Source organism: Caulobacter sp. P4_E5 (assembly GCF_056401555.1).
Map to the genome: position 1 here is coordinate 1 of NZ_JBFUJD010000004.1, position 54713 is coordinate 54713.

Annotated in this window: 55 protein-coding genes, 1 pseudogene and 1 riboswitch (1 of these 57 running past the window's edge); of the genes and pseudogenes, 25 read left to right on the forward strand and 31 right to left on the reverse strand. The window is 68.6% G+C overall.

Annotation, left to right across the window (positions count from 1 at the left end; all coding sequences use genetic code 11):
- Positions 1–213 precede the first annotated feature (213 nt).
- The gene (locus AC1DSO_RS01815) at positions 214–2622 is read left to right on the forward strand and encodes a TonB-dependent siderophore receptor (protein WP_477067206.1); all 2409 of its coding nucleotides are present in this window, start codon (positions 214–216) and stop codon (positions 2620–2622) included.
- A gap of 171 nt (positions 2623–2793) precedes the next feature.
- Positions 2794–4071: an MFS transporter gene (locus AC1DSO_RS01820; protein WP_477067207.1), complete on the forward strand. Its 1278-nt coding sequence runs from the start codon at positions 2794–2796 to the stop codon at positions 4069–4071.
- Positions 4072–4138: 67 nt separating this feature from the next.
- Here AC1DSO_RS01820 and AC1DSO_RS01825 read toward each other — a convergent pair whose 3' ends face one another.
- Together AC1DSO_RS01825 and AC1DSO_RS01830 are read right to left on the reverse strand one after the other, a co-directional pair.
- Entirely contained in the window at positions 4139–4831 is a 693-nt protein-coding gene (locus AC1DSO_RS01825) for a TorF family putative porin (RefSeq protein WP_477067208.1), read from the reverse strand.
- A gap of 247 nt (positions 4832–5078) precedes the next feature.
- Positions 5079–5882 (reverse strand): SDR family NAD(P)-dependent oxidoreductase, encoded by an 804-nt coding sequence (locus AC1DSO_RS01830; RefSeq protein ID WP_477067209.1) that lies wholly within the window; start codon positions 5880–5882, stop codon positions 5079–5081.
- 96 nt (positions 5883–5978) lie between these two features.
- Between AC1DSO_RS01830 and queF the strand changes: the two genes are divergently transcribed.
- From queF to AC1DSO_RS01845, 3 genes are all read left to right on the forward strand, one after another.
- Positions 5979–6434, forward strand: a complete 456-nt coding sequence (queF, locus tag AC1DSO_RS01835; RefSeq protein ID WP_056049582.1) for a preQ(1) synthase — start codon at positions 5979–5981, stop codon at positions 6432–6434.
- A gap of 82 nt (positions 6435–6516) precedes the next feature.
- Complete coding sequence (locus AC1DSO_RS01840; RefSeq protein WP_477067210.1) at positions 6517–7659, forward strand: sensor histidine kinase; 1143 nt, start codon at positions 6517–6519, stop codon at positions 7657–7659.
- The gene (locus AC1DSO_RS01845) at positions 7659–8414 is read left to right on the forward strand and encodes a LytR/AlgR family response regulator transcription factor (protein WP_477067211.1); all 756 of its coding nucleotides are present in this window, start codon (positions 7659–7661) and stop codon (positions 8412–8414) included. The genes AC1DSO_RS01840 and AC1DSO_RS01845 overlap by 1 nt, the downstream gene beginning before the upstream one ends.
- On the opposite strand, the gene AC1DSO_RS01850 is transcribed toward AC1DSO_RS01845, so the two are convergent.
- From AC1DSO_RS01850 to AC1DSO_RS01865, 4 genes are read right to left on the reverse strand one after another with little or no spacing between them, the layout of a single operon-like run.
- Positions 8411–9124, reverse strand: a complete 714-nt coding sequence (locus tag AC1DSO_RS01850) for a hypothetical protein (protein WP_477067212.1) — start codon at positions 9122–9124, stop codon at positions 8411–8413. The genes AC1DSO_RS01845 and AC1DSO_RS01850 overlap by 4 nt on opposite strands.
- On the reverse strand, positions 9121–9285 hold the full coding sequence (locus AC1DSO_RS01855) for a hypothetical protein (protein ID WP_477067213.1): 165 nt from the start codon (positions 9283–9285) through the stop codon (positions 9121–9123). Before AC1DSO_RS01855 ends, AC1DSO_RS01850 begins: the two co-directional genes overlap by 4 nt.
- A 37-nt stretch (positions 9286–9322) precedes the next feature.
- Positions 9323–9613, reverse strand: coding sequence for a hypothetical protein (locus AC1DSO_RS01860; RefSeq protein WP_477067214.1), 291 nt, complete (start codon positions 9611–9613; stop codon positions 9323–9325).
- A 52-nt stretch (positions 9614–9665) separates the two neighbouring features.
- Complete coding sequence (locus AC1DSO_RS01865; RefSeq protein ID WP_477067215.1) at positions 9666–10283, reverse strand: nitroreductase family protein; 618 nt, start codon at positions 10281–10283, stop codon at positions 9666–9668.
- A 116-nt stretch (positions 10284–10399) separates the two neighbouring features.
- Between AC1DSO_RS01865 and AC1DSO_RS01870 the strand changes: the two genes are divergently transcribed.
- The 3 genes from AC1DSO_RS01870 (at position 10400) to AC1DSO_RS01880 (ending at position 12733) form a co-directional block, all read left to right on the forward strand.
- On the forward strand, positions 10400–11005 hold the full coding sequence (locus AC1DSO_RS01870) for an NUDIX domain-containing protein (protein WP_477067216.1): 606 nt from the start codon (positions 10400–10402) through the stop codon (positions 11003–11005).
- An 81-nt stretch (positions 11006–11086) separates the two neighbouring features.
- Positions 11087–11917, forward strand: a complete 831-nt coding sequence (gene cysE / locus AC1DSO_RS01875) for a serine O-acetyltransferase (RefSeq protein WP_477067217.1) — start codon at positions 11087–11089, stop codon at positions 11915–11917.
- 30 nt (positions 11918–11947) lie between these two features.
- Positions 11948–12733, forward strand: a complete 786-nt coding sequence (locus tag AC1DSO_RS01880; RefSeq protein WP_477067218.1) for a glutaminyl-peptide cyclotransferase — start codon at positions 11948–11950, stop codon at positions 12731–12733.
- A 125-nt stretch (positions 12734–12858) separates the two neighbouring features.
- Here the strand turns inward: AC1DSO_RS01880 and AC1DSO_RS01885 are convergent, their stop codons facing one another.
- Positions 12859–13017 carry a hypothetical protein gene (locus tag AC1DSO_RS01885; RefSeq protein WP_477067219.1) on the reverse strand — a complete coding sequence of 53 codons (159 nt, stop codon included), beginning with the start codon at positions 13015–13017 and terminating at the stop codon, positions 12859–12861.
- A gap of 73 nt (positions 13018–13090) precedes the next feature.
- Between AC1DSO_RS01885 and AC1DSO_RS01890 the strand changes: the two genes are divergently transcribed.
- Together AC1DSO_RS01890 and AC1DSO_RS01895 are read left to right on the forward strand one after the other, a co-directional pair.
- Entirely contained in the window at positions 13091–14023 is a 933-nt protein-coding gene (locus AC1DSO_RS01890) for a LysR substrate-binding domain-containing protein (protein ID WP_477067220.1), read from the forward strand.
- A 51-nt stretch (positions 14024–14074) separates the two neighbouring features.
- Positions 14075–14281, forward strand: a complete 207-nt coding sequence (locus AC1DSO_RS01895; protein WP_477067221.1) for a DUF3126 family protein — start codon at positions 14075–14077, stop codon at positions 14279–14281.
- 22 nt (positions 14282–14303) lie between these two features.
- Here AC1DSO_RS01895 and AC1DSO_RS01900 read toward each other — a convergent pair whose 3' ends face one another.
- On the reverse strand, positions 14304–15590 hold the full coding sequence (locus AC1DSO_RS01900; protein ID WP_477067222.1) for an MFS transporter: 1287 nt from the start codon (positions 15588–15590) through the stop codon (positions 14304–14306).
- Between the two features lie 98 nt (positions 15591–15688).
- Between AC1DSO_RS01900 and AC1DSO_RS01905 the strand changes: the two genes are divergently transcribed.
- Both AC1DSO_RS01905 and AC1DSO_RS01910 read left to right on the forward strand, forming a co-directional pair.
- A complete protein-coding gene (locus AC1DSO_RS01905; protein WP_477067223.1) occupies positions 15689–16303 on the forward strand; it encodes a TetR/AcrR family transcriptional regulator in 615 nt (204 codons plus the stop codon).
- 8 nt (positions 16304–16311) lie between these two features.
- Positions 16312–17010 carry a GNAT family N-acetyltransferase gene (locus tag AC1DSO_RS01910; protein ID WP_477067224.1) on the forward strand — a complete coding sequence of 233 codons (699 nt, stop codon included), beginning with the start codon at positions 16312–16314 and terminating at the stop codon, positions 17008–17010.
- On the opposite strand, the gene AC1DSO_RS01915 is transcribed toward AC1DSO_RS01910, so the two are convergent.
- The 4 genes from AC1DSO_RS01915 to AC1DSO_RS01930 all read right to left on the reverse strand — a co-directional run bounded on the left by AC1DSO_RS01915 (position 17004) and on the right by AC1DSO_RS01930 (position 21003).
- A complete protein-coding gene (locus tag AC1DSO_RS01915; protein WP_477067225.1) occupies positions 17004–17651 on the reverse strand; it encodes a glutathione S-transferase family protein in 648 nt (215 codons plus the stop codon). The two genes, AC1DSO_RS01910 and AC1DSO_RS01915, sit on opposite strands and share 7 nt — an antisense overlap.
- Before the next feature lie 8 nt (positions 17652–17659).
- A complete protein-coding gene (locus tag AC1DSO_RS01920) occupies positions 17660–19645 on the reverse strand; it encodes an OPT family oligopeptide transporter (RefSeq protein WP_477067226.1) in 1986 nt (661 codons plus the stop codon).
- A 92-nt stretch (positions 19646–19737) separates the two neighbouring features.
- Positions 19738–19914, reverse strand: coding sequence for a hypothetical protein (locus AC1DSO_RS01925; protein WP_477067227.1), 177 nt, complete (start codon positions 19912–19914; stop codon positions 19738–19740).
- Positions 19915–20205: 291 nt separating this feature from the next.
- On the reverse strand, positions 20206–21003 hold the full coding sequence (locus AC1DSO_RS01930; RefSeq protein ID WP_477067228.1) for a PhoH family protein: 798 nt from the start codon (positions 21001–21003) through the stop codon (positions 20206–20208).
- Between the two features lie 325 nt (positions 21004–21328).
- On the opposite strand from AC1DSO_RS01930, the gene AC1DSO_RS01935 reads away from it, so the two are divergent.
- Positions 21329–21862 (forward strand): gamma carbonic anhydrase family protein, encoded by a 534-nt coding sequence (locus AC1DSO_RS01935; protein WP_477067229.1) that lies wholly within the window; start codon positions 21329–21331, stop codon positions 21860–21862.
- Positions 21863–22088: 226 nt separating this feature from the next.
- Here AC1DSO_RS01935 and AC1DSO_RS01940 read toward each other — a convergent pair whose 3' ends face one another.
- From AC1DSO_RS01940 to AC1DSO_RS01950, 3 genes are all read right to left on the reverse strand, one after another.
- Positions 22089–23105: a LacI family DNA-binding transcriptional regulator gene (locus AC1DSO_RS01940; RefSeq protein ID WP_477067230.1), complete on the reverse strand. Its 1017-nt coding sequence runs from the start codon at positions 23103–23105 to the stop codon at positions 22089–22091.
- Positions 23106–23250: 145 nt separating this feature from the next.
- Positions 23251–23511, reverse strand: a complete 261-nt coding sequence (locus AC1DSO_RS01945; protein WP_477067231.1) for a helix-turn-helix domain-containing protein — start codon at positions 23509–23511, stop codon at positions 23251–23253.
- Positions 23512–23727: 216 nt separating this feature from the next.
- Complete coding sequence (locus AC1DSO_RS01950; protein WP_477067232.1) at positions 23728–24252, reverse strand: hypothetical protein; 525 nt, start codon at positions 24250–24252, stop codon at positions 23728–23730.
- A gap of 160 nt (positions 24253–24412) precedes the next feature.
- Between AC1DSO_RS01950 and AC1DSO_RS01955 the strand changes: the two genes are divergently transcribed.
- Entirely contained in the window at positions 24413–26077 is a 1665-nt protein-coding gene (locus AC1DSO_RS01955; RefSeq protein WP_477067233.1) for a choline dehydrogenase, read from the forward strand.
- Between the two features lie 59 nt (positions 26078–26136).
- Here the strand turns inward: AC1DSO_RS01955 and AC1DSO_RS01960 are convergent, their stop codons facing one another.
- The gene (locus tag AC1DSO_RS01960) at positions 26137–26682 is read right to left on the reverse strand and encodes a PAS domain-containing protein (protein WP_477067234.1); all 546 of its coding nucleotides are present in this window, start codon (positions 26680–26682) and stop codon (positions 26137–26139) included.
- Between the two features lie 174 nt (positions 26683–26856).
- Between AC1DSO_RS01960 and AC1DSO_RS01965 the strand changes: the two genes are divergently transcribed.
- On the forward strand, positions 26857–27801 hold the full coding sequence (locus tag AC1DSO_RS01965; protein WP_477067235.1) for a hypothetical protein: 945 nt from the start codon (positions 26857–26859) through the stop codon (positions 27799–27801).
- 173 nt (positions 27802–27974) lie between these two features.
- Here AC1DSO_RS01965 and AC1DSO_RS01970 read toward each other — a convergent pair whose 3' ends face one another.
- From AC1DSO_RS01970 to AC1DSO_RS02010, 9 genes are all read right to left on the reverse strand, one after another.
- Positions 27975–30890, reverse strand: coding sequence for a M16 family metallopeptidase (locus AC1DSO_RS01970; protein ID WP_477067236.1), 2916 nt, complete (start codon positions 30888–30890; stop codon positions 27975–27977).
- Between the two features lie 111 nt (positions 30891–31001).
- A complete protein-coding gene (locus tag AC1DSO_RS01975; protein ID WP_477067237.1) occupies positions 31002–32090 on the reverse strand; it encodes a DUF2336 domain-containing protein in 1089 nt (362 codons plus the stop codon).
- Complete coding sequence (locus AC1DSO_RS01980; protein ID WP_477067238.1) at positions 32091–32741, reverse strand: hypothetical protein; 651 nt, start codon at positions 32739–32741, stop codon at positions 32091–32093.
- A gap of 61 nt (positions 32742–32802) precedes the next feature.
- Complete coding sequence (locus AC1DSO_RS01985; protein WP_477067239.1) at positions 32803–33561, reverse strand: ABC transporter permease; 759 nt, start codon at positions 33559–33561, stop codon at positions 32803–32805.
- Complete coding sequence (locus AC1DSO_RS01990) at positions 33558–34307, reverse strand: ABC transporter ATP-binding protein (protein WP_477067240.1); 750 nt, start codon at positions 34305–34307, stop codon at positions 33558–33560. Before AC1DSO_RS01990 ends, AC1DSO_RS01985 begins: the two co-directional genes overlap by 4 nt.
- Entirely contained in the window at positions 34304–35311 is a 1008-nt protein-coding gene (locus AC1DSO_RS01995) for an ABC transporter substrate-binding protein (RefSeq protein ID WP_477067241.1), read from the reverse strand. Before AC1DSO_RS01995 ends, AC1DSO_RS01990 begins: the two co-directional genes overlap by 4 nt.
- A 222-nt stretch (positions 35312–35533) precedes the next feature.
- Positions 35534–37609 carry an MASE1 domain-containing protein gene (locus tag AC1DSO_RS02000; RefSeq protein WP_477067242.1) on the reverse strand — a complete coding sequence of 692 codons (2076 nt, stop codon included), beginning with the start codon at positions 37607–37609 and terminating at the stop codon, positions 35534–35536.
- 391 nt (positions 37610–38000) lie between these two features.
- Positions 38001–38981 carry a methylmalonyl Co-A mutase-associated GTPase MeaB gene (meaB, locus tag AC1DSO_RS02005; RefSeq protein ID WP_477067243.1) on the reverse strand — a complete coding sequence of 327 codons (981 nt, stop codon included), beginning with the start codon at positions 38979–38981 and terminating at the stop codon, positions 38001–38003.
- Between the two features lie 9 nt (positions 38982–38990).
- Complete coding sequence (locus tag AC1DSO_RS02010) at positions 38991–39308, reverse strand: heavy metal-binding domain-containing protein (protein ID WP_477067244.1); 318 nt, start codon at positions 39306–39308, stop codon at positions 38991–38993.
- A 180-nt stretch (positions 39309–39488) separates the two neighbouring features.
- Between AC1DSO_RS02010 and AC1DSO_RS02015 the strand changes: the two genes are divergently transcribed.
- Both AC1DSO_RS02015 and AC1DSO_RS02020 read left to right on the forward strand, forming a co-directional pair.
- Positions 39489–39953: a DUF4112 domain-containing protein gene (locus tag AC1DSO_RS02015; protein WP_082009301.1), complete on the forward strand. Its 465-nt coding sequence runs from the start codon at positions 39489–39491 to the stop codon at positions 39951–39953.
- 37 nt (positions 39954–39990) lie between these two features.
- The gene (locus AC1DSO_RS02020; RefSeq protein ID WP_477067245.1) at positions 39991–40446 is read left to right on the forward strand and encodes a DUF4112 domain-containing protein; all 456 of its coding nucleotides are present in this window, start codon (positions 39991–39993) and stop codon (positions 40444–40446) included.
- Positions 40447–40455: 9 nt separating this feature from the next.
- On the opposite strand, the gene scpA is transcribed toward AC1DSO_RS02020, so the two are convergent.
- Together scpA and AC1DSO_RS02030 are read right to left on the reverse strand one after the other, a co-directional pair.
- Positions 40456–42609: a methylmalonyl-CoA mutase gene (gene scpA / locus AC1DSO_RS02025; RefSeq protein WP_477067246.1), complete on the reverse strand. Its 2154-nt coding sequence runs from the start codon at positions 42607–42609 to the stop codon at positions 40456–40458.
- A gap of 3 nt (positions 42610–42612) precedes the next feature.
- Positions 42613–44004, reverse strand: a complete 1392-nt coding sequence (locus AC1DSO_RS02030) for a methylmalonyl-CoA mutase subunit beta (RefSeq protein ID WP_477067319.1) — start codon at positions 44002–44004, stop codon at positions 42613–42615.
- Positions 44005–44238: 234 nt separating this feature from the next.
- On the opposite strand from AC1DSO_RS02030, the gene AC1DSO_RS02035 reads away from it, so the two are divergent.
- From AC1DSO_RS02035 to AC1DSO_RS02060, 6 genes and pseudogenes are all read left to right on the forward strand, one after another.
- On the forward strand, positions 44239–45246 hold the full coding sequence (locus AC1DSO_RS02035; protein WP_477067247.1) for an NAD(P)H-dependent flavin oxidoreductase: 1008 nt from the start codon (positions 44239–44241) through the stop codon (positions 45244–45246).
- Between the two features lie 94 nt (positions 45247–45340).
- Entirely contained in the window at positions 45341–46078 is a 738-nt protein-coding gene (locus AC1DSO_RS02040) for a DUF2793 domain-containing protein (RefSeq protein WP_477067248.1), read from the forward strand.
- Positions 46079–46207: pseudogene (locus AC1DSO_RS02045) on the forward strand (hypothetical protein); the annotation flags it as partial. It lies immediately after the preceding gene.
- Positions 46208–46239: 32 nt separating this feature from the next.
- Positions 46240–46380, forward strand: a riboswitch (yybP-ykoY riboswitch).
- Positions 46381–46437: 57 nt separating this feature from the next.
- Positions 46438–47013 (forward strand): TMEM165/GDT1 family protein, encoded by a 576-nt coding sequence (locus AC1DSO_RS02050; RefSeq protein ID WP_477067249.1) that lies wholly within the window; start codon positions 46438–46440, stop codon positions 47011–47013.
- Between the two features lie 163 nt (positions 47014–47176).
- Positions 47177–50788: a hydantoinase B/oxoprolinase family protein gene (locus AC1DSO_RS02055; protein WP_477067250.1), complete on the forward strand. Its 3612-nt coding sequence runs from the start codon at positions 47177–47179 to the stop codon at positions 50786–50788.
- Positions 50773–51264 (forward strand): low molecular weight protein-tyrosine-phosphatase, encoded by a 492-nt coding sequence (locus tag AC1DSO_RS02060; protein WP_477067320.1) that lies wholly within the window; start codon positions 50773–50775, stop codon positions 51262–51264. The genes AC1DSO_RS02055 and AC1DSO_RS02060 overlap by 16 nt, the downstream gene beginning before the upstream one ends.
- A gap of 113 nt (positions 51265–51377) precedes the next feature.
- Here the strand turns inward: AC1DSO_RS02060 and AC1DSO_RS02065 are convergent, their stop codons facing one another.
- The 4 genes from AC1DSO_RS02065 to AC1DSO_RS02080 all read right to left on the reverse strand — a co-directional run bounded on the left by AC1DSO_RS02065 (position 51378) and on the right by AC1DSO_RS02080 (position 53747).
- Positions 51378–51863 carry a hypothetical protein gene (locus tag AC1DSO_RS02065; protein ID WP_477067251.1) on the reverse strand — a complete coding sequence of 162 codons (486 nt, stop codon included), beginning with the start codon at positions 51861–51863 and terminating at the stop codon, positions 51378–51380.
- A 142-nt stretch (positions 51864–52005) separates the two neighbouring features.
- The gene (locus tag AC1DSO_RS02070) at positions 52006–52644 is read right to left on the reverse strand and encodes a DUF1190 domain-containing protein (protein WP_477067252.1); all 639 of its coding nucleotides are present in this window, start codon (positions 52642–52644) and stop codon (positions 52006–52008) included.
- 26 nt (positions 52645–52670) lie between these two features.
- Complete coding sequence (locus tag AC1DSO_RS02075; RefSeq protein WP_477067253.1) at positions 52671–53084, reverse strand: DUF350 domain-containing protein; 414 nt, start codon at positions 53082–53084, stop codon at positions 52671–52673.
- A gap of 15 nt (positions 53085–53099) precedes the next feature.
- Complete coding sequence (locus AC1DSO_RS02080; RefSeq protein WP_477067254.1) at positions 53100–53747, reverse strand: YjfK family protein; 648 nt, start codon at positions 53745–53747, stop codon at positions 53100–53102.
- A gap of 156 nt (positions 53748–53903) precedes the next feature.
- Here AC1DSO_RS02080 and AC1DSO_RS02085 point away from each other — a divergent pair, with 156 nt between their 5' ends.
- Together AC1DSO_RS02085 and AC1DSO_RS02090 are read left to right on the forward strand one after the other, a co-directional pair.
- Positions 53904–54575, forward strand: a complete 672-nt coding sequence (locus AC1DSO_RS02085) for a YjfI family protein (RefSeq protein WP_477067255.1) — start codon at positions 53904–53906, stop codon at positions 54573–54575.
- Positions 54576–54602: 27 nt separating this feature from the next.
- Positions 54603–54713, forward strand: partial view of a PspA/IM30 family protein gene (locus tag AC1DSO_RS02090; protein ID WP_477067256.1) — the 5' end (the start) only. 660 nt of this gene lie beyond the right edge of the window; only the first 111 of its 771 coding nucleotides appear in the window; it begins with the start codon at positions 54603–54605; its stop codon lies off the right edge, out of view.

Here is a 54713-nt window from a genome sequence, read left to right on the forward strand (position 1 = left end):
CCTCTTCCTCCTCCGTCGTCTCTTCGAGCCGACACCTCCCCCGCTGGGGGAGGATTTCATCGCCCTTACATAAGCTGCGACTTTCCCGCCACAGCGCCCTCATAATCTAAACTGAAATGTCAGAAGGCATTTTGACGGACGCCGGGTCATCCCCAGATATCGGAACCTAGACCGCCGGGACTCCCCGCCTGGCGGCGTGAAGGTTCGACCATAATGCCGTCCAGAAACGTCCTGCTGTCCGCCAGCGTCTTGGTGCTGTCGAGCATGATCGCCGCCCATGCCGAGGCAAGAGCGACCGAGCCCCAGGTCGCCGATCAGGTCGACGCCGTGATCATCGTGGCGCGGGACAAGGCGGGCCTGCTGGAAAAGCAGCCGAGCCAAACGGTGTTCGGCCTCGCCAAGCCCCTGATCGAGACCCCGCGGTCGGCCAGCCTGGTCAGCGACGTGACCTTGGAGCGCTACGGGGTGCTGACCCTGGACGGCGTCACCAAGGTCTCGCCCGGGACCCACACCGCCAGCTTCTACGGCGTGCCCGGAGCGCTCAACATCCGCGGCACCCTGGCCGAGAACTATTTCCGCGGCTTCAAGCGGGTCGAGAACCGCGGGACCTATTCGACGCCGATCGGCGGGGCGGCGCGGATCGAGATCCTGCGCGGCCCGCCAACCCCGGTCTACGGCGCCGGCAAGGTCGGCGGCCTGGTCAACTTCATCCCGAAATCGGCCCGCGACGAGGGCCGGTTCCTGGCCGCGCCGGAAGGGGAGGTGACCGCCACCTTCGGCAGCTACAACAAGAAGCTGGTCACCGGCCAGTTCGGCGCGCCCGTGACCCTGGGTCAGGCCGAGGGCGGCGTCTGGGTCTACGGCGAGGCCGAGGACAGCCATAGCTATTACAAGGGGATCTATCCGCGTCACCAGACGCTGGAGGTCTCGTCCGACTTCGACCTCGGCGATGGCTGGAGCACGGCCTTCGGCGGCATGATGTTCCACTCGGACGGCGACGTGCAGACGCCCGGCTGGAACCGGCTGACCCAGGATCTGATCGACAACCGGAACTACATCACCGGCCGCGACACCAGCCTGGCCGACGCCGACCACAACGGCAAGCTGACGCCTAACGAGGTCGGCTTCTATCCCTATGCCAGCGCGCTCTACATCCCATACTATGGCTTCCCGAGCAGCGACGCGGCCCACACGCTCGACATCGGCGTCGGCACGACCAAGCTGGATCGCCGCACGGTCTATATCAGCCCGGCCGACTTCTCGAAGACCAACACCCAGACCCTCTATTTCGACCTGGCCAAGGACCTGGGCGGCGACCGGTCGCTGAAGCTGCAGCTGTTCCACGACCGCCAGGACAACAAGCGCTTCGTCTCGTACGGCTATCCGTCGGCGACCGACGCCAAGGTCAGCGAGGTCCGTCTGACCTACGCCTTCCCGGCCGACCTCGGCGTCGTCCACGCCCGCACCCTGACGGGCGCCTCGCGTCGCTGGTTCAAGGGCCGCCGCCGCGAGAGCTACAACAGCGGCCTGATCGCCCTGGACCGCCGCGACATCAGCTTCGGCGCTACGCCCACCGACACCATCGACAGCCCGTTCGACGACGAGCCGGGCGGCATCGGCCTGCGCTGGGAGAACGACAATCGCTCGACCTGGAAGCAGACCGGCGTCTTCGTCACCTCCGACATCGAGGCCGGCCGCTTCAATCTGGTGCTGGGCGGCCGCTGGGACCACTACGAGGTCGAGAGCCAGGACACCGGCTTCCTCAGCTATGTGGTCGCGGGCCAGCAGAAGGACGACCGGAACAAGGCGACCTATAGCGCCAGCCTGACCTACAAGCTGCCGATCGGCCTGATGCCCTATGTCAGTTACGCCAAGGCCGCCGCGCTGGAGATGAGCCAGGCCGGCGACATCGCCCCGAACCTGGTGGCCGACGGTTCGTGGCTGTCCAGCTCCGACCTGACCGAGGCGGGGGTCAAGTTCCAACTGCTGCGCGGGACCCTGATCGGCTCGCTGGCCGCCTACCGCCAGAACCGCACCCAGATCGCCGGCGCCATCTCGCCGCCGACCGTCCAGGGCACGCGCGCCAAGGGCGTCGAGCTGGAGGTCCGCTGGCTGGCCTCAGAGCGCCTGTCGTTCACCTTCGCCGGCAACAGCCAGCGCACGACGGTGAAGGGGCCGGACGCGTCGTTCCAGTACATTCCCGCCTACACCGCCGGCGTTCCGGGCGCTCAAGCCTATGGCGGCTCCTATGTGGTGTGGAGCTTCGCCGGTCTGCCGGGGCGAAGCGGCGACTACGCCTACACCCTGATCCCCAAGTCGGTGGTCAGCCTGTACGGGACCTATACCAGCAAGGGCTACGACTGGGGACAGGCGGGCGCGACCGTCGGGGTCAGCCACGTCAGCCGCACGGCGGGCACCGTGCAGAATGCGGTGCGCTATCCGGCCTACACCCTGGTCAATGCTTCGGCTTTCGTGAACCGTGGGCCGTACACCCTGTCGGTCAATATCGATAACCTGTTCGACAAGTTCTATTTCACCCCGGACGCCGACACCTACGCCAACCTCGGCGCCTTGCCGGGCAAGGGCCGCGAGTGGCGGGCCACCCTGAAGCGGACGTTCTGATGCGGATGAACCTTACCTTCCTCACCCGTAGCGAAGCGTACGGGGGAGGTGGCGCGGCGCCGATAGGCGACGTGACGGAGGGGGCGCAGCCGCCGCACGACGCCCCCTCCGTCACGATGCGTATTCGCATCGCGCCACCTCCCCCGTTTCACGGGTAAGGAGGAGATACCTATGACCCAAGTCGAAGACCGCTTCCGTCCGTGGCTGCTGCTGGCCGGGTTCAGCCTGCTGCTGTTCCTGATCACCGCCTCGACCTACGGCTCGCTGGGCGTGGTTTTGCCGGCGATGATCGGCGAGTTGAAATGGAGCTTCGAGAAGGCCTTTCTGGGCTTTTCGGTGCTGGGCGTGTTCACCGGCGCCTCGTCGTGGCTGCCGGCGATCCTGATCCGCCGGATCGGCGTACGCGGGACCCTCATGCTGGGCGCGGCGGTGCTGGCCGGCGGCTTCCTGGGGCTGGCCAATTCCGAGAGCCTGCTCAGCTACTACGCTGGCGCGGCCGCGTGCGGGGTCGGCTTCCAGATGGCCGCCCTGATCCCCGGCACCCACGTGCTGTCCTCGCTGTTCCGCAAGCGGGCCCTGCCGTTCGGGATCTATTTCACCTTCGGCTCGCTGGGCGGTGCGGCGGGGCCGTGGATGGCCCTGAGCCTGATGGGCGCCAGCCACGACGACTGGCGGCTCTACTGGATCGTCCAGGCGGTGCTGGCTGCCGTGGTGGGCCTGGTCTGCGCCCTGATGGTCGGCGGCGCCAAGTGGCTGGCGGCGGCCGCCCACGAAGTGGATCTCGAGGTCGAGGCGGAGGCCCGCCAGGCTCCCGCCGACGCCCGCGTCTATCGCACCGCCCACGAATGGACGGTCAAGCAGGCCCTGCGCACGCCGCAGTTCTACATCCTGGTCGCGGCCTATTTCAGCCATCTGCTGGTCGGCGTCACCGTGGCCAGCGTTTCGGTCACCCACCTGACCGAGCTGGGCGTCGCGGCCGGCGTGGCGGCGGTGGCCGCTGGGGCCCTGGCGGCCAAGATGCTGAGCCTGGAATCGCTGATGCAGACCCTGGCCCGCCTGGCTGGCGGCGCGCTGGGCGACCGGGTCGATCCGCGCTGGCTGCTGGTCTTGGCCCAAGGGATGCTGGTCGCGGGCCTGCTGGCCCTGGCCCACGCAGCGACACCGGGGCTGATGCTGGTCTACGCCATCGGCACGGGGGTCGGCTTCGGTCTCACCGTGCTGGCGGTGACCGTGCTGCTGCTGAACTATTACGGCCGCCAGAGCAATCTGGAGCTGTTCTCGCTGACCTGCCTGGTCGGGGCCGTCTCGGCGGCGGGACCGTTCATCGCCGGGGCCATGCGCGACCGGCTGGGAAGCTTCGCCCCGACCTTCCAGCTGTTCGCGGCGGTGACGGCGGTGGTGTTTGTCGCGGTGCTGGCCATGCGGCCGCCGAAAGCCCCTGCCACGTAACCGGCCAAAGAAAAAGCCGCCCCGGTCCCCCGGGGCGGCTTCGTCTTTTCGGACTAAGCGGAGAGGCTTAGAACGCGGCCTTCAGGCTGACCACGATGCGGCTGTCGTAGATCTTGCCGAAGTTGTGTTCGTCGGTGTCGTGGTAGCGCAGGTCGGCCGACAGCTTGTCGGTCAGAGCGTAGCTGACGCCGAGGTTCCAGGTGTTGTAGTTGCCGTAGTTCTCGATGGCCTGGTGGCCGACGGCGCCCGACAGCGTCAGCTTCGGCGCGATCGGCATCGCGGCGTTGGCTTCGACGTAGGTCGCGTTGCCGCCCTTGCCCGGATATTCCGGCGAGTAGTAGACGGCGGCGCCCAGGGTGGCCGGGCCGAAGGCGTGCGAAGCAGCGGCCTTCAGTTCGACGTAGCTGTACGAACCGGGGGTCAGGCCCTTGTCTTCCAGATAGCCGTAATAGACGACGCCCAGGTCGAGGTTGGTGTCGCCGATGGTCGGCTTCACGCCGGCGTACAGGTCGATTTCAGCGGTCGGGTCGTCGGCGCCGAAGTCGACGTTCGAGGCCCAGACGCCCGCGTAGCCAATGCCGTAGGCGGCGTCGACGCCGCCGAACACTTGCGGATCTTCTTGGGTCTGGCTGACGCCGCGGAACACGTAGTCGCTGGCGACGCCCAGGTTGTACGAGAGCTTCAGCTCCTCGGCCATCGCGGCGCCGCTCAGCGCGACGGTGGCGGCGGCCGCGACCAGTGCGATCTTCATGGCTTTCATAGTTCTATCCCCTTTTTCTGTGTCGTCTCCCGGGTTGGTTCCCGAGCCCCGACGGCGCCTGCAAGCGCGTTTGCGTCCCCGTCGGATTAGTCGGCGACCCGCCCTTAGTTGCAATCAGGGGACTCGGAACGCCAGCGAGAAGGGCGCCCGTGGCTCAAAGTTTGGGCGGACTGTGACGATTTTGCTTCAGATCATGCGCATATCCGCCACAGGCGCCGGAAAAGCGAATCCCACTCGCCTGTGGTATTTACCGCATAGAAAGACTTGCGCCGCCCAGGTGCAGGCCCGCGTCGACCAGCAGGGTTTCTCCGGTGACGTGGCGCGAGGCGGGCGAGGCCAGGAAGACCGCGGCCCCGGCGATGTCCTCGGCGTTCGAAGCGACCTTCAGCGGCGTGGCCGCCGCCGCGCCAGCCCGCAGCCGATCGACGCGCTCGGCGTCCATGGCCTTGCCGAACCAAGGGGTGTCGATGAAGCCCGGGCAGATGGCGTTGACGCGGATGCGCGGCGCCAGCGCCCTAGCCAGCGACAGGGTCATGGTGGTCATCGCCCCCTTCGAGGCGGCGTAGGGCACCGACGAGCCGTTGCCGACCACGCCGGCGATCGAGGCGGTGTTGACTACGGCTCCCGGGGCCGGGGCGGCCTCCAGCAGCGAGCGGGCGGCGCGCACCATCTGGAAGGCCCCGACCACATTGACCGAATAGAGCCGCAGGAAGTCCTCGGCGTTGACCGCGTCGAGATCGGCGTGGTCGGGAGCGAACTTGGTGACGCCGGCGTTGTTGAACAGCGCGTCGATCCGACCCGTGGCGTCGGCGGCCGCGGCGATCCTGCGGCAGTCCTCGTCGGCGGCGACGTCGCCCTGGACGAGGGCCGCCTTGGAGCCCTCGGCCTCGATCAGGCGGGCGGTCTCTTCGGCCTCCTCGGCGCTGCGGGCGAAGTTGACGACCACGAGGCCCGCGCCCCGCCGGGCGGTCTCCACCGCGATCGCGCGGCCCAGGCCCGTGGAGGCGCCCGTGACCACCACCGTGAAACCGTCGAAGTCCCGTCCCGACATCGTTCTCTCCCAGCCGCGAGGCAAACACTTGTTCGCGACGTTGTAGCCGGGGCCAAGCGGCTTGTCTCGCGGGGCCGGGAAGCCTAAATCGCGGCGATGACCGATCTGAACGTCACCCAGCTGGGCCGCGTCGTCGACGCCCCCGAAAACCCCGAGGCCGCCGTCCTCGAGCGCGTGCCCAATCCGCAGAGCGACGTGCTGTACCTGGCCCGCTTCGTCGCGCCGGAGTTCACCTCGCTGTGCCCGGTGACCGGACAGCCGGACTTCGCGCACCTGGTGATCGACTACGCGCCGGGCGACTGGCTGATCGAAAGCAAGTCGCTGAAGCTGTATCTGACCAGCTTCCGCAACCACGGTTCGTTCCACGAGGACTGCACGGTCAAGGTCGGCCGCAAGATCGTCGAGATCGCCCAGCCGCGCTGGCTACGCATTGGCGGCTACTGGTATCCGCGCGGCGGCATCCCGATCGACGTGTTCTGGCAGACCGGCCCGGCGCCGGAGGGCCTGTGGGTCCCCGACCAGGGCGTCGCGCCGTATCGCGGCCGCGGCTGAGTACACGCGGCGGAGCGACGAAAGCGGATCCCGGCGCGTCCGAGAGGGCTGCGCGCGGCGCGCCTTCCGCTAGACTGCGCCCATGAAAGATATCGACGTCGGGCTGAAGTCGGACCTTTTCAGGCAGGCGCTGCTTCTGACCCTGGGCATCTGGGGGCTGGACACGCTGCTGTTCGCCCTGCCGTATCTGGCCAGCGGCAAGACCCCGCTGCCGGGCGTGCTGGCCAGCCACTTCCTGTTCATGGGCCTGGGCGCGCTGCTGTCGGGCCTGGTCTATGTCCGGGCCAGCCGTGCGCTACAGGACGGCCGGCCGGTGCGGTTCGCGGCCTTGCTGCCCACGGTGGTGGGCCTGGCCCTGGTCATGGCGACCTCGGACATGCTGATCGGCGGCCACCTGCGCACGGCGCTCGATGGCGTCCATCCAGCCCCGCGCGTGATGGCCGCCCGCGCCGCCAGCCAGTTCCTGGTCGGAGCCTGGATGTTCGCCCTGCTGGGCGCGCTGTATCTGATGATGATCGCCGTCCGCGTGACCCGCGAGCATGAGCGGCAGCTGGCTGACGCCCGGGCCCAGGCCCTGGCGGCCGAGGCCCAAGCCAGCGCCGCGCGGCTGGCGGCCCTGCGCTACCAGCTGAACCCGCACTTCCTGTTCAACACGCTGAACGCCGTTTCGTCGGCGGTGATCACCGGCCGCAACGACGAGGCCGAGTCGATGCTGGCTCGCCTGGCCGAGTTCCTGCGCCTGACCCTGGCCGCCGACCCCGAGGCGATGATCCCGTTGGAGGACGAGCTGGCCACACTGCAGGCCTATCTGGAGATCGAGAGCGTGCGCTTCCGCGACCGGCTGGGGGTCGAGTTCTCGTGTCCCGACGAGTTGCGCGCCGCCCTGGTCCCCAGCTTCGTGTTGCAGCCCCTGATCGAGAACGCCATCAAGCATGGCGTCGCCCCGACCAGCCGTCCGGTGACCGTGCGCCTGGAAGTGTCGCGCGACGCCGACGACCTGGTGATCATCGTCGAGGACGACGGCGAGGCGGCGCACCATGCCGCCAGCTCTCAAATCGGACGAGTGGGCGTGGGCCTTACCAATGTCCGCCAGCGGCTGGAGGTGCTGTACGGCGCGCGGGGCGTGCTGCAGGCCGCGCCGCGCGAGCGGGGCTTTCTGGTGCTGCTGCGCCTCCCGCTGCGGCTTGATCCGGCCGCCGTGACGCCCGGGGCGAAGGCGGCGTGATGACACTGAAGGTCCTGCTGGTCGACGACGAGCCCGCCGCCCTGGAGCGGCTATCGGCCCTTTTCGCCCAAATCCCCGACACCAGGCTGGTGGGCGTGGCCCGCAACGGTCGCGAGGCGGGCCAGGCGATCGCCGAGCTCTCGCCCGACCTGGTGATGCTGGACATCCAGATGCCGGAGCTGAGCGGCTTGGCCTTGGCGTCGCAATTGCCGGTCGAGGCGCGGCCCGAGATCGTCTTCGTCACCGCCTTCGAGGTCTATGCCGCCGACGCCTTTGGGGTCGAGGCCGCCGACTATCTGCTGAAGCCCGTTCGCTTCGACCGCCTGCGCCAGGCGGTGGAGCGGGCCCGCCGCCGGCGGACCCTGCAGAAGGCCTTCGAACAGGCCGAGGCCGCGCCGATCCGTGACAACGATCTGGACGGCATCTGGGTGGCTACCCGCCAAGGCCACATCCGGGTGGCGGTCAGCGAGATCGACTGGATCGAGGCGGCCAAGGACTATGTCCTGCTGCACACGGCCACCCGCAGCCATATCCACCGCATCACCATGAGTGCGCTGGAGCAGGGGTTGGACCCGAACAAGATGATCCGCGTCCATCGCTCGGCCTTCGTCAGCCCCGACCGCGTCGAGGCGGTCAACCGCCTGGGCAAGGGCCTGATCGCGCTCATCCTGCGCGACGGCGTCGCCGTGCCGGTGGGGCCGACCTATGTGAAGGCGGTGCAGGCGCGGCTGGGGCTGGCGGTCGAAGAAACCTAGATCGTACCGACTGGCGTGAAGGCGATGTTGCGGATCGCCTCGCGCCCGAGGACGATGTTCTCCAGCGGCTCCTCACGCGGGTTGCGGACGCGATGGACCATGCCGCCCTTGGCGACCATGGTGAACAGCTCGCAGTCGCTCAGCACCAGCGAGACGATCTGTTTGGATGAGTCCAGCGTCATGTATTCCACCAAGCCCTCATAGCCGACAGCCGCGCCGTCCAGCTCCAGGGTGGTGACGACATAGGCGATGGCGCTTTCGCTGATCGTGGCTTCCGACATCCAGCCATAGAGAGCGCCACGAATGCGGCTGTGCTTGCGCAGGCGCCAGTCGATGAAGACGCGGGTCGCGCCAAAGGTCGCCGCCGACAGGCCCGTCAGGTTCAGCAGGGCCCAGAACAGGCCGAACTCACGATAGCGGTCCGGTGCGCCGTTCAGGCCCAGGGCGACGACATAGGGGTTGGGATGCGGCAGGCTCCAACTGGCCTTCGCCCACAGGGCGATGAGTTCGCAGACGGCGTAAAATCCCGCGCAGGCCAGGTGCGCGGCGAGGGCGCCGCTGGTGACCAGAGCGAGTGCGAGCAGAGAATTGGGCGGCGGCGGGGTTGGCTCCAGCTTCGTGCGCGGACCGCCGTAGTAGACGCCCATCACGAAGGCGAAGCCCGGCGCCAACAGGAACAGCGCCAGAACGAGATTGAAGCTGAACGTCACCCGGCCTTACGCGCGGCCAGTTCGTCCTCGTCGTCGATGCGCGGCACGCGCAGGATGCCGTCCTTGCCGCGGACGGCGTGCTTGAGCACTTCCGACCACGTGCCGTACTTCTCACGGGCTTTCAGAAGCGCCCTGCGATTTTCGGTCGAGGTGACTTTCATGCGCTGAATATGACTCCTGTCGGCCGTTTCGCCAAGTCTAGCTCTTGGAGAGCCGCCGGCGGTTGGCGCGCACCTTCTTGCGCAGGTGGGCCAGGGACTGCGACGCGATCGCGGGGCCGGACGCGCCCAGCTGGCCGGTTATGGCCAGCATCGGCAAGGTCAGGCCGGCCGCCACCTTTTCGCCGACCATCAGCTGGGCCTCGGCCTGGGCCGCGGCGCCGCCGGCGGCCAGCTTCATCATGCGCAGGCCGATGACCGACGAGGCCTCCAACCCCAGCGCCCAACTGTCGAAGGCCAGGCTGGTCCAGGGATCCTTGCGTCGCGCCATGTCGGTGTCCTCGCTTGCTGCTGAACCAACGCCCAATCCCAGGCTACGCTCCCTAGGCCGGGCTCCATTCGCCGGTGATCGCGGCCACGTCCGGACGCTGGCGCTCCTGGGGCTGTTCGGTCGCCGTGCCCAGATAGAGGAAGCCGGCCAGCTTCTCGTCCTCGGTCAGGCCCAGGATCGCCGTGGCCCGCGGGTCGTAGCTGTACCAGTCGGTGATCCAGTTGGCGCCCCAGCCCAGGGCCGCGGCGGCCAACAGCATCTGATGACAAACCGCCGAGGCGCTCTGGCGCTGCTCCCATTCGGGGATTTCGCCCGGGATGAACCGCGAGACCACGGCCACCGCCACCGGCGGACGGGTCAGCTTGCGCAGGGCGGCGTTGGCCTTGACCGGATTCTCCTGGCTGTTGGCCAGGGCGGTGATCTTCTCGGCGAAAGCGTCCTTGGCCGCGCCCTTCAGGATCACGAACCGCCAGGGCGCCAGCTTGCCGTGGTCGGGCACGCGCGCGGCCAGGCGCAGGATGTCGGCCAGTTGGGTGTCGTCCGGCCCCGGCGCGGCCAGGGTCATGGCCGAGGCCGAGCGGCGCTTGGCCAGGAAGGCGACGACCTCCGCCGAAGCCTCGATCGGCAGGGTTTCACCAAATTCGGGCGCGGGAGGAACGGAACCGGCCAAGACGATCTCCACGAAGCGACACAAGCGATATAGGCCCGATCAGGTAGGCCTTGTACGGTCAGGATTAAACTAGGCGCGGCCGATAAACCGGTGCGGCCGACAAGTTTGGAGCGTCGATGTCTGAAAAGCCCGCCTGGCTCCGGCCGCACGGCAAGCCCTGGGGCGTTTCGTCCAGCAAGGTCGTCTACGACAATCCCTGGATCACCCTGACCGAGTACCAGGCGATCGCGCCCACGGGGCGGCCGGCGCTTTACGGCAAGGTCGTCATGAAGAACCAGGCGATCGGCGTGGTGCCTCTGCACGAGGACGGCACGGTGACCCTGGTCGGCCAGAACCGCTTCGCCCTGAGCAACTACAGCTGGGAGCTGCCCGAGGGCGGCGCGCCGCACGGCGAGGATCCGCTGGACGGCGCCAAGCGCGAACTGGCCGAGGAGGTGGGGCTGCGGGCGGCCGACTGGCGACTGATCCTGCGGATGGAGCTCTCCAACTCCGTCACCGACGAGATCGCCTACGGCTTCCTGGCCATGGATCTGTCGCCCACCGACACGGCCCCCGACGAGACCGAGGACCTGGCGATCGCGCGGGTTCCTTTCCGGGAGGCGCTGGACGCGGCGACGGCCGGTCATATGCCCGACGCAATCACGGTGGCGCTATTGCTCAGGACGCACCATATGGCTGTGCGAGGGGAACTGCCGGGCGACCTGGCGGCTCTCATCCTGTAAAAGGCGGCGTCGGTCGCTTGAATTGGGGCATCGTCAACCAAGATGCTCTATGTATCGCGCCTGCAGGCAAGGGAGAGCCCGATGGCCAAGCCTCTGGAAGTGGTGACGCCGGACACCCAGACCCCGGTCTGGGCGGCCCTGCGCAACCAGGCCGAACACGCGGCCAAGGACGAACCGGCCCTGGCCTCGCTGCTCAATGCGGTGATCCTGAGCCACGACAATCTGGCCGACGCCCTGACCTTCCAGTTGGCCCGCAAGCTGGGCGACCAGGAGATGCGGGCGATGACGGCGCGCGAGTTCGCCGCCGACGCCTTCGAGAGCGATCCGTCGATCGTCGAGGCCGCCGAGGCCGACCTCAAGGCGGTGTTCGAGCGCGATCCAGCCTGCAAGGGCTATGTCCAGCCGTTCCTGTTCTTCAAGGGCTTCCTGGCCCTGCAGACCCATCGCGTGTCGCACTGGCTGTGGCATCAGGGCCGCGAGACCCTGGCCTTCTACCTGCAGAGCCGGTCCAGCGAGGTCTTTCAGGTCGACATCAATCCCGCCGCCAAGATCGGCAAGGGCGTGTTCATCGACCACGGCACCGGCATCGTCATCGGTGAGACCGCGGTGGTTGGCGACGACGTCTCGATGCTGCATGGCGTGACCCTGGGCGGCACTGGCGCCGAGCGCGGCGACCGTCACCCCAAGATCGGCAAGGGCGTCCTGCTGGGCGCTGGGGCCAAGGTGCTGGGCAACATCATCATCGGCGACTACGCCAAGGTCGCCTCGGGCTCGGTGGTGCTGCGCCCCGTGCCGGCCCACTGCACGGCGGCCGGCGTGCCCGCCCGCCTGGTCAACTGCCCGACCTGCGAGGAGCCGGCCAAGACCATGGACCACACCCTGGCCGAGACCGTCTATTCTTACGAAATCTGAATGGGCGAAATCTGAGTGGGCGAGATCTGAGTGCGGGCCCTTGTTCGTAGCCTGAGCGGCCTGGCGCTGGCGGCTGTCCTGGCCGTCGGCGCGCCCGCATGGGCGCAGAAGACCGCCCCCGTCGGCGGCTACACGATCGTGAAGACCTATACCCACGATGCGAACGCCTTCACCGAGGGCCTGTTCTATCGTGACGGCTTCATGTTCGAGAGCACCGGCCTGGCCGGCCGCTCGTTCATCCGCAAATGGAACCTCGAGACCGGCTTTTCCGAGCAGGAGCGCATGGTCGACTCCCGCTATTTCGGCGAGGGCATCGTCGACTGGAAGAACCGCCTCTACGAGCTGACCTGGACCAACGAGATCGGCTTCATCTACGACATCGACACCTTCGAGCGGATCGGCGAGTTCAGCTATCCGGGCGAGGGCTGGGCCCTGACCCGCGACGACAAGCGGCTGATCATGAGCGACGGCACCTCGTTCATCCGCTTCCTGGATCCCGAGACCCTGAAAGAGACGGGCCGCATCGAGGTCACCGACCACGGCGTCCCGGTCCGGAGCCTGAACGAATTGGAATTCGTGAAGGGCGAGCTGCTGGCCAATATCTGGCAGACCACCCGCATCGCGCGGATCAATCCGGCGACTGGCGAGGTCACCGGCTGGGTCGAGCTGGCGGGCCTTCTGAAGGAAGCCGGCGTCACCGGGACCCGCGACGACGTGCTGAACGGCATCGCCTATGACGCCGCCAAGGACCGGCTGTTCGTGACCGGCAAGCTGTGGCCCAAACTTTTCGAAATAAAACTCGCGCCAGGGCGGTAAGCGGCGGAACCGGGTTTTAGGGATGGCGTTAATCTCACGTCCGCCCCTCTACGCCCCCCCGACCTAGTGGGCGGACCGAGCCCCGGCCGGCGAGCACGCCGCCGGGGCTCACCCCTGTCTGGGGCCTAGCTCTGCTTGGCGCAGGCGATGGGCTTTCCCTTCATCGATATCTGTTCGGCGTCCGGCGGCCGCTTGGCGGTGACTCCGTAGATCACGGCGGTCCAGATCGCCATCAGGGCCAGGACCTGGGGAAGGGTGACGCGTCTGGGATCGGCGGGCGGCATGGGCGCGACTATCCCCCGGTTGCACGGGTCCGGATAACGACTTATCGGTCGGCCTTCTGTGAGGTTTCTTCACATGGCCCGCCGCCAACTGCCGTCGCTGAACGCCCTGCGCGCCTTCGAGGCGTTCGGCCGGCATGGCCGCATGACCTTGGCCGCCGACGAGCTGTGCGTGACTCATGGCGCGGTCAGTCGCCAGATCCGCCAGCTGGAGGAGCAACTTGGTGTCGCGCTGACCGAGGGGCCGCGCTCGCGGCTGCGGATCACCGAGGCGGGGCTGAAGCTGGCCCAGGCCCTGTCGCCGGCCTTCGACCAGATCGAGGCCGCCGTGCCGCGGCCGGCTCAGGTCGGGCCAAGACCGTTGGTCGTCTCCTGCATGCCGACCTTCGCCATGAAGTGGCTGATCCCGCGCCTGCCGGCATTCCAGGCCGCTCATCCGGACATTCCGGTGCGGGTCGCTGAGTCAAATGGGCCGTTCGACTTCAATGACGACGGCATCGACTTGGCGATCCGGATGCGATGGACGGGAGACGCTGACTATCAGGACTCCGTGGCCGTCCCATTCATGCGTCACTTCCACGGCCCGGTGATGGCGCCGGAGCTTGCGGCCAGGGGTGTCGTGGACTTTTCGAGCGTCTGCGCCGCCCCCCGCCTCCAGACACGAACCTACCCACAAAGTTGGAGTGAATGGATTCGCGACACTGGCGCTGGGAGCCTTCCGCCTGCCCCGCGCGAGCAAGAGTTCGACCATTTCTTCTACATGCTTGAGGCGGCGGTCGCCGGAATGGGCGTGGCTGTCGCGCCGTGGGCTTTCGCCCAGCGGGACCTGGATAGCGGACGCCTTGTGGCTCCGTTGGGCTTTGCCTTCAGCCAAACCCTGATCGTGGCTTTGACGCCGCGGGAGAATGCGTCCGAGCAAGCGCTTCTTTTCCGCGATTGGCTGCTGGCCGAAGGAGCGTCCACACCTCATCCGCCGGAAGCGGCTTGCGACTCTCGCGCCGGTCGCTAGTTTCGCCCCGAAGGCGCTCCCCGGGCGCTCAGCTAGAACAAGAGGCCCCCCGTGGACGCCACGACCGTCGCCAAGCTCGAAAAGCACCTGAAGCGCACCTTCGGCAACCCGCACATCGCCGTGAAGCCGCGCCCGAAGCAGAAGGACTMGGCCGAGGTCGAAGTGGCCGGCGAGTTCATCGGCGTGGTCTTCCAGGACGAGGACGAGGACGGCTCGTTCATGTTCGAGATGGCCATCCTCGCCGAAGACCTGGACTAAACCTTCGTGATCGCCGCGCGCCTCAGGCCAGGACTGGTTTGGGGACCGCGCGGCGGATCATCAGCGAGGCGACGCCGGCCGCCAGGCCCGCGGCGCCCGCGACGATGAAGGCCTCGACGTACTGGCCTTGGCTGGCGCGGATGACGCCGGCCCCGATGGCCGCGGTGGCCGCGCCCAGTTGGTGGCCGGCGGCGATCCAGCCGAACACGATCGGGCCGTCGCGCTCGCCGAACGCCTCGGAGGCCAGCCGCACGGTCGGCGGCACGGTGGCCAGCCAATCCAGCCCATAGAACACCGCGAACGCCGACAGGCTGACCACCGAGAAGTCCGAGAAGGGCAGGTAGATCAGCGACAGGCCCCGCAGCGAATAGTAGACGAACAGCAGCTTGCGGCTGTCATAGCGGTCGGTCAGCCAGCCCGAGGCGGTGGTGCCGACCAGGTCGAACAGGCCCATCAGCGCCAGCAGGCCGGCGGCGCGCACCTCGGGCATGCCGCGATCGCCGCAGAAGGCGATCATGTGCACGCCGACCAGGCCGTTGGTGGTCAGGCCGCAGATGAAGAAGCCCAGGAACAGCAGCCAGAAGGTCCGGGTCTTGGCCGCGCGGCCCAGGGCGCCGAACGCGTAGGAGAGGGCGCTGCCGCCGCTCAGCGGGGCGGGGGCCACATAGTCGTCCGGCGCGCCGTAGGGCCTCAGGCCGACATCGGCCGGGCGCTCGGGGATCAGCAGCCACATCAGCGGGGCCAGGACCAGGCAGACGATCGAGACGGTCAGCACCACCGGCTTCCAGCCGCCGTGCTCGGCGATCACCGCCATGCCGGGCAGGAAGATCAGCGAGCCGGTCGCGGTCGAGGCGGACAACAGGCCCAGCATCACGCCGCGCCGGGCCACGAACCAGCGATTGACGATCGTCGCGCCCAGCACCATGGCGACGGCGCCGCTCGACACCCCCGTCAGCACGCCCCAGGTGGCCACATAGTGCCAGGACGCGGTCATGAAGGCCGAGAGGCCGGTGGAGATCGACATCATCACCAGGGCCAGGGCCACGGTCTTGCGCAGGCCGAACGACTGCATCAGCGCCGCCGCGAACGGCCCCGTCAGGCCGTAGAGGAAGATGCCGACGCCGGCGGCCAGCGAGATCGAGGCGCGGTCCCAGTGGAAGGCCTTCTCCAGCGGCAGGATCAGCACGCCGGGCGCGGCGCGCAGGCCGGCGGCGGCCAGCAGCGCGAAGAAGATCGCGCTGGCGACCACGAAGGCATAGTTCTGCCCGAACGGCCTCTTCTGGCTTGCTAGGGGGCTTGCTGTAGGCATGTCGTCTCTCGATATGGAAGGCGATGTAACCGATCGGTACGGGCTTGATTGGCTACATACGTACCGGTAAGTGACATCGTCAAGCGCCATGTTCGAAAATGTCTAAAAGAACCCCAGAAGAGATCCTCGCCGGGCCCTACGCGCCGGCCGCCCGCGCCGCCGATCGCATCTTCGACACGGCGCGCGAGCTGTTCTATCGCGAGGGCATCCGGGCCGTGGGCGTGGACGAGATCGTCACCCGCGCCGGCGTGACCAAGCCCAGCCTGTACCGCAGCTACAAGTCCAAGGACGAGCTGGTCGCCGCCGTGCTGCGCGAGGTCGAGACCGGCTTCTGGGACCGCTTCGAGGCGGCCGAAGCCCTGCATCCCGACGATCCCAAGGCCCAGATGGTCGCCTATTTCCAGGGCCTGGCCGATCGCTCGGGCGGCGACGACTATCGCGGCTGCAACCTCTCCAACGCCGTCGTCGAATATCCCGACCGCCAGCACGCGGGCCGCCAGGTCGCCCAAGTCCACAAGCAGCAGCTGCGCGACCGGCTGCGGGCCAAGGCCGTCGAGATGGGCGCGTCCGATCCCCAGGTCGTCGGCGACGCCATGATGCTGTTGATCGAGGGGGTCTTCACCTCCAGCCAGATGTTCGATGGCGACGACAAGCCCGCCAAGGCGGTGGTCGGGGCCGCGAAGGCGTTGATCGCCGCCTATTGTCCGGCTTGAATGGGGGCATGACCGCTCACGTCCTCGCCCACGTTCTGGACCGTCCCGCCTATTCGACCCTGACGGGCCGTCAGAGCCATCTGGCCGTGCATCACGGCGGCGCGCTGCGGATGCATCCGGACTTCGGCCTGTTCGCCGGAACAGTCGATGAAAGCCCCGAAAGCCTGACCGCGCTGGGCGAACTGGTGCGGGCCCAGGGGACCGTTGGTCTCGTCGAGCCGACCGCGCCGCCGCCCGTGCCAGGGACCGAGATCGTCTCCAGCGCGCTATGCCTGCAGATGGAGGCCATCGAGGTCGCGCCCGCTCGGAACGTGGCGTTCGACATGCTGGCGCTCGGCGATGCCGACGCGGCCGAGATGTTGGCCCTGGCCACCCTAACCAAGCCCGGTCCGTTCTTCGGCCGCACCCATCAACTCGGCGACTTTATCGGCGTACGGGTCGATGGCCAACTGGTCGCCATGGCCGGCGAGCGGATGCGGCCCGACGGCTATACCGAGGCCAGCGGCGTCTGCGTCCATCCCGACCATCGCGGCATGGGCTACGCCGCCCGCCTGCTGCGCGAGGTCACCGCCAAGATCCTGGCGCGCGGCGAGAGGGCTTTCCTGCACAGCTACGCCGACAATGCCACCGCCATCGGCCTCTACGAGTCACTGGGCTATCGCGGCCGCCGCGAGGTGGTGTTCACGATCCTGAGGCCGGCTCAGTAGGCCAGTCGCCCCTTCATCTCGCCGAACGGGATCATGACGTGCTCGCGATAGGCGGGACGATCGCGCAGGCGGGCGTACCAGGCCTCGACGTTCGGTGTCGCGGGCCGGTCGATCTCGAGTTCGTAGTAGCGGTAGAGATGCGTCCCGGCGGGGATGTCGGCCAGATTTGGCGCGTCGCCACCCAGGAATGGGCGGTCAGCCAGAACTCGATCGAGCAGGCGGAAATGGCGGGCGCAGGCGGCGATGGCGGTCTCGACGGCGGCCTTGTCGCGCTGGTCTTTCGGCGTGCGGTACCAGCCCCAGAACACGCCGGTCAGGAAGTCCCGCTGTAGAGCGGTCTGCGCCCAGTCCATCCAGCCGTCGGCTTGGGCGCGATCGGCGGGCTCGTTCGCCCACCAGGCGGGACCGCCGTGACGCGCGGCCAGATAGCGGAGGATGGCGTGCGATTCCCAGACGACCACGCCGTCGTCGTCGATGACCGGAACCCGGCCGTGCGGGTTCATCGCCAGGAAATCAGGATCGTCGAGCCCGCCGTGGTCGCCGCCGGCGGGGATATGCTGGTGGGGAAGGCCAAGCTCCCCCACCAGCCACAGCACCTTCTGGACGTTGAAGGAGGAGCGGCGACTCCAGACCTTCAGCATTCGCGGCCCTAAATCTTCGCCGACCGCGCCGCCGCGCCCTTGGCCCAGACATAGTGCCAGACCAGCAGGCCGACGCCGACGATAGCGGCCAGGATCATGCCGACGGTCTCGGACGGGGCGAACGGGACGGCCAGCGGCGAGTCCTTGTTGGTGGCCACGATCAGGCCGGCATAGGCGACGTTGAACAGGCTCTCGCCGACGATGAAGCCCGAGGCGGCCAGCACGCCCAGGCGCTCGGCGCCCTCGGCGTTGGGGCCCTTCCGGACCCACTTTTCATAAAGCCAGCCGCCGACCGCGCCGACCACCACGGGGGCGGTCACGGCGCTGGGCAGGTAGATGGCCAGGCCCACGCCCAGCGGGGGCAGGGCGTACTTGTTGGCGCTGAGCTTGCGCAGGGTCTCGTCGATCAGGACCAGGCCCAGGCCGACGATCACGCCGACGGTCAGCATGTGCAGCTCGAGTTGACCGCCGATCACGCCCTTGGCCAGGGTCGAGATCAGGGTCGCCTGCGGCGCGGGCAGCGGATTGGTCGCCACCGACTGCAGGTTGGCCGCGCCGGCGAAGCCCCAGGCGCGGTTCATCAGCTCCAGGGCCGGCGGGATGACGGCCGAGCCGGCGGCGACGCCGATCATCAGGGCCACCTGCTGCTTCCACGGCGTGGCGTCGACCAACTGGCCGGTCTTCAGGTCTTGCAGATTGTCGTTGGCGATCACGGCCACGGCCATGATCAGGGTGGTGACGTACAGGGCGAAGGCGATCATCGCGGTGTTGGCGTCCGGACCCAGGGTCGCGTGGCCGATCGCGCCGACCATGGCCGAGGCGCCCAGGATCGACAGGATGGCGATGCCGCTGACCGGGCTGTTGGACGCGCCGATCAGGCCGGCCATGTAGCCGCAGACGGCGGCGGCGAACAGGCCCGCCACGACCATGAAGGCCACGCCGGCCAGCACGAGCGGCACGGCCAGGCCCGCCAGCGGACCGCCGGCCAGGAAATCGTAGAGCAGCCAGCCGGACGGGGCCAGGACGATCAGGACGATCAGGCCGACCAGGTTGATGGGAATGTCCTGCTCGACCCGGGGGATCACGCCTTCGCCTGACTTGCGGGCGGCGCTGGCGGCCAGGGCGGCCATCAGACCGCGCCAGACGGGCACGGCCAGCTTACCCAGCGTCCAGATCGCCGAGGCGCCGATCGCGCCGGCGCCGATGAAGCGGACCTGGGTGCGCCAGACGGTTACGGCGTGGGTGGCGACGTCGCCGGTCCACGGGGCTATCGCGGTCAGGATCGGGGTGGCGATACCCCAGGCGATGATCAGGCCGACGATGAAGGCCACGCCCACCGTAATGCCCATGATGTGGCCAGCGCCGATCAGGGCCATCGAGGCCGAGGCGCCCAGGCCGGTCGCGCCGGCCCCCACCTTGAAGTAGCCGGCCACTTCGGCGGCGAAGATCTTGGCGGCGGCCAAGGCCGCGAACAGCGCTGAGGTGATCGCGCCGGCGGTCACGGCGAACAGGCCGGCCTTGCCTTCTTCCGCGCCTTCGCGCGAGCTGGAGCCGACCTTCAGCACCTCGGCGGCGGCGACGCCTTCGGGGTAGGGCAGGTCGGACTGGGTGACCAGGGCCCGGCGCAGCGGGATCGAATAGGCCACGCCCAACACGCCGCCGGCCGCGCAGACGCCGAACACCTGCCAGTAGGGGAAGTTCGCCCACCAGCCGATCATCAGCAGGCCCGGCAGCACGAAGATCACCGACGACAGGGTCCCCGCCGACGAGGCGATGGTCTGGACGATGTTGTTTTCCTGAATGGTCGAGGTCTTGAACGCCCGCAGCAGGGCCATCGAGATGACGGCGGCGGGGATCGAGGTGGCGAAGGTCAGGCCGACCTTGAGGCCCAGATAGACCTGGGCGACGGTGAAGACCAGGGTGATCAGGACGCCGAGTATGATCCCGCGAAGGGTCAATTCCGTGCGCGGCGCTTCGGTGTCGGCCATGAACATGTCCAAAAAAGTATAAAGGCGGCCGGACCTTGCACGTCCGACCGCCTCAAACTCAAGTCTCGATTTTGACGAACCTTGGCCGGCCCGGGCGTCTACTGGCGAAAGTGCGCCTTGCAGGTCCCCGCGATGTTGAGAGCTAGCTGGTAATCCTGCTCGGCCAGCGCCAGGTTGTAGGCGTCCTCACAACGGTTGGCCTTGATCAGGGCGACCGCCTTTTGGGCGCGGCGCCGTTGATCCTGGGTGACCTCCGGCTGGGGGGTGTCGGTCATGCTCTGCCGCCAGAGCTTGGCCTGGTTGCTCACGTTCTCATACCTGGCCGCTCCGGGGGATATCTCGGTGCGTTGGGGCGGAGATTGCGAGCGCGAGGACTGGGTTTGGGCCAATGCGCCGCTCGCGAAACCGGCGAGGACCAAGGCAGCGAGGGCCGAGCGTTTCAACATGACCGTTTCCATCCTGAGCCTGATAGGAAAGGAAGGGTCGCTCAACCTCAGACTGCTGTAAAGCGCAATCGCCACCGAAAGGCCGCTCCGTCCTCGGACGAAGCGGCCCCACTCGGATCTCTAGAGAACGCCCAGCATCTCCGCGACCAGCGGGTGGCGGACGATGTCGCGATCGGCCAGGCGGACCACGGCGATGTTGGAGACCGCCTCGAAGCGGTCGGCGACGTCGGCCAGGCCCGAAATGCCTGGCAACAGGTCCGACTGGTTAGGGTCGCCGGTCACGACCATGGTCGAGTGCCAGCCCAGGCGGGTCAGCAGCATCTTCAGCTGCATGTAGGTGCAGTTCTGGGCCTCGTCGATCACGACGAAGGCGTTGTTCAAAGTGCGGCCGCGCATGAAGCCAACCGGGGCGATCTCGATGGCGCCCTCGGCCATCAGGGCCCGCATGCGCTTGACCGACAGGCGGTCGGTCAGGGCGTCGTAGAGCGGCCGCAGATAGGGGGCCAGCTTGTCTTCCATGTCGCCCGGCAGGTAGCCGATCGACTCCCCGGCCTCGACGGCGGGGCGCGAGAGCACGATGCGGCTGACCGTACCGGCCTCCAGAGCCTCCACCGCCTTGGAGATGGCGATATAGGTCTTGCCCGTGCCGGCCGGACCCAGGGCCATGACCAGGTTCTTGTTGTCGATGGCTTCCATCAACTCGGCCTGGCCTGGCGATTTTGGTTTTATGGTTTTGAGATAGCTCTGGTCCCGACTATCGCCTCTCGGGCCTCCCTCATCGGACAGTGGCGACCAGCCGCCGCCGCGGTGATCGACCGGCAGACGGCGCACCTTGGCGTCGTCGTATTGGCTGGTCGTCTCGTACGCGCCTTCACGCGCCATCCGCTTCAGGGCTCGCTTGGTCATCAAAGCCTCCATTCAGGCAATAAAAAAGGACGAGCCTGTGAGGCGTCGTCCTTGGCGGTGAGCTGGATTGTAACGAAGTCGCGTGCGCGAGGCGGCTCGGGAGAGCTCCCCCCGTGAGGGGTTCCAGAGGGCGGTGCTATACGCCGAAACGCCAAGAGCGACACCTCGTCTTCGTCAGCGGGCAGGTCGACGGCGAAGGTCGCCCCCGACCGGATCACGACAGGAAAATGATTCCCGCTTGAGGAATGTTCCCTCTCGAATCGCCTGACTACAATGGCCCATCATGGTTTCCGGGTCGTTAATCTGAAAATCGCGTCCAAGAAAACGAGGCATACGGATGACTGTCTATTCCCTGGGCGCCACTGCTCCCACGCTTCCCGTCCAAGGCGAATACTGGATCGCGCCGACGGCGAGCGTGATGGGGAATGTGATCCTCAAGAAGAACGCCAGTATTTGGTGGGGCGCGGTCGCCCGTGGAGACAACGATCCGATTACGATCGGCGAGAACAGCAACGTCCAGGACGGCTCGGTTCTCCACACTGATCTTGGCGCGCCGCTGACCATCGGCGCGAACGTGACCATTGGTCACATGGTGATGCTGCACGGCTGCTCGATCGGCGACGGCTCGCTGATCGGCATCGGCGCGATCGTGCTGAACGGCGCGAAGATCGGGAAGAACTGTCTGGTGGGCGCCGGCGCCTTGATCACCGAAGGCAAGGAGATCCCGGACAATTCCATGGTCGTGGGTGCGCCGGGCAAGGTGGTGCGCGAGGTCAGCGAGCACCACACGATGATCCTGCAGGCCTCGGCCCTGCACTATGTCGAGAACTGGAAGCGCTATGTCCGCGACCTGAAGGTCGTCGAGGCCTAAGGCGGCCAGGAAGGCGGTTGGGAGCGCCGCCCGCTTGCTTGGGGGGGATGCGAGGCGGCGCTCCCGCTTCCCGCGCTGGGCACGTAGCGCGAGAAGGAAGCTCGCCGCGAGGAGGCGTCGTGTTCGCGGCGGGACGGCGCGGGCGTATCGCGCCCCGTTTCGTYCATAGGTAGTATGTATCTGGTTTCGGGTTGAGTGTGAATGGCCAACTCGCCTTCGCCGACATCTAGTTGTCGGCGCGGGCGGGCTGTCTCGAGGCGGTCGACTGGCGCCGGATGATTTCGTGCTCGAGCACGTGACCGGCGCGACGGCCGGTGGGGCCTTCGCCGGCGGCGATTTCCGCCGCCAGCAGGCCAAGCGCTTCCGCCGCCAGCTTGCGCACGGGCTGATGCACCGTGGTGAGCGGCGGCCACAGCGTCACCGCCGCCGAGGTGTCGTCGAAGCCGACGACGGTGAGTTCGCCGGGCACGTCGAGGTGACGGCGGTGGGCGACCGAGATCACCGCCGCGGCCATGTCGTCGTTGCTGGCGAAGATCGCCGTCGGCGGCGAGGCGGCGTCGAGCAGCTGCTCGGCCGCCGCCAATCCCGACGCGAAGCTGAAGTCGCCCTGGGCGATGGTCGTCCGCACGCCCTCGACCTCGCCCGCGGCGGCCTGGAACCCCGCCAGACGCTCGGCGCTGGCCGCCTGGTCGGGATTGCCGAGAATGAAGCCCAAGCGCCGATGGCCCAAACCGATGAGCTCGCGGGTCATCTCACGCGCCGCGCGCCGGTCGTCGATGCGAACGCAGATCGCGCCTTCGACGTCATAGGCGCCGACGGCGGCCATCGGCAGCCGCGCCTTGCGCAGTACGCGCAGCACCGGGGCCGCCTCGCCCAGCGGCGGCGCCAGAATGACGCCGCGGACGCCGGTGGCCAGCAGGGTCTTCAGCGCCTCGTTGTCAGGCGGATGGCCGTCTTCGCCGCCCTTGAGCAGGACCAGGCGAGCGCCCCGGGTCGAGGCTTCCTCGAACACACCCGTCAGGAAGTCGCTCATGAAGGCGGCGCTCGGGTTGGCGTAGATGACCCCGATCCTGAGTTCGGCGGAGGTGACCAGACTGCGCGCGGCGACATTGGGCGTGTAGCCGAGGGCGCGGATCGCCTGATCCACCGCCGCCCGCGTCTCGGGGTCCACGTTGCTGCGGCCATTGATCACGCGCGACACCGTCATGGCCGAGACGCCGGCCTCGGCCGCTACGTCGACCATCGTCGCGCCACGCGTTTGTCCAGTCCGTCTCGCCAATCCGATCTCCCCCGCCGCGTTCCGGCCCGAACGCTCTTAGCCCGCCGCGCGCCCGGCGCGATCTTCCTCGGAAGAGGGGCGCTTGGCCAATACCGACTTTCGCCTACCCTCAGTCGGTGGCGGCTCGCGTTTTGGCGATCATGCCTTGGGCCGCGATCGCCGCCTGAGTGCGGTTGTGGACGTTGAGCTTGCGCATCACGGCGGTCATGTGCGCCTTGACCGTGGCCTCGGCGATGCCGAGGTCGAAGGCGATCTGCTTGTTGAGCAATCCAGAGTTCACGCGCTCCAGAACCCTCAGTTGGGCCGGGGTGAGGTCGCCAAGGCTCTGGTGCGGGCTCTCGGCGATCGCGGCGTTCATCGGTCTCGTCATCTCGCCCCGGGCCTCCACGCTTTTCGTTCCTCGCCCGTGCGCCGATCTTGTCGGGACGGGCAACGTTCATGCACGAGGCCACGGTATTAGGCGGGGGGCTTAAAGTACAATAGATAATGTTAGCGCAAACATGGGGAAATTATCACCTCTCATGGTCGCGCGTGCCGAACAGGCGCCACGGCGCTGGCGCGGCCAGGCCGGGCGCCCCCTTGAGTCTCAYCGGCCCTTCGACTTTTCGTAGGCGTCCAGTCCGGCCTGATCCTCCTTCGAGACGAATTCGCAGGCCAGCAAGGTCTTGCCGGGCAGGGACGCGCTCTCCCGGGCGATGACCGAGACGGTTCCCGCCTCGGGCCGGGGCTGTTCTGCCAGCGGCAGGGCGCGGGCGTAGCCCTTGGTGGATGCGCCCATCAGGTTCGAGCGTTCGCGTTGCAGCTGATAACGCAGGGCCAGCGCCTCGGCCTGCTGGCCCTGGATCAGGACGCCGACCGAGGTGCTCGCGAACACGACCTCCTTGGTCTTGAAGCCGTCCTGGCCGAGATCGTTCGGCAGCTTGTAGACATAGGCGGTCAGCAAGGACGTGTCGGGTTTAGTGATCCTCTCGGCGGCTTCATAGAGTTCCATGGCGGACTCCATCGTATAGGCCGGCTTGCAGAGCGCGGCGTCGTAGAACGAGGCCGCCGAAGCGTCAGCCGCATGAAGCGTCGCCGAAGCGACCACGGCGGAGAAAAGCTTGGAGAGCATCGGTGTTCCTTACTGTCGGCGTCATCGAAGACGACAGCTCTAGCCTGGATCGAGCTCTGTACTAACCTGTACCCGTAAATTTCGGGGAGCCTTGCGCGCGGCGAGAACCCGGACCACTCTGCCTTAACAATGATAACCTGCGAGGGAGGGTGTCGGGGCCATGGCCAGCGAACGCTTTGACTACGTCGTGATCGGCGCCGGCTCGGCCGGCTGCGTGTTGGCCGCCCGCCTGACCGAGGACCCCAACGTCAAGGTCCTGCTGCTCGAGGCCGGCGGCAAGAACGGCTCGATCCTGGTCAGGATGCCGGCCGGCGTGGGCCAGCTGATCAAGGACAAGGGCGACTGCAACTGGGGCTTCTGGACCGAGGCCGAGCCCAACCTGGACAACCGCAAGCTCTGGTGGCCGCGCGGCAAGGGCCTGGGCGGCAGCTCGGCCATCAACGGCATGATCTACATCCGCGGCCACGCGCGCGACTACGACCAGTGGCGGCAGATGGGGCTGTCCGGCTGGTCCTATGCCGAGGTGCTGCCCTATTTCAAACGCTCGGAACACCACCACGGCGGCGGCGACGCTTATCACGGCGGCCAGGGCCCGCTGCATGTGTCGAAGGGCGAGTCCGACAGTCCGTTCTATTCGACCCTGATCGAGGCCGGCCGCCAGGCGGGCCACAAGACGACCAAGGACTTCAATGGTTTTCAGCAGGAGGGTTTCGGTCCCTACGACCTGACCATTCGTGACGGCCAGCGTTGCAGCGCGGCCATGGCCTATCTGGCTCAGGCGCTCTCCCGCCCGAACCTGACCTGCGTGACGGAGGCCCGCACGACGAGGATCCTGGTCGAGAAGGGCCGGGCCGTCGGCGTCGAATACGTGGTCGGCAAGGCCGCCGAGAAGAAGACAGCCTATGCCGACGCCGAGGTGCTGCTGAGCGCCGGCGCGGTGCAGTCGCCGCACATCCTGCAACTGTCGGGCATCGGCGCGCCTGACGACCTGAAGGCCCACGGGATCGCGGTCGTCCATGAGTCGAAAGGCGTCGGCGCCAACCTGCAGGACCACCTGGACGTCTGCGTCTCGTGGACGACCAAGAACCTCAAGACCGCCTATTCGGCCAACAAGGGCCTGAACAAGCTGGGCGTGGGCCTGTCGTACATGATCCTCGGCAAGGGGCTGGGCCGGCAGCAGTTCCTGGAAAGCGGCGCGTTCCTGAAGTCGCGGCCCGACCTCGACCGGCCCGACCTGCAGATCCATGGCGTGCTGGCGATCATGCAGGACCACGGCAAGACGGTCGTCGAGAAGGACGGCTTCACCCTGCACGTCTGCCAGCTGCGTCCCGAAAGCCGAGGTCACGTGGGCCTGCGGTCGGCTAACCCGTTCGACGATCCGGCCATCCGCGCCAACTACCTGGCCACGGACGAGGATCGCCGCGCCATCCGTGAAGGCGTGCGCATCGCCCGCGAGACCGTTGCGCAGGCCGCCTTCGACCCTTATCGCGACGCCGAATACGCGCCAGGCAAGGAGGTCCGCGGCGACGCCGAACTCGACGCCTGGATCCGCGCCAAGGCCGAGACGATCTACCACCCGGTCGGCACCTGTCGCATGGGCGTGGCCGGCGATCCGCTGGCCGTGGTCGACGACCGGCTGCGGGTGCAGGGCCTGCAAGGCCTGCGGGTGATCGACGCCTCGGTCATGCCGACCCTGGTGGGCGGCAACACCAACGCCCCGACCCTGATGATCGCCGAACGGGCGGCGGATCTCATCCTCGGCAAGGCGATGTTGGCGCCCCAAGACGTCCCGGTGTTCGAGGACGGAAGGGCAGTGGCGGCTTGAAGTCCCCCTCTCCCGGAGGGAGAGGGTTTTACGAAGGCGACCCGGCTGGATTTGCCGACCTAGGCGATCGCCCGCCCGTCCAAGGTCGCCAGCCGCAGGCGGGGCATGTCCTGGTTGGCTTCGCCCAGCGGCTTGATCTCGCGCAGGCCCAGCTCGTAGGCGGGCCGGCCCATCAAACGAGCCATCATGGCGGTCGGCTGGTAGAGGCCCAGGAAACGGTCGGTCTCGCCGCTGGCGCCTTGCAGGGGGGCGAAAAGCACCTCCATGCCGACCGACGGGACGCCGTGGGCGCGGATATCGGCGGTGGCCACGACCGGGGTGCGGCGCTTGCGGGCCACGTCCAGAGCCGATTTCAGCTCCAGGCGATGCGACAGAGCCCATAGCGACAGGGCGTCGTGGCCGCGCAGGTCGCGGGCGTGCAGGTCGGAAACGAAGCCGCCGGCCAGGCGGAACGGCAGCTTGCCGCCGTCGCGGCCGAGGATGAAGACCTGCGGCAGAAGTTCCAGGAAATCGCCCGGATTGACGTCGGTTCGGCGGGGCAGGGCGGCGTCGCCCTTCTTGTCACGCCAATAGTCTATCAACCGTTCCGTGCTTGGATGGAACATCGTCGTCCCCTGGCGGGTCCTGCGCGGCTGTTTTCGACCGCACGAGGCTTGCTGGGAGAACCGGGCCAGAGGCTTGACCGTCCCATTCTGGAGCAGATCCGGGGAGGGGCGGGCGCTTCGGCCCGATTCTTGCTTAACAGCGAGCGGAACGACCCGATGTGAAGGGAACCGCCTATGAAGGCGCCGAAATTGAACACGCGCGCTCTGCTGATCGCCCTGGGCGCGCTCTTTGGCGGCCTGCTGGTCGGCGGCGTGGCCTATGCCCAGTGCAACAACGGGTGTCCGCCGCCGCCGCCCCCGTGCTGCTCGCCGCCGCCCGCGCCGCCGAAGCCTCCAGCGCCGCCGACCGGCTGCTGCGGAGGCGGCGGTCACCACGTCAATATTCCCGGCGTCAATGTGAACATCGGCGCGACCGTGATCGTGAACGCCAATTCCAGCGCCACCGCGACCAGCAACGCCGGCTCCAGCGCGGGCTCGTCGGCCGGTGCGGGCGCCGGGGCCGGCGGCGTCGTCAACTATTACGGCGGCGGCTCGCACGGCGGCTACTATTCCGGCCCCGTGGCGAGCGGCTATATCCAGGGCCTCAACGTCGAGGGCGGCGAGGCCCGTCGTCGCCAGTCCTATGAAGCCACCCGCACCAGGACGCGCCGCGTGATCATCCGCGCCGTCTGCCTGGACGATCGCGACGTGCCGCACCCGGCTTCGCAGGTCACGCCCGATCGCGATATCGACGATCGCTATGACGGCGAGCTCTATCGCTGCATCGCCGGCAGCCGCATGCAGTACGTGATCGCCGACTACGAGGGCCAGATCGACATCTCGACCGGCGGCGCCGGCCAGACCTACATCTGCCAGAAGAACGAGTCGCTCTATCACATCCCCGGCGCGGGGGCCGTCGGCGGCCAGGGCGGCCAGGGCACGCTGACCTGCCGTCCGCAACGTCCGGCCCGCGACTGCAACGAGCGCTCGCTGCTGCGCCGCTTCGGCGCCGGCGTGAAGATCCTGACGATCATGACCATCGAGAAGTACACCGCCTACCGCGAGGAGACGGTGCAGGAGCGCCAGACCCTGTCGACCAGCTTCAGCCTGGACGGCGGCGTGGGCGGGGTCGTGTATTGAGGCAAAAGTCGTTGTCATCCCGGCCAAGCGCGGAGCGCGCCGAGCCGGGACCGCGACAGGCTCCGAGCTTTCTGCGGTCCCGGCTCTACGCTTCGCTTCGGCCGGGATGACAGGACTGGAGATACGAAAAAGGCCCCGGTTTCCGCCGGGGCCTTTCTCTTTAACTCCGCGCCCTACTTCGCCGCCGCTTCCGGCTTGACCAGCAGCAGCCACGACTTGTCGTCGCCCAGATAGGTCTTGGCCGCCTTCTGGACGTCGGCCGGGGTGACCCGGGCCAGGCCGGCCAGCACCGAGCGGGTGGCGTCCAGCAGGCGCGGATCGTTCTGGGCGTTCGACAGCGCGCCGACCCAGTATTCGTTAGTCGCACGGGCCTTCTCGATCTGGTCGATGCGGGGTTTCTTGGCCCGTTCCAGCTCGTCGTCGGTGATCGGCTTGTCGCGCAGGTCGGCGGCGATCTTGCGGATCGAGGCGATCACGCCGTCCAGCTTCTCGGGCGGCGCCTCCAGGCTAACGGCCAGATAGCCCCAGTTCTTGAAGGTGACGCTGGCGGTCGACAGGGCGTTGGGCGAGTAGGTCGCGCCCTGCTTCTCGCGCAGCTCGTCGATCAGGCGCAGCTGCATGACCTGGCCCAAGATCGAGACGTCGCGCGAGCGTTGCAGGTTCGAGAACAGGTCGTCAGTCCGCCAGACCATGAACAGCGCCGCCTGGTCGGCTCGGCCCTTGTGGGTCCGCACCACCGGTTCGGTGGACGGAGCGGGGAACGGAGCCTTCTCGGCGCCGGGCAGGGCCGGATCGCCGGGACGGGCGGGCAGGGCGCCGAAGGTGTCGGCGACGGCGGCGATGGCCTTGTCGACTGTGGTGTCGCCGACGATGACGATCTCCACCTCGCCCTTGGTCAGCGGATTGGCGACGGCGGCCTTCAGTTCGTCCAGCGACGCGCCGGCGATCTGTTCGCGCGACGGGAAGGTCCAGCGCTGGTCGCCGACGTGCATCAGCCCGCCCAGGTCACGGCTCACGACGCCGCCGGTCGTGCTCTGCAGCTGGTCGTGCAGCGTGCCGTAGCTGGTCTTGACGCGATTGAACGCCTCGGGCCGCCAGCCGGGCTCGGTGGCGAAGGCGGTCAGCACCTGCAGCTCGGTGGACAGGTCCTCGGGGCGCGTGCGGCCGTTCAGGGTGAAGGCGTCGTCCTCGACGCCCAGCTGGGCGTTCCAGATCTTGCCGGTCAGCACCCGCTCCATGTCCTGGGCGCTGATCTGCTTGAGACCCCCCTCGACGAAGGCCGTGCCGGACCACAGCGGGCTCTGCTTGTCGGACGGCATGTCGAGCAAGCCATGGCCCGTGCGGACCTTCACCAGCACCTGGTCGTCGCGGAACTTGGTCGGCTTGACCGTCAGCTTCACGCCGTTCTCGAAGCGCACGAAGACCGCGTCGAGGTCGGAAATGTCCTTCTGCTCGGCGACCTTGCCGGTCGGGCCGAAGCTGGAATAGGGCCAGGCGGTCACGCCCGGCGCGGCCGGCGGCGTCACGGGCTGGCTCTTCAGCCCGTCATATGCCTTCAGGATCGCCGGCTCGCCGCCTTCGATCGTGGTCGGGGCGGCGATGACCACCAGTGGGCCCGAGCCGGCGAAGGCCGTCTTCAGCGCCGTGTTGACGCGATCGGCCGTCAGGCCCTTCACCAGGGCGTCGAAGGCCGCGAGGTTCTGGCTGGGCGAGGTGATCACCTCGCCRTCGCCCAGGGTGTCGACCAGCTGATTGGCCAGGCCCGGCGTGCGCTGGGTGGCCTCGCCGGCCGCCGCGGCGACCAGGGCCGAGCGCATGCTGGCGATCTCGCGGTCCAGCTCGTCCTGGCGCACGCCGTACTGGACGGCGCGGCGCTGCTCGGCGTCGAGCGCGGTCATGGCCTCGAGCCAGCGACCCGGCTGGGCCGTGGCGCCGAAGGTCGTCACCCGCACCGCGCCATACTGGTCGCCCTTGAAGGCCCCGCCGGCGATGAACGGCGGCTCGGCCGAGCGGCCGATGGCCTGCAGGCGGCGGTTCAGTACCGCGAAGCCGAGGTTCTCCATCATGTCGCGCTCGTCGACGGCCTTGGTCTCCAGCAGGCCGTCGGGCTTGCGGGTCCAGGTCATCTGCACCGACCAGGGCGCGCCGGCCTCGACGATCAGCTTGGCGATGGGACCGCGCTTGGCCACCGGGCCGACGTCGGGATCCTTGCCGTTCTGGCCCTTGCCGACCCAATCGCCGAACTTGGCCTTGATCTTGGCCTCCATGGCGTCGACGTCGAAGTCGCCGACAGCGACCAGCACCGCCCGCTCGGGGCGATAATAGGCCTCGTAGAAGTCGCGGATGCGCTGGGCGGGTGCGGTCTTCAGGATCTCGGGCTTGCCGATCGGGATCCGCTTGGGCGGCAGCTGGCCTTCCATCTGGGCCGACAGGGTGGCGATGGCGACGCGATAGCCGGGGGTGTCGCGGGTGCGCTCTTCCGACAGCACCACGCCGCGCTCGCGGTCGACGGCGTCAGGGGCGATGGTCAGCTCGCCGGCGGCCTCGCGCAGCAGCATCAGCGAGGTGTCGACCGTGCCGTCGTCGGTCTTGGGCAGGTCCAGCTGGTAGATCGTCTCGTCGAAGCTGGTCTGGGCGTTGGTGTCGGCCCCGAAGGCCAGGCCGTGGCGCTCCAGGATCTTGACCATGTCGCCTTCCGGCACGTTCTTGGAGCCGTTGAAGGCCATGTGCTCCAGGAAGTGGGCCAGGCCCTGCTGGTCGTCGGCCTCCATCAGCGAGCCGGCGTCGAACCACAGACGCACCGCGGCCTGGCCAGGGGGCGTGGCGTTCTTGCGGATGGCGTAGCGCATGCCGTTGGGCAGCACGCCGAAGCGCCAAGCCGGATCGGGCGCGACGTCCGAGATCTCCTGGGCCCACTGGCCCGGCTTCAGGTCGGCGACCTTCGGTCCCGCCAGAGGCGGCGCCTCCGGAATCGCGGGCGCGGCGGCTTCCTTTCTCGGCAGGGGCAGGGACGGCGTGGGAAGGTGCGAGCAGGCGGCGACCGAAAGGCCGGCGGCGGCGACAAGCGCCAAGCGCGAAGCGCTGATCATCGAGAATCCAGGGCAGGAGAAAAATGAAGGCGGCACCTTGGCCGTCCCGCATGGCGCACGCAAGGCGCGAGAGAGGCCGGTTTTGGCCTTAATGCGGGCCGTCGAGCGCGGCTACGCCGCCGCCACGTCGCCGGTTTGCCGGCGCAGGCGCCAGAAGCGGATCGTGCGCAGGGCCGACTCGCGCGGCAGGGTGGCGTAGAGTTCGCCATAGGTCTTGGCCTTGACCATGACGTCGTCCGACGGATCAAGGATCAGCAGGGCGAAGGTCAGGAACAGTGAGCGATCGAAGTCGGCCGCCTTGCAGATCACGGCCAGGGCGTCCATCTCGCGCCGTTCCAGGATCCGGCGAGCGGTGTGGAAGTCGACCTCGGCCATGTCGGCCAGGGCCACCAGGAACAGGGTGGTCTTCTTGCCGCGCAGCATGTTGGCCAGCATCTGCGGCGAGATCTCACCCTTGCCGCGCAGGGCCTGGAGCTCGGCTTCCGCCTCGGCGTGATCGGCGGGCAGGGCGCCGTCCTGGGTGGCGACGCGCTTGCGGCCGGCGGCCAGGGCCGCTTCCAGCATGGCGGGATCGACGCCGGAATTGCGCTCCATGATCCGGTCGCGCAGACGCGCCTCGACCACGAAATACATCTCGTTCAGCAGGTCGACGGGCAGGCTCTGGCGGTCGATGACCGCCTCGTGCAGGGCCGGGTTGGCGGCGGCGCGGTCGACGACGGTCTCGTGCGCCTGGCGCGACAGCACCGCGCCCTCGTTGCGGAGCAGGACGCCCAGGGTGTCGTCGTCGCCGCGCGCCACGATGGCGTCCGACACCACGCTGGACACGCTGGGGCGCTGTGAAATGGCCCGCAGGTGATCCTGGCCCTTGGTGCGGGCGACGTGCAGCAGGTCCTCGTCGGTGAGGGCGTTCGAGCCGCGCAGGATCGGCTCGGCGACCGCGATCGACCCCGACGCCAGGGCGCTGGACAGGCCGCGCGGGGCGACCGGCGTCTCGCCCAGGCGCGTGGCCAGTTCGATCTGGACGGCTTCTTCCATGTCGCCGGCCAATTGGCTCAGCACCTGGTCGAACAGCGCCATCTCGACCGCGTTACCGCCGTCGGCCGCGAACAGCAGGTCGGTGACGCCACGCAGCAGTTCCCGGCGCTTGGCGCTGGACGGCTCGTTGGCCAGGGCGATCAGGTCGTTGAGGCGCGACTGCATCTACTGGTCGCTGTCCTTTTTACTCTTGCCCGACGCGCCCTGGGCCGGCCAGTCGCCGTCGTCGCGCGGCTTGTCCTCGTCCTCGGGCTCGGCGGGCGGCGGGGCGATCAGGACCATGCGCGGCGGACCGGCGGCCGGGATGGCGTCGGGGGTCATGCCGAACTGGCGACCGACGGAATAGGTGCGCGCCCCGATCTGGCCGGGCCGCAGCCCGCTTTGCTGCGGCGGCGGCTGAACCGGCGCGGCGTAGGCGGCGGGGAGCGGCGCCAGACTCGCAGGTGAGGGAGCGGCGGGGGCGTCGTAGATGCTTTGCGGCAGATCGCGGGTCGGCGGCGCGTAGGCGGGAACCTGGGGCTGATAGGCCGCCCGGACCGGCTGTTGCGGCTGGGGTTGCGGCGCGGGCTGCGATGCGCCGCGCGCCCACCAGGGCTGAACTTGCGAGGCGGCCTCGGCGGTGGGCGCGACGATCTCGCGTTTGCCGCTCCAGCCCAGGGCGCGGCCGGAATAGGCTTGGCCGGTATAGCCGGGAGCCCTGCCGTTCACGGCGGCGGGCGCGCGATCCGGAGCCGGGCCATAGCGGCTCTCGCGCGAGCCGTCCGCATGCGCGGCGGTCGCGCAAGCCAGGGCGGCGATAAGGGCGATGCAGCGCATGGGGCCGATCCGGACGGAGTCTTTAAGTCTCCTGTCGTAGACTCAGCGGCTTAATCTTGGCCTAACGACCGCGCCAAGAGTCCAGAAGTCGACGTTCCAGCTGCTCCATCGCGGTGTGCAGGACGACGCCCAGCACGGCCAGGGTCAGAAGCGCGGCGAACACCTTGGCCGTCTGCAGGCGGTTGTAGGCCTCCAGAATCCGCCACGCCAGGCCCTGGGCCCCGCCCGAACCGGCCACGAACTCGGCCACCACGGCGCCGATCACGGCCAGGCCGGCGGCGACCTTGTGCCCTTCCAGCAGGGCGGGAACGGCCGACGGCAGCCGCAGGCGAATGAGGCGCTGCAGCGGGCTGGCGCCATAGAGGTCGAACAGGCGCGCGAGGTCGGGATCGACCGCCTTCAGGCCGGTCAGGGCGCCGGAGAAGATCGGGAAGAAGGCGACGACAGCGGCCAGGCCGATCACCGCCCGTTCGGGATGGTCGATGCCGGCCCAGATGGTCACCAGCGGAGCGATGGCGACCAGGGGCGTGACCTGCAAGGTCACCGCGATCGGCCGGACGGCGTCCTCCAGCAGGCCGTTCAGGCTGACCGTCAGGGCCAGGGCGCAGGCCACGAGGCTGGCGATGACCAGGGCCAGCAGAGCGGTGGACAGGGTCGCCCAGGCCGAGGCCAGCAGCAGCGGCCAGGACTGCAGAAACGCCGCCCAGATCGCACTGGGCGTGGGCAGCAGATAGGATGGAACCGCCAGGACTCGGCAGGCGATCTCCCAACCGCCCAGCAGGGCGGCGATCAGGATCAAAGGCGCCAGGACGCGTTTCACGCGGCGCGCTCCGTCGCCCGCGCCAGCAGGGCCGAGACCGCCTCGGCGGCGGCGCGGAAGGCTTCGGTGGTGCGAAAGCCCGGCGGGYGGACGACCGGGCCGTCGATCATGATCTCGCCAGCGATCCGGCCAGGCCCCGGGGTCATGACCAAGACACGGCGGGCCATGTAGACCGCCTCCTCGACATTGTGGGTCACGAACACGACGGCCGGCGTCAATTCGGCCGCCAAGGCCAAGACGTCATCGGCCAAGGCCCGGCGGGTGATCTCGTCCAGGGCGGCGAACGGCTCGTCCAGCAGCAGCAGGCGCGGGCGGGTGACCAGGGCCCGAGCGAGCGAAGCGCGCATGGCCATGCCGCCGGACAGCTGGGCGGGACGGGCCGCCAAAGCTTGGCCCAGGCCCACCTTGTCCAACGCCGCGTCGGCGGCGGCGCGGGCTTCGGCCTTCGCGGCGCCGGCCAATTCCAGTGGTAGGGCGACGTTGTCGCGCGCCGACAACCAGGGGGCCAAGGTGGGCGCCTGGAAGACCACCGAGGTCTCGCCCCGGCCGGCCGCGCGGGTCACCTGTCCGCGCGTCGGAGCCTCGAGGCCCGCCAGCAAACGCAAGGCGGTGGACTTGCCGCAACCCGAGGGGCCGACCAGGGCGACGATCTCGCCGGGCGCCAGGGCCAGGTCGACGGGCCCCAAGGCGCGACCCCTGGCGTAGTCGACCTCGACGCCGGAGAGGCTGGCGATCGTGGAGGTCATTGGCCCTTGGGCAGGAACTGCAGCGTGTAGGCCTTCTTGTAGTCCATGTCCTTGGGATAGACGCCCTGCTCGGACGCCACCTTGAAGAACTCGGCCCAGCGGGCGTCGGTCATCAGGCCGATGTCGGTCTTGTCGGCCTCGGCGCTGACGATGCCGTACGAGCGCATCTTGTCGCGGGCCTGGTCCAGGACGTCCTGGGTCATTTCCGAATTGTCCTTCAGGATCGCCGCGTCACCCGGCTTGGGATCGCCGTAGAGGTAGGATTTCCAGCCGGCCGCCGTGGCCTCGACGAAGGCTTGCACCGCCGCCGGGTTCTTGGCGATCAGGCTGTCGGGGACCAGGGCCATCGAGGCGTAGGCGGGATAGCCGCTGTCGGCCAGCAGGAACACCGCCGGCTTGAGCTTGCCTTCCTTCTCGATCAGGTACGGCTCGCTGGTGGCGTAGCCCTGCTGGATCACGCGCTTGTCGGCCAGGAACGGGGCGCTGGAATAGTTGTACTTGCGCACCTGGTCGTCGCTGAACTGGTACTTGGCCTTCAGCCACACCCAGAAGGCGGTGATCGAGGCGTCCGACAGCAGGATCGGCCGGCCCTTCATGTCGGCGATGCCGTTGATGCCCTGGCCGGGGTGGGCGATCAGGACCTGCGGGTCCTTCTGCATGAACGCCGCCACGGCCTTCACCGGGGCGTTCTCCTTGGCCAGGTTCATGACGATGAAGCTGTTGGAGCCGACGCCGACGTCGACCGCGCCGGTGGCCAGCAGCTGAGGCACGTTCACGGCCGGGCCGCCCTGGATCAGGGTCACGTCCAGGCCGCGCTTCCTGTACTCGCCGGTCGCCAGGGCCTGATAGTAACCGCCCAGCTCCGCCTCGGCCCGCCAGTCGGTGGCCAGTTTCAGCTTGGTCTCGCCGGCGGGAGCGGCGTCTTTGTGGGCGGGCGAACAGGCGGCGATCAAGGCCGTCAGGCCCAGGGCGGCTCCCATGGTGACAAAGGCGCGGCGACGCATGGATTTGGCTCCCCTCGATTTGGGGCCAAGTTAGGGGCGACGGGGGCGACTTCCAAGCGGGAACGGGGCGCAATCCAATACTCCGATCTCCCCGGCGAAAGCCGGGGCCCAGATGGAGGAATGCTGGGGTGGGCTCCAAAGGCGCGGCGTTGATCCCGTCAGCCCAAGCGCCATGGGATCTGGGTCCCGGCCTTCGCCGGGAAGGTCGGATTCTCTGAACCCCTAAACCTCGAGCGTCACCTTGTGCCGCAGCCAGCGCTCGACCTTGGCGTAGAGCACCTCGCGTTGGATAGGCTTGGCGATGTGATCGACCATGCCGGCGGCATAGCAGCGCTCGACCTGGCGGGGCAGGGCGTCGGCGCTCATGGCGATGATCGGCACGTCGCCGGCCGGCGTTCGCAGGGCCTTGATCGCGCGGGTCGCCTGCAGCCCGTCCATCTGCGGCATGTGGATGTCCATCAGGATCATGTCGTAGTGGCCGTTCGTGGCGCGCTCGACGGCTTCCTTGCCGTTCTCGGCCAGGTCGACTTCACAGCCGGCCTGGGTCAACAGAGCCGCGCCGATCTCGAGATTGATCGCGTGGTCGTCGACGATCAGGATCCTGGCCGCGCCGGGCCTGGAAATCTTCGGGAGCTCGGGCGCGGCGATCGGCTCGACGGTCGGCGCCGACAGTTCGATCCAGAAGCACGAGCCCCGCCCGGCGACGCTATCGACGCCGATCTTGCCATCCATCACCTCGACCAAGGCTCGGCAGATCGCCAGGCCAAGGCCCGCGCCGCCGTGCAGGCGGCTCATCGAGCTGTCAGTCTGGGAGAAGCGCTGGAACAGCAGGGCCTGCTTGTCCAGGTCGATGCCGACGCCGGTGTCGATGACTTCGAAGCGCAGGCGGTCTTCCAGATCGCCCGGTTCGACGATCAGGCGCGCGTCGATCCGGCCTTCGTCGGTGAACTTCACGGCGTTGTTCAGCAGGTTGATCAGCACTTGGCGCAGGCGGTCGGCATCCAGGTCGTGCAGGGCCTCGACCGGGTCGATGATCGTCAGGTCCAGGGTGAGGCCCTTGGCGCGGGCCTCGGGCGCCATGATCGCCACGGTGTCTCGCAGCAGGGCCGCGGCGGAGGTCGGCTGGGTCAGAAGCTCGATCTGGCCCGCCTCGACGCGGGAGAAATCGAGGATGTCGTTGACCACGGTCAGCAAGGCCGCCCCGGCGCTGTCGATCAGATTGACCTGCCGGCGGACTTCGGGCGGCAGATCCTGGCGCGTGGCCAGCAGTTGGGTGAAGCCCAGCACGCTGTTCAGCGGGGTGCGGATCTCGTGGCTCATGGTGGCCAGGAACTCGGTCTTGGCTTCGGTCGCGGCGAGCGCGCGGCCGCGGGCGGCGCGGGTCAGCAGCTCACGGCGCAGCAACAGGCGCTTGAGGCGATCCTGTTGCGCCAGGGCCAGACCCGCGGCCAGGCAAGTATAGAACAGCACCGCCATGAACACCTGGATGGTCCGGGCCTGGGCGACCGGGCCAAGGATGGCGTTGAACCTGGGCGAGGCGCCGGACATGGCGATCGGCAGGGTGATCAGGGCCACGATCAGCGAGGCCATCGCCGCGCCGCGCGCGCCCAGGCGGTAGGCGGTGGCCAAGGCGATCGGGAAGATCAGGAACGGCGGGGCGCCCGAGGCCGGGTGGGCGCACAGCAGGGTGACGGCGGCGACTGCGAACAGCAGCAGCAACTGCTCGCGCCAAGGCCGGTAAAACGAGCGGCGGTGCTCGGCGTCGATCAGCACCAGGGTCGCGGGCAGCGCCACGGCCAGCCCAAGGGCGCAGCGCAGAAACCAGTCGGTCAGCGCCTGCAGGAACGGTTCGGAGAACACCGTCGCCAGGATCGCCGCGCACAGCAGGGCGCCGAGCGCCGCGACCGGCGTCGTGACGGCCGGCAGGAGCGCTAGCGACCGCATGGAGCGGATCCGCGGCGCGCCGCGCCAGAAACGAAGGCAGATCCCCCAGATGGCGAAGGCTTCGCCGGTGTCGATCGCCGTGTACAGCAGGGCGCGGGCGGGGCTGTCGCCGACTAGCAGGTCGATGGCCAGGTGGAAGACGACGAACACGATCGTGAGCGACACGCGGCGCGAACCGCCCAGCGTGATCAGGCCCGCCGCCAGCAAGGCGTTGGCGGGCCAGAAGGCGGCGACGCCCAGGACGGTGCGCGTCAGGTACTCGCTGAACGCCAGGCTGACGACGACGGCGGCGGCCAGACCGAGTAAGGGGGCGGTCTGCCGTCTCCGTTCCTGCTCGGCCAGCCTGTGCGGCATACCCGTTTCGCCCCCCCGTTCAGTCCGCGCTTCGACACGGTGATCAGGCGTCGGACGGCCGAGCGGTTCGGGAGCCACGCCAAGACTTGCGCCGTCCACGCGCGGCTTCGGCTGCGAGCGACGACGTCACCATGAATACGCTCGCCCGCGCGCCAGTTGCCCGGTTATCACCCGATGTGTCGTTTCGCCGCAGGACGCCTGCGCCACGCGCCGCTCCTTAAGCGATTGTATTTCCAACGCGCTTACGCTCTCACCCGGCTGACAATGCATGGCCCCGTCTACAATTCAAGAGGGCGCCGGCGCTTGGGTTGTAGCGATTGGAGCCAGGGCGGCGTGAGATCGGCCGGTGGTCGACCACGCTAGGGTCGGGGCCATCGGCTCGAAGCCGGCGCTACAGCCCAAATGCCGCCAGCAACCGGTCCGCCGCCGCCGAAGCCGGAAGCTCGCCCTGTCGCACCGCCGCCTCAAGCTCCGGAGCCAGGGCCGCGACGGGCGGGGCGGTCTTGAAGGCGTCTTCCAGACGGTCGCGGACCATGGCCCACATCCAGCGGGCGTCCTGGTCGGCGCGGCGGGCCGCCCGGGCGCCGTTGGCGCCCATCACGTCGCGGTGGCGCTGGATCTGGCCCCACAGCACGTCCAGCCCCTGGCCGGTCAGGCCCGAGGCGGTCAGCACCGGCGGCGTCCAGTCCGGATGGGCGGGGGTCAGGATGTGCAGGGCGTTGCGATAGTCGCGGGCCGAGCGCTCGGCCTTGGCCGGATCGGCGTCGGCCTTGTTGATCACCAGCAGGTCGGCCAGCTCGATCAGGCCCTTCTTGATGCCCTGCAGCTCGTCGCCGCCGCCGGGGATCAGCAGGGCCAGGAGGATGTCGACCATGTCGGCGACCACGGTCTCGGACTGGCCGACGCCGACGGTCTCGACGATGACCACGTCGAAGCCGGCCGCCTCGCACAGCAGCATTGCCTCGCGGGTCTTGCGGGCGACGCCGCCCGGGGCGCCGCCGGACGGGGAGGGGCGGATATAGGCGTTGGCCTGGACGCTGAGCCGCTCCATCCGGGTCTTGTCGCCCAGGATCGAGCCGCCGTGGCGGCCGGACGACGGATCCACCGCCAGGACCGCCACGCGATGGCCGGCCTCGACCAGGTCGCAGCCGAAGCGCTCGATCGTCGTCGACTTGCCCGCACCCGGCACGCCGGTGATCCCGATCCGCTGGGCGCGGCCGGTCAGGGGCATCAGGCGCGAGAGCAGGGCGCGGGCGGCGATCTGGTGGTCTGTCCGGCGGCTCTCGACCAGGGTGATGGCGCGGGCCAGGGCGGCGCGGTCGCCGGCGACCAGGCGCTGCTCCAGCGTATCGATGTCGAGGGCGGGGCTCACGTCCCCGGATTAGAGGACGACGGCGGTCCCGGAAACCGAAACCATCATCATCTGGGCGTTGGGGCCCACGGTGTTGTAGTCGAGGTCGACCGCCAGGATGGCGTTGGCGCCGACCTTCTCGGCTTCCTTGACCAGCGCCTTCATGGCGTCCTCGCGGGCCCGGGCCAGGACGCGCTCGTACGACTTGGAGTGGCCGCCGACGAAGTCGCGAATGGCCGCCAGCAGGTCCAGCACGACGTTCGCGCCCAGGATCGACTGGGCGTAGATCGCGCCCTTGTATTCCTGGACGGGGTGGCCTTCGATGAACGGCGTGGTCGTGATCAGCATCCGGGAATCCTGGGCCGCAGTACGATTAACCTAGGCGCAAACGCCGCCATTCGCGAGGGGCTCCCCCGAAAAGCGACGCTTTCGGCCATGAGGTTCGCGCGACGGGGGAATCTGGCGGTTCGGCCCTTCCTGCAAGGCCACGCTTGGGGCAGATTGCCGGCGTTTACCGTCTGGAGCCGCCTGGTGATCTTCGCGAAGTCGCACATCGAGCTGCACAACATCCGCAACAATGTCGAGCGGGTGAAGAAGCTCTCCGACAACGTGGTCGGCGTCGGCCCGCTGGGCATCGGCCTGGACGGTCTGCTGACCTGGATCCCGGGGGCGGGCGAGCTCTACAGCCTGGGCGCCGGCGGCCTGATCGTGCTGGACGCCGTGCGAGCCCGTGCCGCGCCGATGATCGTCATCCAGATCTGCGCCATCATCCTGATCGACACCGTGGCCGGCTCGATCCCGGTGGCGGGCAAGGCGATCGACGTGCTGTTCACCGGCCACAAATGGTCGGCCGACATGCTGACCAAGCATATGGACGACACCATCTATTTCGAAGGCTCGCGCAAGGACGTGCAGGCCACCCAGGAATACCGCGAGCTGCTGGCCCGGATCCAGTCGGGCAAGGAAAAGCGCCGGGTCGTGTTCCTGGGCTAGGTCGGATCGAGACAAGAGGCGGAGCGTTCAGATCAGCATGACCGACGACATCTCCGCCACCTCGGCCTATTCCGGCGAAGGCCATCGCGCCAAGGCCCATCGCGCATGGCGCTCGGCCGAGACGGTCAAGCGCCTGTCCGACCGGCTGATCGGCGTCGGCCCCTTCGGCATCGGCCTGGACGGCGTGCTGGCCTGGGTGCCGGGCGTGGGCCTGGCCTACGGCCTCGGCGCCGGGGCCTTGCTGATGTTCCACGCGTTGCAGGGCAGGGCCACGGCCGGAACCCTGGCGCGGATGGCGGCCTATCTGGCGGCCGACAATCTCTCCGACACCGTGCCGGTCCTGGGCTGGGCCGTCGACACCATTTTCCCCGGCCACCTGATGGCCGCCAAGGCGCTGCAGAAGGACATCGAGGCGCGCCACGGCCTGCCCGAGGAGGTGGCGCTGGAGCGATCGCGGAAGAAGCGTGGGCTGTTCCGGAAGAAGGGCGGCTAGCGACAGGCTCTAGGCCGCCGTTCCTTGGCTGTAGCCCAACTGGGCGTTCAGTTTGTCCAGCACCTCGATGGCGGCTTCGGCGATGACCGTGCCCGGCGGGAAGATGCTGGCGGCGCCGGCGTCCAGCAGGGCCTGGAAGTCCTGGGGCGGGATCACGCCGCCGACCACCACCACGATGTCGGATCGATCGCGCTTGGCCAACTCGGCCTTCAGCTCGGGCACCAGGGTCAAGTGACCGGCCGCCAGGGACGAGGCCCCGACCACGTGCACACCGGCCTTGATGGCCTCGTCGGCGGCTTCGGCGGGTGTCTGGAACAGCGGGCCGATCTCCACCTGGAAACCAAGGTCGGCGAAGGCGCTGGAGATCACCTTCTGGCCGCGGTCGTGACCGTCCTGGCCCATCTTGGCGACCATGATGCGCGGCGCGCCGCCGTGGGCCTCGCGGAAGGCGGCGACCATGGCGCGGACGCGTGCGGTCTTGGGATCGGCGCCGGCCTCCCGGCCATAGACTCCTTCGATCGACTTGATGACGGCCTGATGGCGGCCGAACACCTTCTCCAGCGCGAAGCTGATCTCGCCGACCGTGGCCTTGGCGCGAGCGGCGTCGACGGCCAGGGCCAGCAGGTTGCCGCTCCCCCGGGCGCCGTCCTCCAGCGCCTTCAAGGCCGCCTCGGCAGCGACCGGATCGCGCTCGGCCTTCAGCCGGGCCAGCTTCTCCAGCTGCTGGGCGCGGACCGAACCATTGTCGACCTTCAGCATCGGGATGTCGTCGGCGACCTCGGGCTTGTAGCGGTTGACGCCCACCACGCTCTGCTTGCCGCTGTCGATGCGCGCCTGGGTGCGGGCGGCGGCCTCCTCGATGCGCAGCTTGGGCAAGCCCTGCTCGATGGCCTTGGCCATGCCGCCCAGCGCCTCGACCTCTTCGATGTGGGCCAGGGCTTTCACGGCGAGATCGTGGGTCAGGCGCTCGACGTAGTAGCTGCCGCCCCAGGGGTCGGCGACGCGGGTCGTGCCGCTCTCCATCTGCAGGAACAGCTGGGTGTTGCGGCTGATCCGGGCCGAGAAGTCGGTCGGCAGGGCCAGGGCCTCGTCCAGGCTGTTGGTATGCAGGCTCTGGGTCTGGCCGTTCACGGCCGCCATGGCCTCGACGCAGGTGCGCGCGACGTTGTTGAACACGTCCTGCGCCGCCAGCGACCAGCCCGAGGTCTGGCTGTGGGTGCGAAGGCTGAGCGAGCGGTCGTCCTTCGGGTCGAACTCGCGCTTCATCAGGCGCGCCCAGAGCAGGCGCGCCGCCCGCATCTTCGCGACCTCCATGAAATAGTTCATGCCGATCGCCCAGAAGAACGACAGGCGCGGGGCGAAGCTGTCGATGCTCATGCCCGCCGCGACGCCGGCCCGGGCGTATTCGACGCCGTCGGCCAGGGTATAGGCCAGCTCCAGGTCGGCCGTCGCCCCGGCTTCCTGCATGTGATAGCCGCTGATCGAGATCGAGTTGAACTTGGGCATGTTCGCCGAGGTGAAGGCGAAGATGTCCGAGATGATCCGCATCGAGGGCGCGGGCGGATAGATATAGGTGTTCCGCACCATGAACTCTTTGAGGATGTCGTTCTGGATCGTCCCCGACAGCTTGTCGGGCGAGACGCCCTGTTCCTCGGCCGCGACAATGTAGAGCGCCAGGATCGGCAACACCGCGCCGTTCATGGTCATCGACACGCTCATCTTGTCGAGTGGGATGCCGGAAAACAGCGTCCGCATGTCCAGAATCGAGTCGATGGCCACGCCGGCCATGCCGACATCACCCTTCACCCGCTCGTGGTCGCTGTCATAGCCGCGGTGGGTGGCCAGGTCGAAGGCGACGGACAGGCCCATTTGGCCAGCGGCTAGGTTGCGTCGGTAGAAGGCGTTGCTGTCCTCGGCGGTCGAGAAGCCGGCGTACTGCCGCACCGTCCACGGATTGGTCACGTACATGGTCGGGTAGGGGCCTCGCACGAACGGCGCGACACCAGGGAAGCCGCCGGTGAAGTCCAGGTCCTGGACGTCCTCGGCGTTGAAGGCGGGAGCGACCGCGATGCTCTCGGGCGTGTTCCAGGCCGCGCCGTCCGGGGCCGACGAGGAGGGGACTTCAGCGAAGTCGATCGTAGTGAAGTCGGGGAACTTGCTCATGGCTCAGGCCCCCTCGAACGCGGCGGCGAAGCGGAGCGGCGCCAGGGCCGGGCAATGGCTGTCGGGGCCGGGCAGGCGGGCGTCGGGACCTTCGACGGCGAAGGCGGAGACGTCGGGTGTCTCGACCTCGGGCGGCTTGTCGTCGGCGTTGGGGAAGGCGGTGACGCCCAGGATCTTGCGGCGCTTGTCGGCGAAGGCGGCCTCTTGCGACGCGCGGGTCTTGGCGACGGCGTCGGCGACCAGGCCGCTCTCCAGCGCCTTGATGATCCCGCCAGCGCCCTCGATGGCCTGGAAGCCGCCCCAGGCGGCGCGGGCCAGCTGGTCGGTCAGGCTGTCCAGGTACCAGGCGCCGCCAGCCGGGTCGGCGACGCGGCCCAGGTGGCTCTCCTCCATCAGGACCAGCTGGGTGTTGCGGGCCTGGCGACGGGCGAAGGCGGTGGGCAGGCCGATGGCGTCGGTGAAGGCGTCCAGCAGGATCGCATCCGCCCCGCCGACGGCGCCGGCGAACCCGGCCGAGGTCAGACGCAGCAGGTTGGTCCAGGCGTCGGCCTGGGTGAGCATCCGGCGCGAGGAGCGGGCCTCGATCCTCGGGGCGACCGAGACGCCGCAGGCTTGGGTCAGCCGCGCCCACATCGCCTTGGCGGCGCGGAGCTTGGCGACGCCGGTGAAGTATTCGCCGTCCAGGCTGACGCCCAGGACAATGCGGCCGAAGGCGTCTTCCATGGAGAGGCCCGAGCGCACCAGAGCCTTGGCGTAGGCGAGGGCGCTGGCGGTCATCACCGCCAACTCCTCGGTATTCGAGCCGCCGGCCTCGTGGGCGGCGCGGCCGGTGGCCAGGAACAGGCTGGCCCTGGCGTAGATCTCGGCCAGGCGCGAGCCGACCGTGGCGGCGTTGAAGAGGTGGCTCTCGATCGGGCCAGGACTGACGCCGGCCTGGGCGAAGGCGGTCAGCGGGTCCATATGGAAGGCCAACGGCGCATTGGGCGCGGCCTTGGCCAGGGCGCCGAGCCAGTCGGCGGCCTTAGGGCCCAGGAAACCGGCGTCCAGCGCGACGGGGGCGAGGTCGAGCATGACGCCCGACAGCGCCGTGGAAAGATTTTCCACGGACCCGACCGCGACGCCGTCGGCGCCGGTCGGGTCGATCCGCAGCAGCACCGAGGCCGCGCCGCCTTCCAGATCGGCCAGGACATCCTTGGCCACGCGGGCGGGATCGGGGTGGGCGGCGCGGACTCGCAGGTCCCACGGACGCTCGGGATCGCGGGCGCGCAGGTCGCGGGCGACGGCGACGCCGTCCTTGGCGGTATACAGCGGCTGGATCGTCAGGCCGTCGGGGGTGGCGACGGTCAGGGCCTCGTCGAAGCTCTGGCCCTTCAGGGTCTTCTCGACCAGGGCCATCCAGCGGGCGCGGGTCGCGTCGTCGCCTTGGGCGCCAAATTCCTCGGCCAGGGGCGTGGTCGCCACGGTCAAAGCGTCTCTCTCCTGCGGTGCAGCATTTTTTGTCTTTTGAACGGTGATGCGCTCCTGCCCTTGGGGCCGTCAAGCCTTGCGCCTGAGCCAAACGATCGTTTAATCTGAACGGCGATCATATATGTCGGCGCCGCAAGCCGATCTCCAAAGGGGAGCTTCTTCATGGCCCTGCCGCCAATCCTGCGTGACCGCCTGCGCCTGCCGGTCATCGCCTCGCCGCTGTTCATCATCAGCAATCCCGACCTGGTGATCGCCCAATGCAAGGCGGGGATCGTCGGCGCGTTCCCGTCGCTGAACGCCCGACCGCTGTCGCAGCTGGACGAGTGGCTGGCCCGGATCACCGAGGAACTGGCCGCCCATGATCGCGCCCATCCGGAGGCGCCCTCGGCCCCGTTCGCGGTCAACCAGATCGTCCACAAGACCAACAACCGCCTCGAAGACGACATTGCGATGTGCGTCAAATACAAGGTCCCGGTGGTCATCACCTCGTTGGGCGCCCGCGAGGACCTGAACCAGGCGATCCATTCGTACGGCGGGATCACCCTGCACGACGTCATCACCGACCGCTTCGCCCGCAAGGCCATCGAGAAGGGCGCCGACGGCCTGATCCCGGTCGCGGCCGGCGCCGGCGGCCACGCCGGCACCCTGTCGCCGTTCGCCCTGATCCAGGAAATCCGCCAGTGGTTCGACGGGCCGGTGGCGCTGTCGGGCTCGATCGCCTCGGGCCGCTCGATCCTGGCCGCCCAGGCCATGGGCGCGGACCTGGCCTATGTCGGCTCGGCCTTCATCGCCACCCAGGAGGCCAATGCGGTCGAGGGCTACAAGCAGATGATCGTCGACAGCAAGGCCGACGACATCCTCTATTCGAACCTGTTCACCGGCGTGCACGGCAACTATCTGCGCCCCTCGGTGATCAAGGCGGGCCTGGATCCGGCCAACCTGCCGGTCAGCGATCCGTCGGCCATGAACTTCGGCTCGGGCGGCAACCAGGAGGCCAAGGCCTGGCGCGACATCTGGGGCTGCGGCCAGGGCATCGGCGCGATCGAAAACGTGCTGAGCGCCGGCGAACTCATCGCCAAGTTCTCGGCCGAGTACGAGCAAGCCAAGGCCGAATTGGCGGCCAAGACGGCGCTTACGTCCGGAAATCATTTGGCTTTCGCCGCCGAATAGACGGGTGAGGCACGGGGATGGAGCGGCCTCCGTCCCCGGCCTTCGCGGCGAGGTGATGCTTGGAGCGATTCCAATCCGCTGCAGGAGCCGCCTCATGTTCGACGATGTCACGCCCCGCCTCGGCCTGCCCTATGTGGTCGCCGCCCAGGCCCAGAAGCACATTCCCATCAACGAGAGCCTCGCCCGGCTGGACGGCYTGGTGCAGTTGGCGGTCGAGAGTCGCGCCCTCGCGGCCCAGCCGGCGGGCCCGCTCGCCGGCGGAGTCTGGATCCTGCCGGCCGGCGCCAGCGGCGCGACCTGGACGGGGCAGCCCGCCGGGACCTTGATGCGCTTCGAGGCCGGCGCCTGGGAGGCGCTGGTTCCCGCCGAGGGCGTGCTGGCCTGGGTCAAGGACGAGAACCAGATGGTCGCCTTCGACGGCGCGGCCTGGACGCCGCTGTCGGCGACGTTCCGCGCCCTGACCGCCGCGGCCTCGCCGGGCCTGGCCAATACGCGGCTGGAGATCGTGGAGCAGGAGGTGACCGTGTCCGGGGCCTCGACGGCGACCAGCATCGTCATCCCGAACCGCGCGATCGTGCTGGCCGTCTCGACCCGCACCACGGTCGCGGTGACCGGCGCGGCCTCTTACAATTGCGGCGTCTCGGGTGATGCCAGCAAGTTCGGCGGTTCGCTGGGCGTGGCCAAGAACGCCAGCAATATCGGGGTGGTCGGGCCGACCGCCTACTATGCCGACACGCCGGTGCTGCTGACGGCCGTCGGCGGGAACTTCGTGACCGGCAAGGTGCGGGTCGCCATCCACCTGCTGCGTTTCGATCCGCCGGCGGCGGTGTAGATCATCCTCCCTCGTGAAACGGGGGAGGGGGACCGCGAAGCGGTGGAGGGGGCGTGTGAGCTGGCGACGCCCCCTCCGTCACGGCGCGTATTCGCGCCGCGCCACCTCCCCCGCTTTGCGGGTGAGGAGGAATTGACCGCCCGCCCAGCCTCCGCTACACGCCGCCTCACCTTTGGGGAGTAGCCGCCCGCGCCTATCAGCGGGCCCCGCCGTCAACATACTTGGGCCTTCTGGTCCATGGCGCGGGGAAGGGAAGCGGACTTGCAGCTTCCTTGGCGAGACCAATGGCGCCGATTTCCATCCGGGCCGGGTGGGCGTCGACGCTATTGGCATGCCCGGCCCGGAGGTTTTTTAAACGCATGGAATCCCTACTCGTCTCGACCCTGGTCGTGACCATCGCCGAGATCGGCGACAAGACCCAGCTCCTGGCCATCATCCTGGCCACGCGGTTCAAGAAGCCGATCCCGATCGTCCTGGGCATTCTGGTCGCCACCCTGGCCAATCACGCCCTGGCGGCCACGGCCGGCTACTGGGTCGCCGACCTGCTGAGCGGCGCCGCCTTCAAGTGGGCGATCGCCGTCTCGTTCGTGGCCATGGCCGGCTGGGCGCTGATCCCGGACAAGGCGGACGACGAGGAGGCGGGCGGCGCGGCCCGCTGCGGCGTGTTCCTGACCACCGCCATCGCCTTCTTCCTGGTCGAGATGGGCGATAAGACCCAGATCGCCACCGTCGCCTTGGGCGCCAAGTTCCACTCCATCGGCTGGGTCGCGGCGGGCACCACCCTGGGCATGATGCTGGCCAATGTCCCGGCCGTGTATCTGGGCGAGGCGGCCACCAAGGTCGTGCCGCTGAAGTATGTGCGGATCGGGGCGGCGGTGATCTTCCTGGCGTTGGGGCTGTGGCAGGTGGCGGAGCTGTTGGGGGTGTTGGGGTAGAACCTCAAAAGCTGTCATCCCGGACAAGCGCGTTAGCGCGCCGATCCGGGACCGCCGAAAGCGCGGAGCCTGGGGCGGTCCCGGGTCTCCGCTGCGCTCCGCCCGGGATGACAATGGTTGTGGACGCGCTATGAGGTGGCGGAGCCAAGGAGTCCCGCCCCTCATGACCCATGATCCGACCGCGCGCGGCTGGGAGTTCTGGATCGACCGGGGCGGCACCTTCACCGACATCGTCGCGCGGCGCCCGGACGGGTCGCTGGTCACCCACAAGCTGCTGTCGGAGAACCCTGAGCGATACGCCGACGCCGCCGTCGCGGGCGTCCGGGCCCTGCTGCCCGAGGGCGCGAGCATCGACGCGGTGAAGATGGGCACCACGGTGGCCACCAACGCCCTGCTCGAGCGCAAGGGCGAGCCGATGGTGCTGGCGATCACCCAGGGCCACGCCGACGCCCTGCGCATCGGCTACCAGGCGCGGCCCAAGCTGTTCGAGCGCCACATCGTCAAGCCCGAGGCCCTCTACGACCGGGTCGTCGAGATCGACGAACGGATCAGTGTCGAAGGGCAGGTGCTGAAGCCGTTGAACGAGAATGCGGCGCGCGACGGTTTGCGGGGCGCTTACGACGCCGGTTTCCGGGCCGTGGCCATCGTGCTGCTGCACGGCTTCCGGTTCACCGATCATGAGGCGCGAGTCGCGGCGATCGCCCGCGAGATCGGCTTCATCCAGGTGTCGGTCAGCCACGAGGTCAGCCCGCTGATGAAGCTGGTCGGGCGGGGCGACACCACGGTGGTCGACGCCTACCTGTCGCCGATCCTGCGGCGCTATGTGGATCAGGTCAGCGACGCGCTTCAAGCGAAGGATGGGGGCGAGGATACGCGGCTGCTGTTCATGCAATCGAACGGCGGCCTGACCGACGCGCGGGCCTTCCGGGGCAAGGACGCCATCCTGTCCGGCCCGGCCGGCGGCGTGGTCGGCATGGCGCGGACGGCGGAGGAGGCCGGCTTCACGCGGGTGATCGGCTTCGACATGGGCGGCACCTCGACCGACGTCTGTCACTTCGCCGGCCAGTACGAGCGGGCCTTCGAGACGGTGGTGGCCGGGGTGCGGATGCGCGCGCCGATGATGAACATCCACACCGTGGCGGCCGGCGGCGGCTCGATCTGTTCGTTCGACGGGGCGCGGCTGCGGGTCGGCCCAGCCTCGGCCGGCGCCGTGCCAGGACCGGCGGCCTATCGTCGGGGCGGGCCGCTGACGGTCACCGACTGCAACGTCATGCTGGGCAAGCTGCGGTCGGAGTTCTTCCCGAAGGTGTTCGGGCCGGGCGGCGACCAGCCGCTGGACGCCGAGGCCGTGACGCGCGGTTTCGACGCCGTCGCGGCGGAGATCGCCAAGGCGACCGGCAGGACCATGACCCCGCAAGAAGTCGCCGAAGGCTTCGTCACCATCGCCGTCGAGAACATGGCCAAGGCCGTGCGGCAGATCTCGATCCAGCGCGGCTATGACGTCACCCGCTATGTGCTGGCCTGTTTCGGCGGGGCGGGCGGCCAGCACGCCTGCCTGGTCGCCGACGCCCTGGGCATGACCCAGGTGATGATCCATCCGTTCGCCGGGGTGCTCAGCGCCTACGGCATGGGTCTGGCCGACCTGCGCCTGATCCGCGAGCAGACGGTCGAGCGGCCGCTGGATGAAGCCGTCGATCTCGCGAGCCGCGCGAGCGTTCTGGCCGAGGAAGCCGAGGCCACCCTGCGCGCCCAGGCCGTGCTCGTCGCCTCCGTCGAGACCGTGGCGACCCTGCGCGTGAAGTACGCCGGGACCGACACGCCGCTGGTCGTGCCGCTTGGCGACGCCACCGAGGTCCGCGCGGCGTTCGAGGACCTGCACCAGCGGCGTTTTGGCTTCACCTCGCCGACCACGGCGCTGGTGGTCGAGACCCTGTCGGTCGAAGCGATCGGCCATTCGGACGCGGGAAGCGCGCCGGACTTAAAATCCGTTGGAGCAAATCAGACCGCCGAGCCGCTCGCCACCGTCGACGTCCGCATGGCCGGCAAGGTCCACGCCACGCCGGTGTTCGACCGTGAAGCCCTGGCCGTCGGCGTCGCGATCCCGGGCCCGGCCATTATCCGCGAGGCCACCGGCACCACCGTGGTTGAGCCCGGCTGGCGCGCCACGGTCGACCCTCACCTGAACCTGATCCTTGACCGGATCGTGGCCCTGCCGGCCCGCAAGGCGATCGGAACCGAGGCCGATCCGGTCATGCTGGAGGTGTTCAACAACCTGTTCATGGCGGTCGCCGAGGAGATGGGCTTCGCGCTGCAGAACACCGCCTATTCGGTCAATATCAAGGAGCGGCTGGACTTCTCCTGCGCCCTGTTCGACCGCGACGGCAATCTGATCGCCAACGCCCCGCACATGCCGGTGCACCTGGGGTCGATGGGCGACAGCGTGCGGGCCATCCGCGACGCCCGCGAGGGCGACGGCCGGGGCATGAGGCCGGGCGACGTCTACATGCTCAACGCGCCCTACAACGGCGGCACCCACCTGCCGGACGTGACGGTGGTCATGCCGGTGTTCGACGCGGCGGGGGCGTTGCTGTTCTACGTCGCCGCGCGAGGGCACCAGGGCGACATCGGCGGGATCACCCCCGGCTCGATGCCGCCGACCAGCCGGACGGTCGAGGAAGAGGGGGTCCTGATCGAGAACTTCCTGCTGGTCGAAGGGGGCCGGTTCAGGGAAGCCGAGACCCGCGCCTTGCTCGCCTCAGGTCGGTGGCCGGCGCGCAATCCCGACCAGAACATCGGCGACCTCAAGGCTCAGATCGCCGCCTGCGCGCGCGGGGCCGAGAGCTTGACGAGTCTGGTCGCCGAGTTCGGCCAGGAGGTGGTCGAGGCCTATATGGCCCACGTCCAGGACAATGCCGAGGAGGCCGTGCGCCGCGTGCTGGCGACCTTGGAGAGCGGCGCCTTTTCCTATGAACTGGACGACGGTTCGGTGGTGAAGGTCGCGATCGCGGTCGACCAGAAGGCTCGCACCGCGCGCGTCGACTTCACGGGCACCAGCGACCAGGTCCCGACCAACTTCAACGCCCCGGCCTCGATCTGCCGGGCGGCGGCGCTGTATGTGTTCCGCACCCTGGTCGACGACGAGATCCCGATGAACGACGGCTGCCTGCGGCCGGTCGAGCTGGTCATCCCCGAGGGTTCGATGCTGCGGCCGCGCTATCCGGCGGCGGTGGTGGCCGGCAATGTCGAGACCAGCCAGGTGGTCGTCGACGCCCTCTATGGCGCGTTGGGCGTGATGGCCGCGGCCCAGGGGACGATGAACAACTTCACGTTCGGCGACGACCGTCGGCAGTACTACGAGACCATCTGCGGCGGCTCGGGCGCGGGGCCGGGCTTCGCCGGGACCGACGCGGTCCAGACCCACATGACCAACAGCCGCCTGACCGATCCCGAGGTGCTGGAAGCCCGTTACCCGGTGCTGGTCGAGGCCTTCTCGATCCGGCGTGGATCGGGCGGGGCGGGCGCCTATCGCGGCGGCGACGGTGTCGTGCGCAAGATCGGCTTTCGCGAACCGATGACGACGACCTTGCTCTCCAACCGCCGGCGCGTGCCGCCGTTCGGGCTGGAGGGCGGCGGGCCCGGCGCGGTCGGCAAGGCCTGGATCGAGCGGGCGGATGGCAGTGTGCGGGCGATGGCCGCCACCGACCTCGTCGAGGTCGGCGCCGGCGACACGATCGTCATCGAGACGCCCGGCGGCGGCGGCTGGGGGACGGCGTGATGGCCAGGGCCAGCGTGCTGTTCGTCTGTCTGGGCAACATCTGTCGCTCACCCCTGGCCGAGGGCGCGTTCCGGGCGGAAGCCGAGCGCCTGGGCCTGGATGTCGTCGCCGACTCGGCCGGCACGGGCGGCTGGCACGCGGGCGATCCGCCGGACGCGCGCTCGGTCGCCGTGGCCCGCCGCAACGGTGTCGACATCGGCGGCCAGCGGGCCCGCAAGGTGACGAAGGACGACTTCCGGACCTTCACCCACATCTATGCGCTCGACCACGACAACCTGGAAGGCCTGCGGGCCATCGCGCCGCGCGACGCGACCGCCGAGGTCGGGCTGCTGCTCGACCTGGTTCCCGGCCACGAGGGCAGGGCGGTGGCCGATCCCTACTACGGCGACGACGCCGGCTTCGACGTGACGTGGCGCGACGTGGGGATGGCGGCCCAGGCGCTGGCGCGGCGGTTGGTTGATGAAGGCTGGCGATAAAAGAATTCTGTCATCCCGGCCGCAGCGCAGCGGAGAGCCGGGACCGCCACGAACTCAGCGCTTCTTGCGGTCCCGGATCGGCGCGCTGCGCGCTTGTCCGGGATGACATGGGTTTAGTGCAGCGTCGGCCGCCGCACCGGCGTCGCCACGACCTCCGGCGCGTCGAAGCGCATCGGCAGGGCCTTGCCGTCATTGGCCAGGGCCGTGTTGAGGAAGCGGGCCATCACCGTCACCGTTTCGGGCGTGACGACCATGCCCTCCAGCAGGCGGCCGGCGATCTCGGGCGAGGCGGGGCAGACGCCGCAGGCGGTGATCAGGCGCTGCTCGTCGTCGGCATAGCCGCCGCAGCAGGGCGCGGAGACGCACAGCGGTCGCCGCACCTGGCTCTCGATCGCGGTCATCATCAGGATGAAGGCGGTGGCCACGCGGGGCGAGACCAGGGCGCCGGCCTTCTTCGACAGGCGCGCGCCGGGCTCCTCGCCCAGCACCCGGGCGGTGACCCACTGCCGCAGCATCCAGAGCAGGACGCGTTCGCCGTCGGCCAGGCCGACAGGGCCGCAATGGTTCAGGTGAGTTTCGGAGAAAGGGTCGGGCCGCACGCCGTAAATCTCCTCGCCAAGCAGGGGGCCGACACCCGCCGTGGCGAACCGATCTCGGTGAGCGGCCCGACGCGTTCTTGCGAACACTTCTCAACTAGATGGGATGTCCAGTTGAGAGTCAATCGCAAAATGTCGAGCGGTCCTAGCCGCCGAAGCCGCCGCGATAGCTGCCGCTGCTGGCATAGCTGCGGCCGCCGCCAAAGCCGCCGCGCGAGACCACCGAGGTGCGGGTCTGGACCTTGGGCGGGGCGTTGCGGATGGCGTCCGGCGGATCGATGCTGTCACGGCTGATGACGGTCCGGCCGGTGCCATAGTCGCGGCCCAGGCGCCCGCCATAGGTCGAGTAGTAGCCGCCGCCGTAGGCGTCGTCGCGACGATACATGCCGGTGCCGCGATAGCCGCCGCCGTCCAGCATCTGGCCGATCACGAAGCCGGCGAGCAGTGGCGTGAAGAAGCTGCCGCCGTGCTCTCCGCCGCGCGGCACGCAGTTGCCAGCCCCATAGACGTCCTCGCACGAGGCGCGGGCCTCGTAGCGCGGAGCGTTCTTCTGGTCGTCCTTCTGGGCGGCGGCGTACGAGGTGTCGCACTGCGGATCGGGGACCTCGTTGGCCGCCTTGCACTCTTCCAGCGACTTGTAGCTGAAGGCTTGGACCTGTTCGCCGCGGTTGGGGTCCCAGCTGGCTTGAGGGGAAGGGTCGTCGCAGCCGGCCAGGGTCAGGGCGGTCGCCCCGGCCAGCATGGTCGAGAGCTTCAGCGAGTTCGAACGTTTGCGGGTGGTCATCGCCCTTATGGTCATGGTCGGGGCCCTCACGAAGTCATGCAGGCGGCGTTCAGCAGGCCGACCGCGATGGAAATGCCCGCCAGATAGATGCCGATCGAGGTCTCGCCGTTCTCGATGCGCCTCTTGACGTCGGGAAGGGCGACCAGGCGCACGCCGGTGAAGGCGGCGATCTGGATGACGCCGGCCAGGGTCGCCCAGGCGGCGAACTCCTGCAGGCTGACCGTGTGGCTCAGGGCCGAGGCCAGCGGCAGGACATAGCCGATCAGCGCGCCAGCCAGGGCGATGGAGGCGGCGAGGTTACCCTCCCGGATCAGCGCCTTCTCGTTATAGGGCGTGATCCACTGGTAGATGTACTTGAAGGCGATGGTGAACAGGCCCGCCACCACGAACGCCAGCAGGAAGGCGGTCGCGCCCTCCTTGAAACCGATGAAGTCGAACATCTCTGTCTTGCCCCTCTAAGCTCGGAATTCGCCCACCGACAACGGCAGGCCGATCATCGTCTCGTGGCTGACGTCCTTGCTGTCTTCCGGCTCCAGCGTCAGGGCCAGCAGCAGTTCGCGCCCGTCGCCGCCCGCCAGGTCGCGGTGGAACAGCATGGTGGTCTGGAACAGCCGGCGCGCGGGCGCCGGAGCGTCGCGGTCGTAATAGACGTCTTCCCAGAGCGTCACGGGCTCCTGGTCGACGGCCTCTTCGCCGAACCAGAAACGGCGATACTCCGGCAGCCCTTCCGCCTGGAAGGTCGGGGCGCGCAGGCGCTTGCCCCACAGGTCGCGGTCAGCGCGGTCGCTGGGGTACTCGCTGGCCCAGGGGGCGAAGACGGTGAAGTCGTTGGCCTTCTGACCCTCGCGGTCGTCCGAGACCACCTGGAACAGGACCTCGTCGTCCGTATAGAACCGATGCACGAAGACGCCGTCGTTCAGCTGGATCAGGCCCTGGGCGGTGATCTCCAGCGTATCGCGGTCGAGGGCGAAGCGGGTTTCGGCCCCGAAGCGCCGCCACGCCAAGGGGTCCAGCACGACGGTCCGGCCGATCGTCACATTGCGGATGATGGGCAGGGCGGCGCGAGCGGCGTCGTCCTTCTTGCCGAAAAGCTTTCCGAACATCGCGGTCCGCGAGCCCTCAAATCTCTGGCCGGCATACCTATCTGAACAGCGGCGCCAGCTCTACTTCAGAGCGCGCTTGCCCCGAGGTGAAGTCGGCCGCAGGATGACGCCGAACCGCATCTTGTCAAGCGTACATGTTATGCGTACATGTAACGCATGCCGGTCAAACCGACGAGAAGTGCACAGGCCGCCGAAAGGACCCGCGCGTGGCGTGAAGCGCGCCGGAGTGCTGGCTTCGTGAAGATCGAGGTCTGGGCGCCGGCGGCGTGCAAGCCCGACATCCTCTCGGCCGTGCAGGCAATCGTCGTCGAGTCGGTCCGCGGACCGACCCTGGCCACCAACCCCCATCCCCCCAAGGGCGTCAGACACATGGACTCCGTTATCGACACCGCCTGGACGATTCACAGCCTGCGCGACGCGTTGGCCGACAGCGCCCTCGTGCGCCAGGACGAATTGACCGCCACCGTCATCGAAGGCGTCGAGCCGGTTCTGCTGGTCGTCATGCATGAATTCGGCGACCTGCCGGTCTATGTCAGCGGCGGCGCGCTGCAGATGGTCGTCTCGACCCTGTTGTGGCCCTGCGACGAGCAGGAGGACCGCGCGGCGTTCAATGAGTTCCTGCTCAAGGCCCAGAAGATCGTGCCGCTGTCGAATTTCGGCATCACCACGGTGGACGGCCGCGACTATTACGAGCTGATGGGCGAGATCTCGTCCAAGACCACCCTGCAGACGCTGATCATCGAGTTGCGCACCCTGGCCGACAACGCCATCGCCGCCGCCAGCGAGCTGCGCGACACCTTCGAAAAGAGCCGCGTCGCGGCCGCTTAAGACAAAGAGATCTGGAGACTTAAATCGATGTCGATCTGGAGCAAGCTCTCGGCGCTCTTCCGCGGCACGGCCCATGACGGGGCCCAGACGATCGTGGACGCCAACGCCCTGAGGATCCTGGACCAGGAGATCCGCGAC

Bases quoted from the DNA above. Each gene is read 5' to 3' on its own strand.
- AC1DSO_RS01815 (WP_477067206.1), top strand. From the start codon at position 214: ATGCCGTCCAGAAACGTCCTGCTGTCCGCCAGCGTCTTGGTGCTGTCG.
- AC1DSO_RS01820 (WP_477067207.1), top strand. From the start codon at position 2,794: ATGACCCAAGTCGAAGACCGCTTCCGTCCGTGGCTGCTGCTGGCCGGG.
- AC1DSO_RS01825 (WP_477067208.1), bottom strand. From the start codon at position 4,831: ATGAAAGCCATGAAGATCGCACTGGTCGCGGCCGCCGCCACCGTCGCG.
- AC1DSO_RS01830 (WP_477067209.1), bottom strand. From the start codon at position 5,882: ATGTCGGGACGGGACTTCGACGGTTTCACGGTGGTGGTCACGGGCGCC.
- queF (WP_056049582.1), top strand. From the start codon at position 5,979: ATGACCGATCTGAACGTCACCCAGCTGGGCCGCGTCGTCGACGCCCCC.
- AC1DSO_RS01840 (WP_477067210.1), top strand. From the start codon at position 6,517: ATGAAAGATATCGACGTCGGGCTGAAGTCGGACCTTTTCAGGCAGGCG.
- AC1DSO_RS01845 (WP_477067211.1), top strand. From the start codon at position 7,659: ATGACACTGAAGGTCCTGCTGGTCGACGACGAGCCCGCCGCCCTGGAG.
- AC1DSO_RS01855 (WP_477067213.1), bottom strand. From the start codon at position 9,285: ATGAAAGTCACCTCGACCGAAAATCGCAGGGCGCTTCTGAAAGCCCGT.
- AC1DSO_RS01860 (WP_477067214.1), bottom strand. From the start codon at position 9,613: ATGGCGCGACGCAAGGATCCCTGGACCAGCCTGGCCTTCGACAGTTGG.
- AC1DSO_RS01870 (WP_477067216.1), top strand. From the start codon at position 10,400: ATGTCTGAAAAGCCCGCCTGGCTCCGGCCGCACGGCAAGCCCTGGGGC.
- cysE (WP_477067217.1), top strand. From the start codon at position 11,087: ATGGCCAAGCCTCTGGAAGTGGTGACGCCGGACACCCAGACCCCGGTC.
- AC1DSO_RS01885 (WP_477067219.1), bottom strand. From the start codon at position 13,017: ATGCCGCCCGCCGATCCCAGACGCGTCACCCTTCCCCAGGTCCTGGCC.
- AC1DSO_RS01890 (WP_477067220.1), top strand. From the start codon at position 13,091: ATGGCCCGCCGCCAACTGCCGTCGCTGAACGCCCTGCGCGCCTTCGAG.
- AC1DSO_RS01900 (WP_477067222.1), bottom strand. From the start codon at position 15,590: ATGCCTACAGCAAGCCCCCTAGCAAGCCAGAAGAGGCCGTTCGGGCAG.
- AC1DSO_RS01905 (WP_477067223.1), top strand. From the start codon at position 15,689: ATGTCTAAAAGAACCCCAGAAGAGATCCTCGCCGGGCCCTACGCGCCG.
- AC1DSO_RS01910 (WP_477067224.1), top strand. From the start codon at position 16,312: ATGACCGCTCACGTCCTCGCCCACGTTCTGGACCGTCCCGCCTATTCG.
- AC1DSO_RS01915 (WP_477067225.1), bottom strand. From the start codon at position 17,651: ATGCTGAAGGTCTGGAGTCGCCGCTCCTCCTTCAACGTCCAGAAGGTG.
- AC1DSO_RS01920 (WP_477067226.1), bottom strand. From the start codon at position 19,645: ATGTTCATGGCCGACACCGAAGCGCCGCGCACGGAATTGACCCTTCGC.
- AC1DSO_RS01925 (WP_477067227.1), bottom strand. From the start codon at position 19,914: ATGACCGACACCCCCCAGCCGGAGGTCACCCAGGATCAACGGCGCCGC.
- AC1DSO_RS01930 (WP_477067228.1), bottom strand. From the start codon at position 21,003: ATGGAGGCTTTGATGACCAAGCGAGCCCTGAAGCGGATGGCGCGTGAA.
- AC1DSO_RS01935 (WP_477067229.1), top strand. From the start codon at position 21,329: ATGACTGTCTATTCCCTGGGCGCCACTGCTCCCACGCTTCCCGTCCAA.
- AC1DSO_RS01940 (WP_477067230.1), bottom strand. From the start codon at position 23,105: ATGGTCGACGTAGCGGCCGAGGCCGGCGTCTCGGCCATGACGGTGTCG.
- AC1DSO_RS01945 (WP_477067231.1), bottom strand. From the start codon at position 23,511: ATGACGAGACCGATGAACGCCGCGATCGCCGAGAGCCCGCACCAGAGC.
- AC1DSO_RS01955 (WP_477067233.1), top strand. From the start codon at position 24,413: ATGGCCAGCGAACGCTTTGACTACGTCGTGATCGGCGCCGGCTCGGCC.
- AC1DSO_RS01960 (WP_477067234.1), bottom strand. From the start codon at position 26,682: ATGTTCCATCCAAGCACGGAACGGTTGATAGACTATTGGCGTGACAAG.
- AC1DSO_RS01965 (WP_477067235.1), top strand. From the start codon at position 26,857: ATGAAGGCGCCGAAATTGAACACGCGCGCTCTGCTGATCGCCCTGGGC.
- AC1DSO_RS01975 (WP_477067237.1), bottom strand. From the start codon at position 32,090: ATGCAGTCGCGCCTCAACGACCTGATCGCCCTGGCCAACGAGCCGTCC.
- AC1DSO_RS01980 (WP_477067238.1), bottom strand. From the start codon at position 32,741: ATGCGCTGCATCGCCCTTATCGCCGCCCTGGCTTGCGCGACCGCCGCG.
- AC1DSO_RS01995 (WP_477067241.1), bottom strand. From the start codon at position 35,311: ATGCGTCGCCGCGCCTTTGTCACCATGGGAGCCGCCCTGGGCCTGACG.
- AC1DSO_RS02000 (WP_477067242.1), bottom strand. From the start codon at position 37,609: ATGCCGCACAGGCTGGCCGAGCAGGAACGGAGACGGCAGACCGCCCCC.
- AC1DSO_RS02010 (WP_477067244.1), bottom strand. From the start codon at position 39,308: ATGCTGATCACGACCACGCCGTTCATCGAAGGCCACCCCGTCCAGGAA.
- AC1DSO_RS02020 (WP_477067245.1), top strand. From the start codon at position 39,991: ATGACCGACGACATCTCCGCCACCTCGGCCTATTCCGGCGAAGGCCAT.
- scpA (WP_477067246.1), bottom strand. From the start codon at position 42,609: ATGAGCAAGTTCCCCGACTTCACTACGATCGACTTCGCTGAAGTCCCC.
- AC1DSO_RS02030 (WP_477067319.1), bottom strand. From the start codon at position 44,004: ATGGCCCTGGTCGAGAAGACCCTGAAGGGCCAGAGCTTCGACGAGGCC.
- AC1DSO_RS02035 (WP_477067247.1), top strand. From the start codon at position 44,239: ATGGCCCTGCCGCCAATCCTGCGTGACCGCCTGCGCCTGCCGGTCATC.
- AC1DSO_RS02050 (WP_477067249.1), top strand. From the start codon at position 46,438: ATGGAATCCCTACTCGTCTCGACCCTGGTCGTGACCATCGCCGAGATC.
- AC1DSO_RS02055 (WP_477067250.1), top strand. From the start codon at position 47,177: ATGACCCATGATCCGACCGCGCGCGGCTGGGAGTTCTGGATCGACCGG.
- AC1DSO_RS02070 (WP_477067252.1), bottom strand. From the start codon at position 52,644: ATGACCACCCGCAAACGTTCGAACTCGCTGAAGCTCTCGACCATGCTG.
- AC1DSO_RS02075 (WP_477067253.1), bottom strand. From the start codon at position 53,084: ATGTTCGACTTCATCGGTTTCAAGGAGGGCGCGACCGCCTTCCTGCTG.
- AC1DSO_RS02080 (WP_477067254.1), bottom strand. From the start codon at position 53,747: ATGTTCGGAAAGCTTTTCGGCAAGAAGGACGACGCCGCTCGCGCCGCC.
- AC1DSO_RS02085 (WP_477067255.1), top strand. From the start codon at position 53,904: ATGCCGGTCAAACCGACGAGAAGTGCACAGGCCGCCGAAAGGACCCGC.